Below are 55,633 nucleotides of genomic sequence, written 5' to 3' on the forward strand. Positions count from 1 at the left end.
TCGGCGAGCTGTCGACCGAGGAGGTGTTGGGCGGCGACACCGCCTCCCTCTCGGCCGCCGGCGAGGAGGCGCTCGACCGGCTCCGCGGGGACCCGCGGCTTCCGACGATGATGGACGCGGCCCGCGCGTTCGCCCGCGAGGCCGACCTCCTCGTCCCCGAGGTCGCCGAGGCGATCGCGGCCGTGGAGGAGTCGACCGCCGAGGCCGACGGCGATTCTGGCGGTGAATCCGGCGGCCACGGGGCCGCGATGGCGATGCTCGGTCGCACCGTCTTCGCGCTCGGCACCGGGCTCTCCGACGCCGGCTACGACCCGGAGCGCTGTCGGATCGACGCCGCTGGCGCGCGGCTCGTCGAGCGGTAACGCTCCGAACGCTCGGCGGGGACGAGAATCGGAGAGGCGGCGCGCGCACGCGAGGAAGAAAGAAATTGGGGGCACGGGAACCGGGAGGGCGGCGGGGTCCGCGGCGAGCCGCCGTCGGTCGGTGGTTAGAAGGGGCCCTTGCCGCCGCCCATCATGTCGCCGAGGCCGCCGCCCTCGCCGCCGCCCATCTTCTTCATCATCCGCTGCATGTCGCCCTCGCCCATACCCTGGAACTGGCTGATCGTCTGTTCCATCATGGAGTGTTGTTCGAGCAGCTGCTGAACCGTCTCCTTGTCAGTGCCGGAGCCGCGGGCGATCCGCTCCGTGCGCGACTGCCCGACGACGCGGGGGTTCTCCAGCTCCTCCTCGGTCATCGAGTCCATGATGCGCTCGAAGCGGCGCATCCGGTCTTGGGTCACGTCCATCGCGTCGTCCGGGAGCTGGTCCATCATCCCGCCGCCCATGCCGGGGATCATGTCCATCACCTGGTCGAGGGGCCCCATCCGGTTCATCGCGTCCATCTGCTTTTTCATGTCCTTCAGGGTGAACTCGCCCTGCAGCATATCCTCGGGGTCCCAATCTTCGTCCTCCTCTTGGGCCTCCTCCATGGCGCGCTCGACGCGCTCGGAGAGCTGCTTGAGGTCGCCCATCCCGAGCAGCCGGGAGATGAACCCGGAGGGCTCGAACCGTTCGATGTCCTGAACCGTCTCGCCGGTCCCGAGGAAGGCGATGGAGGAGTCGGTCTCGTTGACCGCCGTCAGCGCACCCCCACCCTTCGCGGTCCCGTCGAGCTTGGTGATCATCACGCCCTCGATGCCGATCGACTCCTCGAACTGGCGGGCCTGCTCTTTCGCTCCCTGCCCGATCGCGGCGTCGAGCACGAGGAGGGAGCGGTCGGGGTCGACCGCCTGCTCGATCTCCTCGATCTCCGCGATGAGGTCGTCTTCGAGCGCGTGGCGCCCGGCCGTGTCGACGATGTGCACGTCGGCGTCCGCGGTCTCTTCGAGCCCCGTCCGCGCGATCTCGACGGGGTCGTCGTTGTCGGGGTTGCCGTAGAAGTCGACCTCCGCGCGCTCGCACATCTGTTTGGCCTGATCGTACGCGCCCGGGCGGAAGGTGTCGGTCTGGATGACCGCGGGCCGGAGCCCCTTCTTCGAGAACCACCACGCCATCTTGGCCGCGGAGGTGGTCTTCCCGGACCCCTGCAGGCCGGCGAGCAGGATCGTCTGATTCTCGAGGGGGAGCTCAGTCGAGTCGCCGACCAGGTCGACCATCTCCTCGTAGACGATCTTGAGGACGTGGTCCTTCGCGGTCGTGCCGGCCGGCGGCTCCTCTTCGAGGGCGCGGGACTTGATCGAGTCCGACAGCTCCATCACGAGGGAGACGTCGACGTCGGCGGAGAGGAGCGAGCGCTGGATCTCTTTGACGATCTCCTCGACGTCGCTCTCGGAGAGTCGGGACTTCCCCTGGAGCTTGTCGAGGCTGCTCCGGAGGGACGTACCGAGGTCGTCGAGTACCATTTGCCGGAGATAGGCGGTCGACGCGGTAAAGCTTTGTTCGTCGGCGTCGGCGAGGCGTTCGGCGCGGGGCGCGTCGGCTGTCGGCCCGGTCGTATCCTCGTCTGGAGCCCGGTCGCTCCCGGAATCCGCGACCTACAGCGACACGTCCGTCTCGATGTCCTCGGTCGCCTCTTCGAGCCCGTCCTCGCGGGCGGTCTCGGCGTGCGACCCCTCGATGTCGGCGTCGGTGAGGAGGTCGCGGAACTCGTCGCGGAACCGGTCGTTCGCGCGGGTGGAGGTCAGGTCCACGCGAGCGACGCGGGCGTACCCGGCGACGGCGTCGGGGTCGGCGTCGAGGGCCGCCGCGCACTCGGGGATGGAGCGGCCCTCCGCGGTCAGCTGTTTCAGGTCGTCGTACGCGAACGACGCGTCGTCGGTGTCGCGGTCGGCCTCGCGGACGAGGTGGAGGTCGAGCCGCGCGTCGCGGACGGCCTCGGGGTCGACGAGGGGGACGCCGTCCGAGCCACCCGCGCGCCCATCGTCGCCAGCGTCCGCCTCCCGCTCCTCGGCGAGCGCGGTCGCGATCGCCGCGTCGTCGTCCGCCTCGAAGCGCCCGCGGGCGATCCGGGCGTAGGTCGCGTCGTCGAGGTCGGTCGAGAAGTCGTACCGCTCGCGCATGGCGGCGACGAGTTCGCGGACCCGCTCGTCGACCGCCGCCTCGTCGCGGTCGGTGAGCGTTCCGCGCGACTCCGCCTGCTGCTCGGTGACCGTCTCTGACCCGGTGGTCTCGACGAAGATATCGCGGAGCTCGGAGGTCTTCTCGTCCATGGGCGGTGGGTTACGCGCCGCCGATAAATAAGCCTCGCGTCCGGTCGTGAGAGGCTCCGGCGGCCTCGCGTCCGCTTTCGGAGTCTCCGGGAGCGTCACGCGGGGCGTGTCGGACGCCTGCCGCCGTCGTCAACCAGTATCTTCAAGTTGGTTTACGAGGGTGTCGAGGGTATGGCAACCAGCACGGAGTCCGTGGATCTCGTCGGCGACGAAGCGGCGACGAACCTCGCCCGCGCGGCGCTGTTCGCCGCGCTCGTCGGCGCGTTCGCGTACGTGACATTCCCGAACCCCGTCTCGCCCGTCTCGGTGACGCTCCAAGTGCTCGGCGTGTTCCTCGCCGGGATCTACCTCGGCCCCGTGTGGGGGGGCGCGTCGCTCGTCCTCTACCTCGCGGCCGGCGCGGTCGGCGCCCCGGTGTTCGAGGGGGGCTCCGCCGGCGCGGGCGCCCTCGTCGGGCAGTCGGCGGGGTACCTCTGGTCGTACCCGCTCGCTGCCGCCGCGGTCGGCGCGGCCGTCCACCGCGGCGCGACGCTCCGCGACCTCGACGCCGTCGGGCTCCCGACGCTCGTGGGCGCGATGGCCCTCGGCACCGCCGTCATCTACGCGCTCGGCGTCGCCTGGCTCGCGTTCGCGCTCTCGCTCGGCCCCGTCGAGGCGGTCACCGTCGGGGCGGTCGCGTTCCTGCCCGCGGAGGCGCTGAAGGTCGCCGCCGCGGTCGGCATCGTGCGCTCCGAGGCGGTCGCGGCCGCGTGAGCGAGCCCGCCGCGGGCGTCGGGGTGATCGCGTGATCGACGTCGACGGCGTCACGTGTCGGTTCGGCGGCGGCGTCGTCGCGGTCGACGACGTGCACCTCTCGGTCCCCGACGGCGAGTTCCTGATCGTCGCCGGCGCGAACGGCTCCGGGAAGACGACGCTCGTCCGGACGTTCAACGGGCTCGTCGACCCCGACGCCGGGTCGGTCGCGGTGAACGGGACTCCCGTCAGCGACGACCTCGTCGCCGCGCGCTCGGCGGTCGGGATGGTGTTCCAGGACCCGCGCGACCAGCTGGTGGCGGCGACCGTCGGCGCGGACGTGGCGTTCGGCCCGGAGAATCTCGGCTGTGACCACGACGAGATCGACCGGCGGGTCGCCGACGCCCTCGCGGCGGTGAACATGGACGGCCGCGAGGACGACCGGATCGCGAGCCTCTCCGGGGGCGAGCGCGAGCGCGTCGCCATCGCGGGCGCGCTCGCGATGGACCCCGATCACCTCGTCTTGGACGAGCCGTTCACCGGGTTGGACGAGCCGGCCCGACGGTCGGTGGTCGAGCGCCTGCGCGAACTCGGCGCGGCCGGAACGAGCGTGATCGTCGTCACGCACGACCTCCGCGACGTGCTGGGGCTCGCGGACCGGGTCGTGGGCCTGTCGGGGGGGCGGATCGCCGTCGACGCCGCGCCGCGAGAGGCGACCGCGAGCCTGCCGGGGCTGGACGTTCGGGTGCCGGCGGGGTTCGGCGATCGGCCCGGAGACGCCGCCGTCAACGACGCCGCCGACCCGCCCGCGAACGACGCCGCCGACACCGTCGACCAGTGACCCTCTCCTACGTCCCGGGTGACTCGCTCGCTCACCGGCTCGATCCCCGGTCGAAGCTCCTCGTCCAAGCCGGATTCGCGGCGGTCGCGTACGCGTACACGACGCCGCGGGGGCTCGGCGCGCTCACCCTCCTCGCGGTCGCCTGCCTCTCCCTCGCGGGGGGCGGGCCGCGCGACCTGTGGAGCTACCGAGCCGCGTTCCCGGTGCTCCTCGTCGCCCCCCTGGTCGCCGGCGCGACGCTCGGGGCGCCGTGGTTCCGGGTCGAGCGCGCCGCGACCACGGGGCTCGCGAGCTACCGCGTCCTGCTGATCCTCGTCGTCGCCGCCGGATACGTCAGGTCGACGCCGGTCCGAGAGTCGCGGGCGGCGATCCAGCGCCTGATCCCCGGCAAACCCGGACAGTTCCTCGGGGTCGGCGTCGCGCTCGTGTTCCGGTTCCTCCCGCTGTTGAAGCGGGACCTGCTGACGGCGCGTGAGGCGGTCCGGGCGCGCGGCGGCGGGGCCCTCCCGGTCCGTGAGCGCGTGCGGCTCGTCGCCGTCGCGGGGATCAACCGGGCGTTCGGACGGGCGGACCGGCTGGGGACCGCGCTGAACGCCCGGTGTTTCGCGTGGAACCCGACGCTCCCGCGGCTCTCGCTCGGCCCCGCGGACTACCCGGCGCTCGCGGTCGGCGGCGGGTTGGCGGCGGCCGCCGCGGCGACCGTGGTGTAGGCGTCGGTACGGCGGTCGTGGTGTCGGAGTTCGGCGATCGCCGTGGCGCCTTCCCGGGAACGCCGGGCGACGCATCCGGCGTTGTGGCAAGTTTTAACCCCGCCGTATCCGCGTGATCGATCATGACTCCGTTGCAGGCGGCCACCCGGGAGACGTTCTGGACGATCGGCCCGATCGGGAAGGTCGCGTTCTACTGGCTCGCTGTGGTCGCGATTCTCGTGTTCCTGTACGGGGTGTACGCCCGATTCGCGGCGTACACCCGCGGGAGCGAGGACCCGCGGGACCGGCTGTCGAATCTCCCCGCCCGGACCGTCGCGGCGACGAAGACCGTCCTCTCGAACGAGAATCAGTTCGACGGGGACCTGTACACCGGCGTGATGCACACGTTCGTGCTGTGGGGCTTTCTCACCCTGCTGGTCGCGACGACCATCCTCGGGTTCGACATCGACGTCTACCGACCGCTCGCGGGCGAGTCGTTCTGGGTGGGCGACTTCTATCTGGCCTATCAGTTCACCGTCGACGCGTTCGGGCTGCTGTTCGTCGTCGGCGTCGGTATGGCGATGTATCGCCGGTACCGGAACCGGGAGGGGCGCCTCTGGGGGAAACACACCTCGCTCGAGGACGACGCGTTCGTCTGGGCGCTCTTCGCGCTCGGCGTCGGCGGCTTCGTCGTGCAGGCGCTCGGCATCGTCGGCCAGCCGGCGCGAGCCGACGAGACGGTGAGCTTCGTCGGGATGGCGATGGCCGCCGGGTTCCGGTGGGTCGGGCTGACGCCCGCCGGCGCCGAAGCGATCTACGGCGTCGTCTGGTGGAGCCACTCGCTGCTGGCGTTCGCCTTCATCGCGTGGATCCCGTACGCGAAGCCGTTCCACATGATCTCCTCGTTCGCGAACGTCGTCGCCCGCGACGAGAAGGCCGGCGCGCGGCTCCCGAACGTCCCCGCCGACCTCGATCACACCAACGCGGAGTCGATCGAGGACTTCACCTGGAAGGAGCTCATGGACGGCGACGCCTGTACGAAGTGCGGGCGGTGTTCGTCCGCCTGCCCCGCCGAGACCGTCGGGCGAAACCTCGACCCGCGAGACGTGATCCTCGATCTAAAGGCGTACCGCGAGTCCGTGAGCGACGACCCGGTGGCCGGGAATCGCGACGCGATGGCGACCGACGGCGGCGTGGCCGGCGCCGCCCCCGTCAACGACGGCGGCACCGTCCCGATCGTCGCCGACGAGGGCGGCGTGATCGCCAGCGAGTCGATGGAGTCCTGTATGTCCTGTATGGCCTGCATGGAGGCCTGTCCCGTCGACATCGAACACCTCACCTCGTTCACGAAGCTGAACCGCCAACTCGTCGACGAGGGGGCGGTCGACTCGAACCTCCAGGACGTGTTCCAAGACGTGATGCAGAAGGGGAACACCTTCGGCGAGTCGCAGTCGGCCCGCGGCGACTGGGCCGACGGCCTGGACGATGTCGAGGTCCCGGACGCCCGCGAGGAGGAGGTGGAGTTCCTCTGGTACGTCGGCGACTACCCGAGCTTCGACGACCGCAACAAATCGGTCGCCCGCGCGCTCGCTCGCCTGTTCGACGAGGCGGACGTGTCGTTCGGCATCCTCTTCGACGACGAGAAGACGGACGGCAACGACATCCGCCGGATCGGCGAGGAGTTCCTCTACCTCGAGCTCGCCGGGCACCACGTCGAGACGTTCGCCGACTGCGATTTCGACAAGATCGTCTGTACCGACCCGCACTCGTACAACACCATCAAAAACGAGTACCCCGAGGTCGACTTCGCGGAGTTCGCGGACGACCCGATGATGCCGTTCGACCGCGAGGAGCCGTGGAACGCGGAGGGAGCGATCGACGTGTTCCACTGGACGCAGGTGGTGGAAGAGCTCGTGGCCGACGGGCGGCTGAACCTCACGGGCGACGAGCTCGACTACACCGTCACCTACCACGACCCCTGTCACCTCGGGCGGTACAACGACGAGTACGAGGCGCCCCGAGAGCTAATCTCGGCGACCGGCGCCGACCTCCACGAGATGCCGCGCTCGCGGGACGACTCGTTCTGCTGTGGCGGCGGCGGCGGCGGGCTCTGGACCGAACACGAGGAGGCGGTCAAGCCGAGCGAGGAGCGCCTCCGAGAAGCGCTCGAGGACACCGACGCGGGCGACGCGGTGGAGAAGTTCGTCGTCGCCTGCCCGATGTGCACGACGATGTTCGAGGACGGGCGGAAGACGGGGAACTTCGAGGATGACGTGGAGATCGTCGACGTCGCGGAGCTCCTGATCGAGGCGGTGGAAGCGGAATCGTAATCGCGCCGCGGTGCGCGTCTCGGGAGGCGACGCCGATCCGTCTATATAGAGTATATAGTGCCGGGGAGCGATACTGCGTGGGATGTACTCCTAATAGCATACTACTTAACTGGAACTCGTCCACAGTGGGATAATGACGTCAAGCCACGACGCGGATAGCAAGGGGATCACGCGGCGGCAGTCGCTCGCGACGCTCGCCGGTGCGGGGACGCTGGCGGTCGCGGGCTGTACGCAGAGCACGGAAGACGGCGGCGACGGATCCGACGGCGGGTCCGACGCCCTCTCCGGATCGATCAACATCGCGGGATCGAGCACCGTGTTCCCGCTGATGAGCGCGATCGCGGAGGACTTCGCCGCGGAGCACGACCAGGTGTCGGTCGACATCAGCTCGACCGGCTCGGGCGGCGGGTTCTCCAACTACTTCTGCGTCGGGGACACCGACTTCAACAACGCGAGCCGGGAGATCCAGCCGGCGGAGGAGGAGCTGTGCGCGGAGAACGACGTCGAGTACGTCGAGCTCGTCGCGGCGACGGACGCGCTCACGGTCGTCGTCAACCCCGAGGCCGACTGGATCGACCACCTCACCGTCGAGGAGCTCGCCCAGATCTGGGAGTCAGACCCGGTCCAGACGTGGGACGAGGTCCGCGACGAGTTCCCGAACGAGGAGATCGAGCGGTTCGGCGCCGCAGACACCTCGGGGACGTACGACTACTTCATCGAGAGCGTTCTGGAGGAGCGCGGTCACACCAGCGACTACCAGGCGACCGAACAGGACAACTCGATCGCGCAAGGCGTCACGGGCAGCGAGTACGCGATCGGCTACTTCGGTTTCGCCTACTACTTCCAGAACCCCGACCAGCTCAAGGCGCTCGGGATCGACGACGGCAACGGGCCGGTCGAGCCGAGCCTCGAGACGGCGTCCAGCGGCGAGTACACCCCGCTCTCCCGTCCGCTGTTCACCTACCCCTCGATCGAGTCGCTCGGCAACGACCACGTCGCCGAGTTCGCGCGCTACTTCGTCACCCAGACGACGAACGAGGACCTCATCGCCGGCGACGTGGGGTACGTGCCCGCGACCGAGGAGACCCAAGAAGAGCAGATGGAGACCCTCGAAGACGCCATCGAGCAGGCGCAGGAGTAGGTCGTGATGAACCGGTGTATTGATTTACGACAGCGTTCGATACCCGACCGGTTGTGACAGATAGTACCGAGAGCCCCGATCTCCAGCGGCGGAGCGGGCTCAGACGACTGAAAGAGGGAACCTACGGCGGGCTCTTCGCCGCGTGCGCGGCGGTCACCCTGCTCACGACAGTGGCCATCTTCGTGACGCTGCTGTCGGATGCGGTGGTGTTCTTCCAAGAGATACCGATCGCCCAGTTCCTGACCGGCACCAACTGGAGCCCGAATCCGGCCGGCGGCGGGCAGGCGTTCGGCATCATCCCCCTGCTGATCGGGACGCTCGTCGTGACGGTCACGGCGGCGTTCATCGCGCTCCCCGTGGGGACGCTGACGGCGATCTACCTCAGCGAGTACGCGACGCCGAACGCGCGGTCGATACTGAAGCCGCTCTTGGAGATCCTCGCCGGCATCCCGACGGTCGTGTACGGGTACTTCGCGCTGGTGTACGTCACGCCGGCGCTGAAGGCGACGCTGTTCCCGGAGATGAGCACGTTCAACGCGCTCTCGGCGTCGATCATGGTCGGCATCATGACGATCCCGATGGTGTCGTCCATCTCCGAGGACGCGATGAGCGCGGTCCCCGACGACCTGCGCCAGGCCGGCTACGGGCTCGGCGCGACGAAGTTCGAGGTGTCGACCGGGATCGTGGTCCCGGCCTCCATCTCGGGGATCGCTTCCTCGTACATCCTCGCGGTGTCCCGCGCGATCGGCGAGACGATGATCGTCGTCGTCGCGATGGGCGCGCAGGCGCGGATGCCCGCGGTTCGGGAAGCCGCCTTCGGAATCCCGATCGTCAACCCCGCGGACGTCCTCTTGGAGTCCGGGATGACGATCACCGTCGCGATGGTGCAGATCGCCGGCGGCGACCTCACGGGCGGGTCGATCCCGTACGACTCGATGTTCGCGCTCGGACTCACGCTGTTCGTGGTGACTCTCGTTATGAACGTGATCAGTGATATCATCGCACAGCGGTACCGGGAGGAGTACTGATGGCGACGGACAACACGAACGCGGGCGGGTTCGGTGAGGTGAGCCGGGTCCGCGGGATCGCCTTCGAGTACCTCTCGCTCGGTGCGAGCGTGATCGGGCTCGTCGCCCTCGGCGTGCTCCTCGTGTACGTCACGATCGACGCCTTCGACCTAGCGAACGCCAGCCCGGAGTGGCTGTTGACGTACTTCCTCACCCTCGTCGTTCCGTTCCTCGCTTTCTGTCTGTACAGCGCGAGCGACCCGGAAGTGACTCGACGGGCCCTCGGCGCGCTCGGCGGCGGCCTCGTCGCCGTCGCGGCGCTGTTCACCGCGATCGAGACGTTCGTCGCGCCGATCCCGAGACTCAGCTGGCAGCTCGCGTACCTCTTCGTCGTCGCGATGCCGGTCACCGCGTACCTCACGTACATCGGGAGCCGCGGCCGGGCCGGGGGCGTCGGCTTCGGACTGGTGGGCCGACTCGTCGGGGGAGCCGCCATCGGCCTCGCCGTCGGAACGCTGTTCTTGGTGTTCGACTCGTTGGTGTGGTTCCTCGCGTACACGCTGGGCGTCGTTCCGGCCGCGGCGCTGTACGCGTATGGCCGCCGGCGCTCGGTCAACCGGGCGATGACCGCGGCGGTCCCCGTCGGCCTCGTCGGCCTCGTCGCCGCGGTGTTCCTCCGAGGCGTCATTGTCACGTATCCGTCGGACCTCATCATCTACGTCTGGACGCTCGCGATCCCGGTCGCGATCGCCGGCGGACTGGTCGTCGCGGATCGAGGGAGCCGCCTCGCCGGAGCCGCGACCGGCGGCGTGCCGCTCGCGGTCGCGGTCGCCGGCGGGTTCCTCGCCGGCGGCTTCGGCGTTCCCGGTCCGACGGCGCTGATCGTCTTTGTGACGGTCGGCGTGCCGACGGCGGTTTACCTGCACCGAGTGATCGACGAGGGCGACGGACTGGTCGGCTTAGCGCTGCCGGTCCTCCTCGTCGGGGGTGCGCTCGTCGGCGCGCTCGTCGTCGAGGCGTGGGGCGTTCCGGCGCCCGACCCGTGGCTCGACGCGTCGTTCGTGACGGAGGCGCCGTCGCGGACCGCCGAGGATGCCGGGCTGTACCCGGCGATCGTCGGATCGGTGATCATCATCGCGCTCGTCGCGGTGCTGTCGTTCGTGCTCGGCGTGGGCACCTCGGTCTTCCTCGAGGAGTACACGCCCGAGAGCGGGATCCTCGGCTCGCTGACGCGGCTGATCCAGGTGAACATCGCGAACCTCGCCGCCATCCCGTCGGTCGTGTACGGCCTGCTCGGGTTGGGGCTGTTCGCGAACCTGCTCGGCTTCGGGTTGGGGACCGCGGTGACGGCCTCGCTGACGCTGTCGCTGCTCATCCTTCCGATCACGATCATCTCCGCGCAGGAGGCGATCCGATCGGTCCCGGACGACCTGCGCCGAGGGTCGGACGCGATGGGCGCGACCCGGTGGCAGACGACGAAGAACGTCGTCCTCCCGGAGGCGTTCCCCGGCATCCTGACCGGGACGATCCTCGCGCTCGGGCGGGCGATCGGCGAGACCGCGCCGCTCATCATGATCGGCGCGGCGACGACCGTGTTCAGCGCGCCGGCGAGCCTCTTCAGCCGGTTCAGCGCGATGCCGATGCAGATCTACGCGTGGGCGAACTTCCCGCAGGCGGAGTTCCGATACGGCGTCGTCGCGGCCGGCGTGATCACCCTGTTGATCATCCTCATCGGCATGAACGGGACAGCGATACTACTGCGGAACCGCGCGGAGCGGGGGAGCTAACATGAGTAACACCGAAACCGATACGGAAGCGAACGACTCGCTCATCACGACGGACGTAGAGACCGGATCGAACGAACGGAGCATGACGACGGACGCGACCGCCGTCGCCGCGCGCGACCTGAACGTCTTCTACGGCGACGAGCAGGCGATCGACGGCGTGTCGATGGAGATCCCCGAAAACCGGGTGACCGCGCTGATCGGTCCCTCCGGGTGCGGGAAGTCGACGTTCCTCCGGTGTGTCAACCGGATGAACGACATGATCGAGGTGTGTCGCGTCGAGGGCGACGTGGAGTTCGGCGGGAAGAACGTGTACGACTCCGACGTGGACCCGGTGGCGCTGCGCCGGAAGATCGGGATGGTGTTCCAGAAGCCGAACCCGTTCCCGAAGTCGATACGCGACAACGTCGCCTACGGCCTGAAGATCCAGGGGTACGACGGCGACGTGGACGAACGCGTCGAGGAGTCGCTGAAGGGGGCCGCGCTCTGGGACGAGGTGAAAGACCAGCTCGGCTCCTCGGGGCTCGAACTCTCCGGCGGCCAGCAACAGCGGCTCTGTATCGCCCGCGCCATCGCGCCCGACCCGGAGGTCATCCTGATGGACGAGCCGACCTCCGCGCTCGACCCCGTGGCGGCCTCGAAGATCGAGGACCTCATCGACGACCTCGCCGAGGAGTACACGGTGATCATCGTCACGCACAACATGCAGCAGGCCGCCCGCATCTCCGACCGGACCGCGGTGTTCCTCACCGGCGGCCGGCTCGTCGAGTACGACGACACGACGAAGATCTTCGAGGACCCGGAAGAGCAGCGCGTCGAGGACTACATCACGGGGAAGTTCGGGTAGCACGTCGCGCCGCGGCGCCCTCCTCGATGCGACACGGCCCCGGTCGTCGGCCGAACCTCGGCGGTCCGGCCGGGCGCCGGGACGGGCGGGAGGCTACGCGTCGCTGACGCTGATGAGGCGATTGAGGTGTGAGTCGATGTGGTCGTTGTCGTACTCCCAGTCCTTGGACGGGCCGGGGCCGCCGCCGGCCGGGTTGAACGCGCGGCTGACACCACGCAGTCGGATCCGATAGACGCCCTGTTGGTAGGTAGCTGGCAGCTTGAACACGAGCGTCTGTTTGTGACTGCGATTGCTGGTCGACTGGTGCCAGTACGAGTAGCTGTTCGACGAGCCGCCGGAAGACGGCTTGATCAGCGTCGGATTCCGGCCGCAGCCGTGCGCCGAGGCCCGAACGCTGCGGAAGTGTTCGCCCCACGCTCTGAACGTCACGCGGATGCCGATGTCCTCGCCGGGCGGACGCTCGATCCGCGGGCACGACTCGGTGATGTCGTTCCACCCCTCCGGCGGTTCCGACCTCGACTCCGGCCACGGGGCCCAGTCGAGGCGGCTGATGTCGAGATTCGGGGCGCGGTTGTCGACCGTGATCGACGACGCGGCTGCGCTCGTCGACAGCGGATCCATGTTCGAGTCAGCGAGCTGGAGCCGCACGTCGTAGGTGCCGTTCCGGTAGCCACGGGTGTTCCAGTTCAACACCCAGAACGGGAACAACAGCGGGTTGTCGTTGAGCGTCTCGTCGTAGTAGGCCTCCAGATACGGGATGTCGAGGATCGGGTACCAGCCGTCGGTCCCGGTCGGCTGCACGTGAACCGGGTCCCGACCGATCGCGGGCACGTGCCACTCGTGGCCGGTGAACGGGCGCTCGGCGCCCCCGTCGTAGGAGTAGAGCACCCGGTAGTAGGACGCCTCTTCGAAGCGGTGGCAGCCGTGTAGCTGGAGCGTTCCCGCGAACGGGGCGGTGCCGTCGGGGCGACTGGCCGACGGTCCCGTCGGTTTCGGGCGGTTGATCCGTCGCGCGTAGCCGGAGCTGTCGTCGTAGAGCGAGCTGTCGGTCGACAGCAGACCGATGGACTCGATCGACGGCGTCTCGCACTCGACGTTCTCGGGCGTCAACCCGTCGCAGGTCGGGATCGAGTTCGCGTCGTCGTCGGCGACGAGTTCGACGTTCACCGAGCCGCCCTCGTCCCACCGGACGTCGAAGAACCCCTCCGAGTAGATCGGCTCTTGGGTCCCGTCCCCGTCGACGTCCTGCGTGACGCGGAAGGTGATGTCGGGCACGTCGACGAAGGTCCGCCACTCGGACACGAACACGTCCCGACAGCGGAGGAACGGGCCGACGATCCGGTCGGGGTCTATCGCCGCGATGACCTCCGGATCGACCGGGACCTCGTCACCGAGTAGTTCGAGCCGTTCCTCGGGGTCAGGGCGCAGGAACCCCTCCGGCAGCGGCGGCTCGGGTGGTTCGGGGAACGCCGGTCGGTCGAGAAGCGCTGCCGTCCCGGGCTCGAAGTCGCCGAAGCCACCGCGTTCGAAGCTGGCGCCGAGCCGCGACACGACGTCCTCGCCGACGAGGTCGGCGGTGCGCTCGAACGTCCCCGGATCGAACAGCCGCTCGGGCCGAGGGTCAGGGCGGGGCTGGGGGCGGGGAGACGGTCGGGGTTGCGGCTCCGGGGGGATCACCGGCTCCGGGAACAGCTCCGGTCGTTCCAACACGTCCCGGAGGCGCGGTTTGACGATTTCGGGGAGACAGACGCGTTCGCGGCGGAAGCTACGAACGCGATCGATGTCCCAGATCGGGACGTGGACGCGGAACTTGCCGCACTCGTTCGTCGTCGTCGTCGCGATCGTCTCCCGCGTGCAGTCGAACGGGAAGAACCACCCGTACCCGAGACCCTCCGGGAAGTGAGAGAGAAACGAGCAGTCGGTGTCCTCGATGTGCACGGTCGCGTTCGGGACGGGATGGTAGTCGTCGGTTTCCGGATCGTGGGTGACGACGCGCCCGCTGACCTGCCGGTAGCCCAGCAGGTCGGGGTCGATCGCGAACTCCAACTGGTCGCGAACGTCGGGCGCCGTCGAGCCCTCCAGGTCCAGCGGCACGTCGTCGGCCAGCGATCGAATGTGGGTCAGCTGCCGCTCGGTCACTTGCCAGTCGTCCGGTGTGACGGCGTTGGGCTGTTTCACCGCGACGCGGTCGTCGCCCGGACTGACCGTCGCTTTGATGTCGCGAGCGAGGATGTCGTCGAACATCTCGACGTCCCGGAGGTCCTCCTCCGTGGCTGCCTCCAGGTCGTCGAGCGTCTCGTAGCCAGCAACGCGGAGCGCCTTCGCTCGCTTGGGGCCGATTCCAGGGATCGTCTCTAGTTCGGGGGGATCGTTTGTAGACATTGCTGGCACCATTGGTCCTGTATCTAACAGGACAGTTTAACACATAAGTTAATGATATATATTTTTAACCCAAAATAGTACTTACAACATACAGCGCGTTCGAAATTGAACGCCTCCGAGGACGTCTGCATCGGCGGCGGGGTCGTCTGCGGCGTCGGCAGAGTCGTCTGCGGCGTCGGCAGAGTCGTCTGCGGCGTCGGCGGGCGTGCGGATCGGTGCCACCGATCGACGCGGTGAACGCGTCGGTCCCGGGAGGGCGCTGGTCGCTCGCGCTCTCCTCCCCGCATCGGACCATCCTGAACGTCCGTTAGAATCAAACGGTCACGCGACGGAGAGTCAGGTATGAGTGCCGAACAGGAGACGCGAGCCGTCCGCTGTCTGGTCGCGAAAGTCGGGCTCGACGGCCACGACCGGGGAGCACACGTGATCGCGCGGGCGTTCCGGGACGCCGGGTTCGAAGTGGTCTACTCCGGGCTCCACCGCGCGCCGGAGGAGATCGTGCAGGCGGCGGTCCAGGAGGACGTGGACGTGCTGGGCATCTCGATCCTCTCGGGGGCGCACAACACGCTCGTCCCGAAGGTGATCGAGGGCCTGAAAGAGTACGACGCGTTCGAGGACACCCTGGTCCTCGTCGGCGGGATCATCCCCGACGACGACGAGGCGGACCTCAAGGAGCTCGGCGTCGCCGAGGTGTTCGGCCCCGGCACGCCGATGGAGGAGACGATCGAGTTCATCCGGAACAACCTCCCGGAGCGAGCGTAGATGGGCGGGACGGACGCGACCGCGCTCAGCGACGGCGACGCCGAGCTCGTCGAGGAGCTGCTCGCCGGGAGCCACCGGGCGCTCGCACGCGTCATCACCCGTATCGAGAACCGCGCGGGCGGCTACCGCGGGATCGTCGCCGCGCTCCACGAGCACACCGGCGGCGCGGACGTGATCGGGATCACCGGGGCGCCCGGCGCCGGGAAGTCGACGCTCGTCGACAAGCTCGCGGCCGCCTATCGCGACCGGGGCGACACCGTCGGCGTCGTCGCCGTCGACCCCTCCTCGCCGTACACCGGCGGCGCGGTGCTCGGCGACCGGATCCGGATGGCCTCGAACGTCGGGGATATGGACGTGTTCTTCCGGTCGATGAGCGCGCGCGGCCAGCTCGGCGGCCTGTCGATGGCGACCGCGGACGCCGTGAAAGCGCTCGACGCCTTCGGGAAGGACGTGGTCATCATCGAGACGGTCGGCGCCGGACAGAACGAGGTCGACGTGGTCCGCACTGCCGACACCGTCGCGGTGCTGGTCCAGCCCGGCTCCGGGGACGACGTGCAGACCCTGAAGGCCGGCATCCTGGAGATCGGCGACGTGTTCGTCGTCAACAAGGCGGACATGGACGGCGCGGAGCGCACCCTCGCCGAGCTAGAGGAGATGGTCCACCGGCGGGAGGGCCCGACGAAGGGGCTCGACGGGGGCCACCACGGGTTCGAGGTGCCGGACCACCCGGACGACGGGGACGCCGCCGACGAGGACGACGAGCCCGCGTGGACCCCCGAAGTGCGTCAGACCGTCGCGAACACCGGCGAGGGAGTGACGGAGCTGATCGAGACGTTCGACGCCCACGCGACCCACCTCCGCGAGTCGGGCGCGATCGAGTCGACGGAGCGCCGGCGCTACGCCGAGGAGATCCGCACGCTGGTCCGCTCGGACGTGGGCGCGCTCGCGACCGCCGAGATCGAGCGCCGGGGCGGGATCGACGAACTCGCCGACTCGGTGCGGCGGCGGGAGACGGACCCGTACAGCCTCGCCGCGGAGATCGTGGAGCCGATCGCGGACTGCGTCGAGGCCGCCCCGGAGGGAGTCGGCAGCGCGGCGGGGAACGAGGGCGCAGATCCCGTCGACGACGAGACGTGACCGCGGGCGCGGAGCAGCCGACCGCGGCGCGGCGTGAGCGCGGGTCCGCACAACGGGTCCACGAGCTATAAGTCGCCAGCGGACCAACAGGTTTCCATGAAGCTCAGGAACCTCGCCGGGACCGCCCTCCTCGGCGTCGGCGCGATCGCCGCCCTCAACACCGGCCTCCGGTACGAAGGAGAGTTGGAGTCGCCCCTCGACGGCGACGACGGCACGTTCCGCTGGCGCGGGATGGACGTGGCGTACACCGAGGCGGGCGACCCCGACGACCCCGACCTCGTCCTCCTCCACGGCGCCAACGCCGCCGGCTCCTCGGGCGAGTGGCGCGAGGTGTTCGACGGCCTGGCCGCGGAGCACCACGTCGTCGCTCCCGATCTGCCGGGGTTCGGGCGGTCGGACCGCCCGCCGCTGCGCTACTCCGCGGCGCTGTACGAGGACTTCGTCCGCGACTTCCTCGCCGACTTCGATCGGCCCGCCGTCGTCGCCTCGTCGCTGTCGGCGGCGTACGCGGCCGCGGCGGCCGACAGCGGCGGATCGTCGGCCGACGGCGTCGAGATCCGGGGGTTCGTCGGCGTCTGTCCGACGACCGTCGCCGGGCCGAGCCCGCCCAAGTCGTGGCTTCGGGAGCTGATCCGGGCGCCGCTCGTCGGCGACGCGCTGTTCAACGGTCTCGCCTCGAAGCCGTCGATCCGGTACTTCAACGCCGACCACGGCTACGACGATCCGACGAATCCGAGCGACGACTGGACCGACTACGAGTGGCGGACGAGCCACGTCGAGAACGCGCGGTTCGCGCCCGCGTCGTTCGTCTCGGGGTACCTCAACAGCGATCTCGATCTGGCGGAGGCGTTCGCCGAGCTGGAGGCGGCGCCGACGATCATCTGGGGCCGCGAGGCCGAGGTGAGCCCCCTCTCAGACGGGCGCGACCTCGCCGACGCGTCCGGGGCCCGCCTCGTCGTCTTCGACCGCGCCAAGCTGTTGCCGCACGTCGAACACCCGGACCGGTTCGTCGAGACCGTCGAGGAGACCCTCGTCTCTGGCGCGACGGCGTGAGTTTTCGGTATCAGTTCTGAGCATCGGGAGGGAAACGGTTTAGCCGGATAGCGCTGAGAACGGGTATGACTGACGCACCGCTGCGAGTGCTCTGCGTCGACGACGAGCCCGCCCTCGCCGAGCTCGTCGCGGCGTACCTCGAACGCGACGACGCGATCGACTGCGAAACGGCGGTCGAGACGGACCCGGCCGACGCGCTCGACCGGATCGAGCGCGAGTCGTTCGACTGCGTGGTCAGCGACTACGACATGCCCGGACGGACCGGCGTCGAACTGCTCTCCGAGGCGAGGGAGAGCGATCCGGACCTCCCGTTTCTCCTCTTTTCCGCGACGGAGCCCGACGCGATCGCGGCCGAGATGGTCCGCGCGGGCGTCAGCGACTACGTCACGAAGCGGGGCGGCGCCGACGGCTACACCGCGCTGTTGCGCCGGGTCGAGCACGCGGTCGAGGGCGACGCCGGGCGCTTCGGCTCGGACCCGAAGCCGGAGTCGGACGGCGACCTGCCCACCGCCGTCGCGCTCGACGGGGTCTGTACCGTGGCGCCCGACGGCACGTTCGAGTTCGTCGGCGAGGAGTACGGCGAGCTGTACGGGTACGACCCGGAGGAGCTCGTCGGGGAGCGCTGGCAGCGGCTCCACCCGACCGAGGAGGTCGAGCACATCCGCACGCACATCATCCCGGCGGTGACGGACGGCGAGCGGTGGACGGGGACGAGCACCGGGCTCCGCGCGGACGGGTCCACGTTCGCGGAGTCGAAGATGGTGACGACGACGAGCGACGACCGGCTCGTCATCTCCGTCTCGGAGTTCGACGAGGTCGCGTCCGGTGCGCGGGCGGACGACTGAGCCGGTGGTCGCGGTCGCCCGCCTCACCGATCGCCTTCCTGATCGCCTCACCGATCCCGACGGACGTACAGCGTCTTCTCGCAGACCGCGTGAACCGTCCCGGCCTCGTCGACCAGCGAGACGATGTACTGCCGATCGGTCGACTCGCCGGGCGCGAGCGCCTCGCGGAGCGTCTCCGTCTCCCCGTCCGTGAACTCGAACTCCGCGTACAGCGTGTCGCGGCCGGGTTCGAGGAACTCGATCGCGGCCGACTTATCCCAGACGGTGAAGCCGTCGCCGAGCGTCCGGCGGAGCATCGTCATGTAGACCGGGTCGATCGCGCCGTAGAGGCTGCCGCCGAAGATCGTGCCGACCGCGTTGCGCGTCCGCCAGTTGAACGGGACCCGGATCCGGACGTACTGCCAGTCCGCGCCGATGTGGTCGACCCGGGCGCCGGTGCCGCGGTAGGCGGGCAGGAGGTTGAATCCGTGGCGCCACAGTCGGGTGCGACGGCTCTCCGCCGGCGGGTCCTCGCGGAGGGGACGCGGATCGGGGTCGCGGTCGACGCCGGTCGGAGAGTCAGTCACGGTAACAGGAGACCGCGCCCCGGTCAAACCCGTGTCGGAACCGGCGACAACGCGCGGGCGGTTGTCGACCACGCATGCTTGTTTATAAACAAACGATGCGGTGGCGCGTGCCTGCGAGGCCGCCCCGCGGCCGAGCAGCGCGCGCGAGGTCGCCGGCGCTACGCGGAGGACGACCGACGAGGCTGGGGAGGCGTGAGGCTGCGGTGCGGCTGCGGGTGGGTGGACTCAAAGGGGCAGTCGCGAGGCGGGCGCAGGTGACGCAAGCACCGCAGCGAGCGGTAGCGAGCGAGGAGCGCAGCGAACGTGCGCCCGCCTCGCGATCGGGGCTTTGGAGATGTTCGCCGTCGATCCAGCATCAGTCATTTATAAGCGAGCGACCGGGTTTTCGGAAGCGCTTCCGTCGGTCTTACTTCGGTCCGATCTCGCTCCCGCTCTCGCGTAGGCGGCCCGAAACGGGTATCCCCGCGCGACCGCAACCCGACACCGATGGAGTGTGACAGGTGCGGCGACGACGCGATCCACCACGCCGCCTACTCCGGGGCGCACCTCTGCGGCGAGCATCTTCGCCGGTCGGTCGAGAAGCGCGTGAAACGTCGGGTCCGCGAGGACACCCTCCTCGATCCGGACGCGACGCCGGACGACCCCGACCGCTGGGTGATCGGCCTCTCGGGCGGGAAGGACAGCGTCGCGCTGACGCAGATCCTCGACGACGTGTTCGGCAACGACCCGCGCGTCGAGATGCTCGCGTTGACGATCCACGAGGGAATCGAGGGGTACCGCGACGAGAGCCTCGACGCCTGCGTGGAGCTCGCCGAGGACCTCTCGATCCGTCACGAGGTCGTCTCCTACGAGGAGGAGTTCGACGTGCGGATGGACGACGTGGTCGAGAGCGACCCGGAGAACATGGCCGCCTGCGCGTACTGCGGCGTGTTCCGACGCGACCTCTTAGAGGAGTACGCCGCCGAGTTCGGCGCCGACAAGCTGCTCACCGGCCACAACCTCGACGACGAGGCCCAGACGGCGATGATGAACTTCCTCGAGGGCGACGTGCGCCAGGTGGCGAAACACTTCGACGCCTCGCTCGGCCCCTTCGACGAGCGCGAGGGGACCGACGCCTTCGTGCCGCGCGCCAAACCCCTGCGGGACGTGCCCGAAAAGGAGATCGCCCTGTACTGCCACGTCCGCGACCTCCCGACCCACATGGCCGAGTGTCCGCACTCGTCGGAGGCGTACCGGGGAGAGATCCAGTCGACGATCCACGAGCTGGAGGAGAACCATCCGGGCGCCCGCCACTCGATCATGGCCGGCTACGAGGAGCTGTCCGCGCTCGCCGCCGAGACGTACCGCGAGGGCGGCGACGCCGCCGCCGATTCGCCCGACCTCGGGGAGTGCGAGCGCTGCGGCTCGAAGACGAGCCGCGACGTCTGTCGGAAGTGCCGGCTGCTCGACTCGATCGAAGCGGCCTGACCCGAACGACCGGGGTCACTCCGCCGGATCGATCCGCCCGAGCAGGTCGAGCTGGTGCGTGAGGTAGACGAGCTCGCCGCCGTCGACCTCCTGCCGGCGGCAGGCGACCCACTCGGCGAGTGCGGCGGCCGGATCCCCGGTGTCCGTCGAGGGGCCCCCCACCGACGGCCCTCCCGCGGTTCCGTCGATCACCTCGCCGACCGCCCCCTCCACGGTGTCGAGGATGTGCCGGAGGAAGTACGCCTCGTCGCCAGGGTACGCCTCGTCGCTTGGGAGTCCCGCATCGTCGAGAGCCGCCTCGCCGGCAGGGGTAGGAGCCTCGGGACCGGGGAGCCGACCCGACCCCACGGTCGGTCGGACCACCCAGTCCGAGCCGGCGACGCCGACGAGCGAGGCGCCCTCGATGTCGCGGAGCCGCGAGAGGGCGTCGCCGCCGGCGCGGCTGCTCCCGCCGGGCTTGGCGTCCATGTGCGCGTGGTAGCGACGCTCGACCATCCGATCGGCCGGATGTGACGGGCGGAAGCGGGTCCCGCCGTCGAACGTGATCGGGAAGTAGTACGTCCCGCCCGGAGCGAGCGCGCCGAGCAGGGTCTCGAGCCCCTCGAGATCGAGGACATCCAGCAGCGCCATGCCGATCATGGCGTCCCACTCGCCCGCGTTCGCCTCGGCGTAGGCGATAGCGTCCGCGGCGACCGGCTCGACCGTGACCGCGTGCGCGTCGGTCTCGACGGTGACCGTACTCGTCTCTCCTTCAGTGGCGGCGTCCGCGACGGAGACCGAGGCCTCCCGATCCGCCGCCCACGCCCGGAGGAACGGACCGAGGCCGGCGAGCGTTCCCGCGTCGCGGTCGACGGCGACGTACCGGATCTCGCCCGGCGGGAGCACCTCCCAGTCGATCAGGCGGGCGATCATCGTTCCGATTCCGGCCCCGACCTCCAGCACGCGAAGCGGTCCATCGGTCGCCGCGGCGCGGTCGGCGAGCCGCTCTCCGAGAATCCCGACGAGCCGCCGGTCGAGCGCCCGGTCGTCGACGGTGCGCTTCGCCCGGAGGTAGCGCCGGAAGGCGGCGGGATCGTCCTCGCGACGCCCTGTCGGTTCCTCTCCCGTCACGACACCACCTCGGGGTCGACGGCGTGGGGCGCGTCTGCGACTTCGGCGAGGAGTCGGCGGACGCGGGCCGTCGACGCCGCCCAGCTCGGGTGGGCCTCGTACCGGCGTCTGGCCGCGCGCCCCATCGCCGCGAGACGGTCGGGATCGGCCGCGAACTCGTCGAGCGCCCGGGCGACGGCGACCGAGTCCTCCGGATCGACGAGAACGCCCGTCTCGCCGTCCGCGATCGTCTCGCCCGCGCCGCCCGCCCGCGCGGCGATCGCCGGGAGGCCGAAGCTCATCCCCTCCAGATAGACGATCCCGAACCCCTCGTACCGAGAGGGGACCGCGAGGACGTGGCTCGCCCGGAGCGCGTCGGCCAGCTCGTCGTCCGACAGTCGACCGGAAAAGCGCACCCGGTCGCCGAGCCCGCGCTCCCGGACCAGCCGCCGGACGTCAGCGACGTGGCTCTCGTCGACCGTTCGCCCGACGACGGTGAGGTCGACGGCGGCGTCGGCCCCGGCCACCCCCTCGACGAGCGTGTCCAACCCCTTCCGGGGCGCGAGGTTCCCGACGAACGCGACCCGGAGGGGCACGGGATCGGCGTCACCCTCAGATCCGTCGTCGGCCCGAAGCGACGCGGCCCGCGCCTCGATATCGGCGTCGTCGATGGCGGGGTCGAACCGGTCGCCAGCGGGCGGGGCGACCACGGTCGCGTCGCGGTCGACGCCGAGGGCAGCGACGGTGTCGCGGGTCGCCGCGCTGTTACAGACCGCGCCGTCGACGGTCGCGAGGTACCGGCGCTCGACGGCGCGGTACAGCGGCGCGAGGCTGCGGGGCTCGCTCGCGCGCAGGTGGTGGACGAGGCTGACGATCGGGTACGGGAGGTCGCGGTTGGCGCGGAGCAGCGAGGGGTGTGCGAGCTCGTCTTGCAGCATCACGTCGACGTCGACGCGGAGGCGGTCGCCGAGGGCCGTGGTGACGTTGTCGAGCAGTCCGCGGGGGTACGCCCGCCACGGGAGTTCGACGACCTCCACGGTGTCGCCGGCCCGACGGAGCCCCTCGACGAGTTTCCGGTCGTAGCGGAAGCCCCCCGACTGCTCGTCGAGGCTCCCGTACAGGGTGAGACCGACCCTCATACCGGCCTCCCGAACCGCGTGCGTCTGCCCCTCATACCGGCGCGTCGTACGTCGCGGCGGCCGCGTCGTCCTCCCAGACCGTCACGGCCAACTCGGCCACGGTCTCGTCGGTCACCGCGTCGGTCACGCGCTCGAAGACGACGCGCGCGAACCGCTCGACGCTGGGGTTGTCGCCCTCGAACTCGGGGAGGTCGTTGAGCAGCTCGTCGCGGTAGCGGTCGGCGAGGTCGGCGAGCGCCGCCTCGGCGTCGTCGATGTCGACGAGGTAGTCGTGGGCGTTCAGCTCGGGGCCCCGGAAGGTCACCTCGATCTCGAAGTGGTGGGAGTGCGGCACGCCTTCGGGCCCGGGATCGGGGACCGTGAGGTAGTGCTGGGCCACCAAGTCGGTGACGACCGTCGTCGCGTACATGCACCGATACAGGGACGCGACGCACCTAAATCCGGAGGGCGGCGGGACACCTATACGTCTCGCCGCCTCGGTACGACCGTGAACTGTCTGTTCGTCGGGGGCGGGTCGATCGCGCCGGAGTACGCCGCCGGCCTGCCGGGGAGTTCGCTGTCGCTCGCCGGCGTCGTGGACCTCGACGGAGACCGCGCCGCCGCCCTCGCCGCAGACCACGGCTGCCCGTCGTTCACCGACTTGGAGACGGCGCTCGCGACCGTCGACGCGCCGCTGGTGGTGAACCTGACGAGCCACGCCGCCCACGCGCCGGCGACGCGGACAGCGCTGGAGGCCGACTGCCACGTCTACTCGCAGAAGCCGCTCGCGCTCGACGCCGACGAGGCGAAGGCGCTGGTGGCGCTCGCACGCGACCGCGGGCTCGGGCTCGGCTGCGCGCCCGGCACGCCGCTGGGGCCCTCGCAGCGCCGCGCTGGCCGCCTCCTCGCCGACGGGCGACTGGGTCCGGTGGGGCTGGGGTACGCCCACGCCCACGTCGGTCGCGTGACCGACTGGCACGACCGCCCCGACTCCTTCCTCGAGATCGGGCCCCTGTACGACGGGGCGGTGTACCCGCTCGCGCTCCTGGTGTCGTGGTTCGGTCCGGTCGAGCGCGTCCGCGTCGCCGACGCGCTCGACGTCTGGCCCGAGCGGGAGGCCCGGCGACCGTCGACCCCGAGCCACGTCGAGGCGACGCTGGCGTTCGCGGCGGGGCCGACCGTCAGGCTGACCGCGAGCTTCTACGCGCCACACAGGAGCCGCGAGTTCTACGGGCTGGAGCTCCACGGCGACGACGGCTCGCTGTACCTGAAGGGGACGGGGGCGATGGACGACGACCGCGACGGCGTCAGGTTCGGGCGCGTCGGGCGGGAGTACGTGAGCGCGCCGCCGGACGCGCCAACGGAGCCGTACGAGTACGTCGACGCCGTCGAGCGCCTCGCTGCGACGGTCGAGACGGGCTCACCGTCCCGAGCCGGAGGGCGGCGGGGGGCCCACGTGGTCGCCGTCTGTAACGCGATCGAGGCGGCGGCCGAAGGCGAGGGGGCGGTCGCCGTCGACGACTGCGGGGCGACCGCCGACCCGCCGCCGGCCCCGGTCGTCAGGCCGGAACCTCTTTTCGACGGCTCGGGCGCCGCCGGGATCCGCCTCCCCGCGGTCGGCTTCGGCTGCTCGCGCTACCGCGACGGGGCGTACGTCGAGCGCGCCGACTCGATCGCGACCGCGCTCGACGCGGGCTACCGCCTCCTCGACACCGCCGAGCTGTACGGCAACGAACACCGCATCGGCGACCTGCTCGCCGCGCCGGGCGCGCCGGACCGCGATCGGGTGTTCCTCCTCGGAAAGGCGTGGCGCACCAACCACCGCCGCGAGCACCTGCTCGCCGCCTGCGCCGGCAGCCGCGAGGAGCTCGGGATCGACGCGTTCGACTGCTACGCGCTCCACTGGCCCGGCGCGCTCGAACACCGCGGCGAGCTGCGTCGGCTCGCCGAGAAACCGGTCGAGCGACAGGAGGCGCTCGCCTTCCCCGAAGACGAGGACGGCGGGCCCGCGACCGCCGACGTGTCGCTCGCGACGGCGTGGCGAAACCTCGAGATCGTCCACGAGCGGGGGTGGGCGCGGACGCTCGGGATCTGTAACGTCTCGCGGACACAGCTGGAGACGGTACTGGAGGCGGGCGCGGTCGACCCGGCGATCGTGCAGGTGGAGCGACACCCCTACCGGCCGCGGCGCGGGCTCGTCGAGCGCTGTCACGAGCGCGGGATACGGGTCGTCGCGCACTCGCCGCTGTCGGCGCCCGGCCTCCTCGACGAGCCCGTCTTGGAGGCGATCGGTGCGGAGCGAGGCCTCTCGCCCGCCGAGGTCGTCGTCGCCTGGAACGTCGCCCGAGGGGTCGTCCCGATTCCGTCCAGCACCACCGAGTCGCACGTCGTCTCGAACCTAGCCGCCGGAAGCGAGCGGCTGACCGCGGAAGAAGTCGCGCGCGTCGACGCCCTCAGGGATCCGGATTTCGAGCGATAGGAAGGCGGAACCGATCGGATGCAGCAGATGCGGGCGGTATTTCTATGTGAGAGAAGCACATGTATGTAACATGGCACAAACGGGAACGCGGCAGCCCACGGTCGACGTCGGCTCGTTGAACGGGCTCCACTGGGTAGGCATCGTCGCGACCCTGGTCTCCGCCGTCGTCCACCTCCTCCTCGGCGTCAGGATGATTCCGTCTCCGATGGGGATCAGTTTCATCCTCGCGGGGCTCGGCTTCGTCGGCGGGGTCGGGCTGCTCCTGGTCGACTATCGACGGCGAGCGGTGTACGCGGTCGGGATCCCCTTCACCCTCGCCCAGATCGTCCTGTGGTACGTCGTCAACTTCGCGGGGGGGACGAAGTCGTTCCCGGCCGAGGTCGGGGCGCTCGGCGCCGCGGACAAGCTCGCCCAGGTGGTGTTGATCGCCGTGCTGGTCGCCCTCCTGCGCCGGTAACCGTGCCGACGCGGAACCGCCGACCCCGACGCGAACGCGTCGCCGCGATCGCCGGGGCGAGGGGTGACGGGTAGATGGCCGAGGCGCGCCCGCGGTGGTCCGTTCGCGTCGGGGTCGGCGTCGGACTGCCGCTCGTCGCCGCGCTCGCGCTCGCGGTGCTCCTGTCGCGGTTGTTGCCGGCGACCGCGGCGGGCCGATGGGGGCTCTCTCCCCCCGTCGTCGCCGGGGTCTGCTGGGCCGGACAGCTCTGGTACGTCGGCTACGGGATCGATCCGGGGAGGGCGACCGGAGCGGTCTGGCGGCGACTGTTCGGGCTGGCGAACGCGGTCACGCTCGTGCGGGGGGCGCTGTACGCCGTCGTCGCCGGGTTCGTCGTCGTGCCGACGGCGACGGCGCTCGCGTGGGTGCCGGCGCTGTGTTACGGGGGCGGCGTTGCCCTCGACGGCCTCGACGGGACCGTCGCTCGGACGGTCGGGCGGGAGACCGAAATCGGTCGCCGGCTCGACATGGCGTTCGACACCTTCGGATTCGTCGTCGCGCCGCTGGTGGCGGTGCTGTGGGGGTTGTTACCGGTGTGGTACCTCTCCATCTCCGCCGCGCGGTACGTCTTCCGCGGCGCCGTGTGGGCGCGGCGCGTCCGCGGCCTGCCCGTCGGCGACCTCTCCGACGGCGACCTCAGTAGATACCTCGCGGGCGTCCAGATGCTGTTCGTCACGATCGCGCTCGTCCCGCCGGTACCGACGGAGTTCGTGTGGGCCCTCGCGCCCGTCGTCCTCGCCCCGTCGCTGGCGGTGTTCGCGCGGGACTACCTCGCCGTCAGCGGCCGGCTCCCCGGCCGCCGGTGAGGTCCCGGAGGGTCACTCGTACTCGAAGATCACCTGCACCGCCGCGTCGGGCGCCGAGTCGAGCAGCTCGTACGCTTCAGCCGCGCGCTCGAAGGGGATCCGGTGGGTGATCAGCTCGTCGGCGGGGATCCAGTCGAGCCGGTCGAGCGCCGCGTCCATGCGCCGGTCGCGGTCCCAGCGGCCGCGCAGCTCCGGGCTGATCGTGGACACCTGACTGGAGACGATGTCGATGCGGTCCCGGTGGAACCGCCCGCCCAGATCGATCGGCTCGCGCTTGGTCCCGTACCACGAGCCGACGACGACCCGCGCGTCGTAGCCGACCGCCCCGATTGCCTCGTCGAGCGCACTCGGCTGCCCGGACAGCTCGATCGCGATGTCGGCGTCGTCGACGCCGGGGGGCGCGTCGGCGGACGCGGTCGCGGCGAGTTCGTCCGGCGTCGCCGTTCGGTCGGCGCCGAGCGTCGCGGCGAGCGCCCGGCGGCGCTCGAGCGGGTCGACCACGACGAGCGATTCCAGCGGAAACGCCGCCAACAGGCGAGTGACACAGAGCCCGATCACCCCGGCGCCGAACACCACGACCCGTTCCCCGATCCGCGGGGCGGCGTCGAGGACGATGTTCGTCGCCGTCTCGACCGACGGGAGCAGCGACCCCGCCGCCGGCGTCGTTCCCGGCGGCAGCGCGACGACCGAGTCGGGAGTCGCGCGGAAGCGCGTCTGGTGCGGGACGAACGAGAACACCGACCGGCCGACCCAGCTCGGGTCGACGTCGCCGCCGACCTCGCGGACGACGCCGCTCGCGGCGTAGCCGTACCGGAGCGGGTACGACAGGTCCCCGTCGAGCGCGTCGAGCGTCTCGTCAGCCGGGAGCTCGGTCGGGACCTGGTCGCGGTAGACGAGCAGCTCCGTCCCGGCGCTTATCGCCGATGCGCGGGTGTCGACGAGCAGTTCGTCGGCGGCCGGCGAGCCGACCGTCGCCTCCCGCACCTCGACGGTCTCCGGGCCCGTGAAGTAGAGCGCGGCGTCCGTCATCGGGTCGCGAATCCGGTCCGGTCGCGGGCGGCGCCCGAGCGACGCCGCGGGCTTCGGGTCGGCTGGTGGTGTGACACGGTGCGTTCCACGGACCGTGCGATGTTAAGTCCTCGCGCCGCCCGACGGGCGAGCCGAACGCGGCGAGTGGACGGACGTGAGAAACGATCCGAAGGATCGAAAGCGGAAGCGAAGGTGGAAGCGGAAACAGAGCCGAAAACGGAGCCAAAAACGAAAGCCGCGTCGATGGACGGATACCGCGGGATGCCTAGCGGATGACGTCGAGTCCGTTGTTCTTCTCGGTCGGCTCGCTGCCGCCGTCGGACTCCCACGCGCCCTGCTCGGTGCCGCCCGAGGCCGCGGCGGTACCGGCAGTGCCGTTCGCCTCGGCCGCCCGCGAACGCGAGTCGCCGAGGTCGTCGCTGTTCACCGCGGCGCGGGACTTGTCCGCCTGCTTCTGGGTCGACGGACCGAGCACCTGTGCGCTCTGGACGCCCGTCATAATCGCCATGACGCGGACCTTCCCCTTGTACTCGTCCTGGATGCGGGCGCCCCAGATCACGTTGGCGCTCGCCTCCAGCCGCTCGGTGATGTTGTTCGCGATGCCCTCGGCCTCTTTGAGCGTGAGGTCCGGACCGCCCGTGATGTGGACGAGCCCGCCGCTCGCACCGCGGTAGTCGACGTCCAAGAGGGGATGGTTCATCGCGTCGTTGACCACCTCTTGGGTCTTGTTCTTGTCCTGGGTCTCGCCGACCAACATCACGGCCACGCCGCCCTGGTTCATGATGGTCGACATGTCGGCGTAGTCCAGGTTGATGAGGCTCGGCTGGGTGATCGTTTCGGAGATCCCCTTGACCGTCTCCGCGATGATCTGGTCCATCACGGAGAACGCCTTCCCGATCGGCAGGTTCGGCACGTAGTCGAGCAGCCGGTTGTTGTCGAGGACGATGATCGAGTCGGCCTCGTTGCGGAGGTCCTCTAACCCCTCTTCCGCCTTCACCGTGCGGGCGCGCTCGACGTTGAACGGCGTCGAGACCATCCCGACGACGATTGCGCCCTGCTCTTTCGCGATCTTCGAGACGACCGGCGCCGCGCCGGTCCCGGTGCCGCCGCCCATCCCGGCAGTGACGAAGACGAGGTCGGCGTCGCCGAGCACCTCTTTGATCGTTCCCTGGGCCATCTCGGTGGCGCGCTCGCCCATCTTGGGGTCGCCGCCGGCGCCGAGCCCCTGCGTGAGCGACTTGCCCACGAGGATCTTGGTGTCGGCCTCGATCATCTTGAGGTGCTGTTTGTCCGTGTTGATGGCGACGGTGTCGGCGCCGTCGACGCCGATGTTGTACAGTCGGTTGACCGTGTTGTTGCCGGCGCCGCCGGCACCGACGATGACGATTCGGGGGTCCCCGAACTCGTCGTCGTCCATGTCGACGTCCATGTCGCGCTTCTCCGCTTCCGCGTTGTCAAGGGCGTCCTGAACGAGATCTTGCATCAGTTTACACCTTCGCCCAGTTGCGGTTGCGGCCGCGCTCCTCACGCTCGCCGTCCTGTTCGTTCAACATGTCGCGGACGGCCGACCGGATCGCCTCGCTCCGGTTCGGGAACTCGCCCGTCTCGACCATCTGTTCGACCTCGTCGATCTGCTGTTTCGGGATTCGTAGTGTCACACGCTCCATTGGTATTCCCCCGGTAAGACGGCGACCACGCGACGCGTGTGTCTTACAGCGACGAATCGCCCGACGACAGGGGGTCACCCCGTCCCGGACGGCCACTGTAAGACGACCGTCTTACGCAGTTGTAGTCACCGAGTCTACTATTATAAAACTACCGGTGGTTGTAAGACAAAAAGTAAAAACGGCCGATATCTGGCGTATACATGCGTATAGGCGGGAGTTAGCGATCTTTCAACACGTCGGCAGCGGGGGTTCGGCGTCCGCACCCGGGACAGAAGGCCCAGTCGGTCCGCAGCTCGTCACCGCACTCGCAGAACGCCCTGTGGGACTGCTTCTCGCCACAGTTCGGGCAGTAAACGTGGTCAGACGGGACGTTTTCGCCACATCCGCCGCAGACATTTTCGCGTGTTTGCACGTCCGAATCGGCCGGCGTCTTACGCGTTTGCTCGTCGGCGTCTGCGGTCGCCTCACGTGTCACACTCGCGTCGTCCCCGTCGGCACCCGGAGCGTCGAGAGTGACGTTTACGTTGATGTCGCCGGCGTTTCCGGGCGTATACGCAGAGTGAGGCGCCGTCGAAGTCGCCGGCCGGTCGCCGAGCCGCTCGTCCAACGCGGCGTCGAGCCGATCGGCGATGAGGTCGTCGATCCGATCCGCCAGCGCGTCGTCGACCGTCGCGTCCGACGCGGTCACGTCGCCGGCCTCGTCCCCGTCGATCGCCCCGTCGAGGTGGGTCCGGAGGGCCTCCCGCATCACCTCGCTTTTGGAGGCGTCACACGCTTCCAGCCGCTCGACGAGGTCGTCGTCGGCACGGAAGGTGATCTTGCTCATACCGAATCGGTATCAACCCTCGCTACAAGTATCTTCTCCCCGTGTCTGACGGTCGACAGACACGTTTCACACTGCTGAAACGGATCCCCCGTCAGCGGTCGAGATCATGCGACACGAACACACATGTCTGACGCAGATTTATACGGCCCGCGTGGGCATACGTGTGTATAATGAGTAACCGCGTGGAGGACCTCGAGCGGCAGGTTGCGGAGCTACAGGCGGCGGTCAACGGGCTCACCGAGGAGCTCGTCGAGATGAAAGAGCGTGTCCGACAGGTGGAAGACGCTCAGGAGGTGTCCGTTGCTGCCGACGCCGCCGAGTCGGCGGAGCCGGCGCGCGACGAGCCGACGGACGCGGACGACTCGGCGTCCGAGGCGACCGGCGGCGAGCGCCAGACCCACTCCGACGACCACGTCGAGGTCGTCGAACGGACCGACGACGGGTCCGGAGAGACCGAGGCCGCCGACGGCGAGGAGAGCGCCTCCGGCGACGACGTGATCGTCCCCGATCAGGAGGCGGCGACGCCCGACGCCGAGGCCGCCGAGGAGTCGGGCGCGGACGGAGAGGGCGACGAGGAGTCCGACAGCGACATCATCGTCGCGTAACCTGCGCTCACCCTCCCGCGACACATGCACATCACAGAAGTGGTTTTAGACGGGTTCAAGAGCTTCGGACGAACGACGAGGATCCCCTTTTACGACGACTTCACGGTCGTCACTGGGCCGAACGGCTCCGGAAAGTCGAACATCATCGACGGGGTGCTCTTCGCACTCGGGCTGGCTCGCACCAGAGGGATCCGTGCGAAGAAGCTCACGGACCTGATCTACAACCCCGGTCACGACGGCGGCGAGGGCGCGGACGGCCCGAACGAGGCGTCGGTGACGGTGGTGCTGTCCAACGAGGACGGGACCCTCGACCGCTCGCAGGTGGTCTCCGCGGCCGGGACGGAGAACGTCGGAGACGTCTCCGAGATCACGATCAAGCGACGCGTCAAAGAGACCGAGGACAACTACTACTCGTACTACTACCTCAACGGGCGGTCGGTGAACCTCTCCGACGTGCAGGACCTGCTCGCGGCCGCCGGGGTCACGCCCGAGGGGTACAACGTCGTGATGCAGGGCGACGTGACCGAGATCATCAACATGACCCCCTACCAGCGACGGGGGATCATCGACGAGATCGCGGGGGTCGCCGAGTTCGACGCGAAGAAGGAGGCCGCCTACGAGGAGCTGGAGACCGTCGAAGACCGGATCGGGGAGGCGGACCTCCGGATCGGAGAGAAGCAGGACCGGCTCGATCAGCTGGCCGACGAGCGCGAGACGGCCCTCCAGTATCAGGAGTACCGCGACGAGCTCGACGAGTACCGCGGCTTCCTCAAGGCCTCCGAGCTGGAGGAGAAGCGCGAGACGCTCGCGGGCGTCGAAGCGGACATCGACGACGCCGAGGCGGACCTCGAAGAACTCCGCGTCGAGCTCGACGCCAGACAGGGGAAGCTCACGCGGCTGGAAGAGGACTTAGCCGATCTCAACCACGAGATCGAGACCAAAGGCGAGGACGAACAGATCGAGATCCGCTCGGAGATCGAGGAGGTGAAAGGCGAGATCTCGCGGTTGGAAGACCGGATCGAGACCGCCGAGGAGCGCGCCGCGGAGGCGGAGACCGAGCGCCGGGACGCCTTCGTCCAGATCGACCGCAAGGAGGAGACGATCGAGGAGCTCGACGACGAGATCCGCGAGGTGAAAGTCGAGAAGGCGTCGGTGAAATCCGAGATCGCCACGAAGCGGTCCGAGCTCGCGGACGTGGAGGCGGAGATCGAGGGCGCCGACACCGAGTTCGACGAGCTGAAGGCGGAGCTCGCGGAGAAAAAGGGGTCGGTCGAGTCGCTGCGCGAGGAGAAAAACGAGCTGCAACGCGAGAAGGACCGCCTGCTCGACGAGGCGCGCCGGCGCTCGAACGCGGTGAGCGAGGCGCGGACGGAGCTCGAGGAGGCCCGCGAGTCGCTCCCCGAACACAAAGCGCGGATCTCCGAGCTGCACAGCGAACTCGACAAGGCCCGGAAGAACGAGGAGACGATCGAGGACGCGGTCGCCGACCTGTTCGCCGACAAGGCGGAGCGGAGCGAGCGGCTGGAGGCGATCGAGGCGGACCTCCGCGAGAAGCAGAACGAGTACGCGAAGCTGGAGGCGGCCGCCGACCAGCGCGGCGACGCCTCGTGGCCGCGTGCGGTGACGGAGGTGAAGAACGGCGGGATCGACGGGGTCCACGGCGCGGTCGGCGAGCTCGGCTCGGTCGAGGCCGAGTACGCCGAGGCGTGCGAGACGGCCGCTGGCGGCCGGCTCGCGAACGTCGTCGTCGACGACGACGGAGTGGGGTCGACGTGTATCGACTACCTCAAGCGGCGCAACGCGGGTCGGGCGACGTTCCTCCCCATCACGGAGATGGACGACCGAAGCCTCCCGCGCAAACCCTCGGTGCCGGGCGTCGTCGACTTCGCGCGTAACCTCGTGGAGTACGACAGCGAGTACGAGTCGATCTTCTCGTACGTGCTCGGCTCGACGCTGGTCGTCGAGGATATGGCGACCGCCCGCGACCTGATGGGCGACTACCGGATGGTGACGCTCGACGGGGACCTCGTCGAGAAGTCCGGAGCGATGACCGGCGGGTCGGGCGGCGGCTCCCGGTACGCGTTCACGAAGTCCGGCGGCGGGAAGCTCGAACGGCTCGCGAGCGAGATCTCGGAGCTGGAAGACGAGCGACAGGCGCTCCAGGCCGAGATCGACGAGCTCGAAGACGACATCGACGACGCCCGCGACCGGAAGGCCGACGCCGCGGAGCGCGTCCGGTCGTTGGAGGCCGACGTCGAGCGCGCCGAGGACGAGTTGGCCGACGCCGAGGACCGCATCGACGAGCTCGAGGCGGAGCTGGAGGAGCTCGAGGCGGAACGCGAGTCGGTCGACGCGGAGATGAGCGAGCTCGACGCCGACATCGACGAGCTGAACGCCGACATCGACGAGCTGAACGCCGACATCGACGACATCGAAACGGAGCTGGCGGACTCGAAGATCCCGGAGCTCTCGGAGCGCGCCGACGAGATCCGCGGCGAGATCGCGGACCTGGAAGACCGGATGGGCTCGCTCGAGGGGCGGCGCAACGAGCTCGAACTCGAGAGGGGGTACGCCGAGGACGCGGTCGACGACCTCCACGACACCGTCGAGACGGCGCAGAACCGGAAGGCCGAGGCCGAGGAGGCGATCGACGAGTACGAGGCCGAGATCGCGGAGCGAGAGGAGACGCTGGAGGCGAAACGCGAGGCGATCGCGGAGCTCGAAGAGGAGCTCACGGAGCTGAAGGCCGACCGCGACGACCTCCGCGACGAGATCACCGAGGCGACCCGCGAGCGCGACGAGCAGCGGTCGCTCGTCTCGGAGGCGGAGTCGGACTTGGAGGACCTGACCGATCGCCGCGACCGGCTGGAGTGGGAGATCGACGAGCTGGAGTCGCAGGTCGGCGACTACGACGCCGACGAGATCCCGGACCTCGACGAGGTGGAGGCGCGGATCGAGGAGCTGGAGGCGGAGATGGACGCGCTCGAGCCCGTCAACATGCTCGCGATCGACGAGTACGACGAGGTCCAGGAGGCGCTCGACACGCTGCAGGAGCGCCGGGACGTGCTCGTCGAGGAGCGCGACGCCATCGAGGAGCGCATCGAGGGGTACGAGGCCGAGAAGAAGCGGACGTTCATGGAGACGTTCGAGTCGATCAACGACCACTTCGAGGAGATCTTCGCGCGCCTCTCGGCCGGCAGCGGCGAGCTCCTCTTGGAGAACCCCGAAGACCCGTTCGAGGAGGGGCTGACGATGAAGGCCCAGCCCGCCGACAAGCCGGTCCAGCGGCTCGACGCGATGAGCGGCGGCGAGAAGTCGCTGACCGCGCTGTCGTTCATCTTCGCGATCCAGCGGCACAACCCCGCGCCGTTCTACGCGCTCGACGAGATCGACGCGTTCCTCGACGCGGTCAACGCCGAGCGCGTCGGCGAGATGATCGAGGAGCTGGCCGATGACGCCCAGTTCGTCGTCGTCGGGCACCGGTCGGCGCTGCTGGAGCGCTCCGACCGCGCCATCGGCGTCACGATGCAGGGCGACAACCTCTCGGCGGTGACGGGGATGCAGTTCGGCGACGACGGCGAGGAGGAGGTGACCGCGGATGACTGAGGAGTCGGCGGGCGGCGTTCCGGACCTCGACCTGACGAGCGATCGGGACGGCGGACCGCGGGACGGAGCGGCGTTCAGCGAGGTCGTCGAGGAGACCGACGAGCGGACGAGCACGGGCGACGGAGACGCCGGAGACGGAGACGAAGAGACGGTGGAGCCCGTCGAGCTCCTCGTCCAACTCGCCGAGGAGGGCGAGATCGAGCCGTGGGACATCGACATCGTCCAGGTGACCGACGCGTTCCTGGAGCGGCTCGACGAGACGGACCTCCGGACGACCGGACGGGCGCTCTTCTACGCCAGCGTCCTGCTCCGGATGAAAAGCGACGGGATGCTGGCCGACGACGACGGGGACGACGAGGAGCCCGAGCCGGAGCCGTGGGAGGTCGCGATGGAGGGCGGCGCGGCGGACCCCGCCGACGGCGACATCGATCCGATCGACAAGCTCGAGGCGGAGATGGACCGCCGGCTCGAACGGAAGAACACCCGCGGCTCTCCCGAGACGCTCGACGAGCTGGTCCGGGAGCTCCGCGAGGCCGAGCGCGGCTCGTGGTGGAAGGACTCCCGCGAGTACGACACCTCGGAGTCGCCGCACGGCCACGCCCGCGGCACCCAGACGCTCGATTACCACGCCGGCGACGAGTTCCGGCAGGACGGGGAGCCGACCGCCGGCGAGGCGACCGACCGCACCCACGACGAGGACATCGAGGAGGTGATCGTGGAGATCGACAACGCCCTCCGGACCCACTTCGACCACGGGCGCACGGAGGTGTTGTTCGCCGAGATCGAGACCGCCGGCGGCCGCCCCTTCATGACGTACCTCGCGCTGCTGTTCATGGCCCATCGCGGCTCCGTGCGACTCCAGCAGGACGACCTGTTCGGCGACCTCTGGGTGAAAGACCCGGCAGCGATGACCGGGGAGTCAGAAGCGATCGCGGACTGATAGCTCGGTCGAGTCGAGGTCAGTCCTCGGCGTCCGGCGCGGCGGTTTCGGTCTCGGTCTCGGTGCTGGCGTCCTTGTCTTCCTCCTCGGAGCGCGCCGCGACGAGTGCGCCGCTTGCGACGCTGTACATCGGCTCGTCCGGCGAGCGGACGCCGCTGATCGAGAACGGCATGTTCGCGTCCTTGAGGTGGTCGGCGAACAGATCCTCGAATCCGCTGGGGCTGGAGGTGCCGCCGGTGACGACGACCGGCACGTCGAGTCCCTCTTCGACGTCTTCCTCGTCGACCTCTCTGCTGATGTTTTCGATGACGTAGTCGAGCAGGTTCTCGTAGTAGATGGCGAGCGCGCCCTCGACGCCGCCGACGTCGGTCCGGAAGTCCAGCTCGAAGTCGTCCTCTTTGATGCTCGTCACCTTGTCGACCGGCGTCCCGGTCGCCTGGGCGGTCTGTTCGTCAACCCAATCGCCCCCGCGGGCGATGGAGAACTTCATCACCGGCACCGCGTAGTAGGCCAGACAGACGTTCGTCATCCCGGCGCCGAAGCTGATACCGAGGCCGGTGAAGTTCTCGTCGGCGAGCTCGGAGTAGATGACGGCCATGCCCTCGTTGATCGGCTCGGGGTCGTATCCCATCTCACCGAGCATCGACTCGAGGGTCTTCTCGTGGTACAGCGTCGACAGATCCGAGTCGATCGGGTCGGCGGGACTCGAGTAGTACAGCCGTTCGTCCGGCCGCGATGGCTCTCCGACGACCTGCTCTGTGATGAGCTTGATCATCGGGATCGCCGACGACTCGTTGCTGGAGAGGATGCCGTGCTGCATCGGCCGGCGTGTTTCCTCGTTGAATATGTTCGCAAAGTTAAGCGCATCGTCGCCGACGACGTACACCTCGTCGTCCTTTCGAATGTGAAGGACGTTGCTCCGTGAGAGCATCTGCTCGGCCATATCACTATACTCGATCTCGACGAATGAGTTGCGCTGTTGGACGAAAACGGTTTCGGCACCCTCCTGCCGCGCGGAGAGGATGTTCATCGTTCCGACGTCAAGCCCCTTGGCCATACTCGACGTTCATAACCAATCCACATAAGCTTTCGTAGCAGCCGCATCGGTGGGGCGTTTTCACCGCTACAGCGGGGAGCTCTCTACGCCCGGACGGGAGAAGTCCGCCGCTCCGGCGGGCGCTCTGTACCGCCCCGGTCGACGGTCTCAGGGTCCTCCGCGGATCCGGTCGACGAGACCGCGGATCCGGTCGGTGAGTCCGTCGGTCTCGTCGTTCTGTTCCGCGTCACGCTGTTGCTCGCGCAGTTCACGGAGCGCGGCGGCCTGATCGTCGGTACTGCCGCCGCTCGCGGTCTCGACCTCGCCGCCCTGTAACCCTCTGAGCTGCGCGACCGCGGCGTCGACGCTGCCGTCGCCGGTTCGGGTCTCGGTGCTTGAATCCGGCAGCGAATCGCGGTTGATCTCGTCTATCTCGCTCGTGTTGAGGCTCAGCCGCCGGGTCTCAGTGCGCTCCACGCCGCCCCACGAGAGCTCGGCGTCGCCGAGCTCGCGGTCGATGTCCGCGCGCACCTGCTCGTCGCTGACGGTCTCGTCGCTCTCGTCGGCGCCGTCGTTCTCCTCGGCCGCCGTCGCGCCGTCCGTGACGCGTTCGACACGGTGGGCGACAAGCGCGACGCCCGTCGCCGCCACGACGAGCGCGATGCCGACGCTGTAGAGCGCGATCACCCGCGCGCTGTAGTCCGGGGGGACAGCAACGTTCCAGTCGTGCGGGTACGCCCACACGAATACGCCGACCGCGGCGACGGTCACGGCCGAGCCGGCGGCCGCGACGTACAGCATCCGCTTGTCGACCGGCAGTAGGACGACGATCCCGAGCAACAGGGCCGGCAGCCCGACGGCCGCAGCGACGCCGGCAACCTCTCTGACGGCGTAGGTCGACAGCTCGGTCGGCGGCAGCGTAGCGCTGTAGAGGAACACGGCGACACCGACCGCGCCCAGTCCCAGCCCGACAAAGAACAGTCCGAATCCGGCGTAGACGTCGACCGTGCGGTCGGGGTCGCCGACGTATCGCCGGTAGTAGCGGAGGAGTCGGTTCGCGTCGGTCGGCTCGCTCATGCGTGGGCGTATCGGGCCGAGTGTAATGACTGTTCCCCTGACCCCAGTGCTTTACCACCCCGACGACGAAATGCGAGTGATCAGCAGTGGAACCGGACTGTCCGCGGTGCGGGAGAGAGCTGACGGCGTTCGCGCTGTCTGGCATCGAGGCGTTCACTTGCGAGGCCTGCGGCTACGTCGGCGTCGAGGCCGACCACTCCGGCGAGCCGCGCTCCGCAGAGAGCTGGGAAGACGCGCTCCGCCGGTTCCATCGCGATGACGACAGATGACTATGCACACGATCGAAATAACCGAAGACCAGTACGACCGCATCAGGGCACTGCGCGAGGAGCTCGCTGACCACCACGCCGACCGCTACACGTCCGTCACGCTCCCCGACGGCGTCGCCTACCTGTTGGACCTAGCTGAGGCCGTCGACGATCCGGACCGCACCGCCGAAGTCGGGACGGGCGACGACGCGGGTGCCGTCGGCGCGGGCAGCACGGACGGGACCGACTCCACCGACGGGCCCCGACCGTTCCCGCGCGAGGCGCTCGAAGCCGAACTCACCGAGCGGAACCGTCGTCACACGGACCCGGAGGCCGCATCGCGAATGGACCTCTACGAGATCGCCGCCGAGTACGACGTCTCAGGTCGCAGCAGCATGACGAAAGGGGAGCTCGTCACGGCGATCACCGAGGCGGTCGAGCGGCGGTACACCGATCCGCTCGCGCCCGTCGACGTGGACGTATCCGGGCTGTCGCCCGAAGACAAGGGAAGCGACGACAGCGAAGAGGAGATCGACGACGGCGGCGAAACCGTCGACGAGCCCGGCGAGCGCGATGAGGCCGGCGACGGATCGACCGACGACGGCGGGCAGCTCAACGCGATGTTGAGCCTGCTCGAGACCCACGAGGACAAGTGGCGGTCCGCCGACGGCGACGCCCGATACGAGGTCGATCTCCCGGACGGAAGCGTCGAAGCGGCTAGAACGAAAGACGATGTTCGCGCGGTGCTCTTCAGACACTACTGACCATGGGAGTGATCGAGACGCTCAGGTCGTGGCTCGGACTCGGAGACGACGCCGGCCGGGGAGAAGCCGAGACCACGGACGGTGATACTGCGACGGCCGACCCGCCCGCTGAGGACGCCGCGGACGCGGACGGAGAGCCGAGACTGGACCCGGAGGGCGCGACAGAGACCCGAGTCGAGACGACGGAGACCGCGGTCGACGCGCTCAGGGAAGCCCGCAACGCGGACGACGCGGACTCTTCGGGCGACACCGTCGACGCGGACGACCGGGGTAGCGGGTGAGTTACTTATAAGTAGTCGCCCAGCAGCGGCTCGACGCGCTCCTGGGTCTCCTCGGGGATCGCCTCCGTGGGCGTGTTGACGGTGCCGTCGAGGGAGGCGTGCGCCTCGCACTCCAACTCGTCCGGGAGCGTCCGCACGGCCTCCTCGACGGCGGCCTTGATCGCCTTCTGGTTCTGCTCGGCGTTTTCGAGCACCTCGGCCAGCGTCACCTCGCTGTCCGCCTTCCACACGTCGTAGTCGGTGACGCCGGCGATCGTCGCGTAGGCGATCTCGGCCTCCCGGGCGAGCTTCGCCTCCGGGATCGCGGTCATGCCGACCAGATCCCACCCCTGCGACTTGTAGAACTCCGACTCCGCGCGCGTCGAGTACTGCGGCCCCTCGATGCAGACGTAGGTGCCGCCCTTCACGACCGTCGTGCCGTCGCCCTCGCCCGCACCGCCGACGGCCGACTCCGCGGCCTCCGTGAGGTGGTCGACCAGTTCGGGGCTGTACGGGTCCGCGAACGGCTGGTGGACGACGACGCCGTCGCCGTAGAAGGAGAGGTCGCGGTGTTTGGTCCGGTCGTAGATCTGGTCGGGGACGACGAGGGTGCCGGGCTCCAGCTCCTCCTTCAGACTCCCGACCGCGTTCGACGCGAAGATGTGGGTGACGCCCGCTCGCTTCAGCGCGTACATGTTCGCGCGGTACGGGAGGTCGGTGGGCGAGACGCCGTGGTTCGAGCCGTGTCGGGGGAGGAAGGCGACCTCCTTCCCGGTGTCCGCGAACTCGCCGATCGTGATCGCGTCGCTGGGCTCGCCGTAGGGCGTGTCGTACTCGACCTCGCGCACGTCGTTCAGGGGGAGCGCCTCGTAGATACCGCTGCCGCCGATGAAGCCGATGGTGCTCATACGCGGAGTGCGTCCGCGCGCTACTTATACGGAGTGAAGCGGGATCACAGCAGCCACCGCACCGCCGCCAGCGCGAGCGCGCTCACGGCGAGCAGGTGGACGAGGACGGCGCCGACGGCGCCCCCGCCGACCTCGCGCATCTCTCGGAGCCGGATCGAGAGGCCGAGGCCGACGAACGCCAGCGTGAAGAGGGCGTCCGAGACGCGCCCGATCGACGCCAGCGCCGCCGGCGAGAGGAACCCGCTGTTCGCGATCGCGGCGACCGCGAGAAACCCGAGCAGGAACTTCGGGAACTCCGCCCACAGTCGGCGAACGCCGGGGTCCGTCGCCGAGCGCGCGGTGTACGCCAGCGAGTAGGCGACCGCGACCCCTCCCAAGAGGGAGTTGCGCGCGAGCTTCGTCACGGTCGCCCACTGCCCCGCTTCGGGCGAGTGCGCGAATCCCGCGGCCGCGACGGGACCGGTCGAGAACATGCTCACGCCGGCCCAGACGCCGAACTGCCGTCCGGTAAGCCCGAGCCACTCGCCCGCGATCGGGAACGCGACGAGCGTGACGGCGTCGAAGAGCAGGACGGTCGCCGCCGCGAACGTGATCGCCGACCCGCGCGCGTCGAGCACGCGGCCGATCGCGACGACCGCGGAGACGCCGCAGATGCTCGCGCCGGCGGCCAGCAGCGATGGCGTCGTCCCGTCGAGGCGGAACAGCCCTCGGGCGATCAGCTCCGCGAGGAGGAGCCCGCCGCCGACGGCGGCGACGACCAGTCCGAGCACGGTCGGCCCCGCGGCGAGGAACTCCTCGACGACCACCGCGGCGCCCAGCAGGACGATGCCGGTCTCCAAGAACAGCTTGTCGACGCCGACGCCCGGCTGGGCCGCCTCGGGCGTACCGACGGTGTTGCCGACGAGCGCGCCGACGCCGACGGCGACGACGAGCGGCTGCAGCCCGTCGACCGCGCCGGCGACGACCTGCGAGAGGAGCGCGCCGCCGGCCAGCAGTGCGAGGCCGGGAACGTACGAGCGAGCCGCGGCAGCGACGCCCATCAGAAGACGCCCGCGACCTGTCCCGCGGCGTGGACGGCGACGACTCCCAGCCCGAGCGCGAGCGCCTGCCAGCCGCGATCGAGCGCAGTCCACCGGTCGACGAGCGGAGAGTCGGGCTGACCAGCGGTGTCCGATACCATGCGCGGAGAACGTCGGGCTCGCTACTTATAAGAACGGAATCGGAGCGTTTCGGGAGCGGAGCGTCGGAGGGGACCGAAAAATGCACGTCGCGGGACGGTGTCGTGTCCACAATCGATGCCCACCACCCAGATCAAAGACCCCGTCCACGGCTACGTCGAGCTGCCGGACGCGCTCGTCGAGGGCGTCGTCGACACGCGGCCGTTCCAGCGGCTGCGGTACGTTCGGCAGCTCTCGGCGACGCACCTCGTGTATCCGGGGGCGAACCACACCCGGTTCGAGCACTCGATCGGGGTGTATCACCTCGGGCGGACCGTCTTCGAGAACCTCCGCCGGCAGTCGTACTTCGCGCGGGGCGCGACGACCGACGAACTGGAGGAGATCCAGCGCACGCTGGAGTGCGCCTGCCTGCTCCACGACGTTGGCCACCCGCCCTTCTCGCATCTCTCCGAGGGGTTCCTCGACGAGGGGGTCCTCCGGAAGCGCGTCGCGGAGACCGGGCTGGTCGACGCCTTCGACGACGCCGGCGTGGGGGGCGCCCCGCTCCGGTCGGCGAACCCCCACGAGCTGCTCGGCTGCGTGATCATCGTCGAGGAGTACGGCGACGACCTCCGCGCGTTCGACGTTGACCCCTTCGAGGTGTGCGCGTACGTGCTCGGCTACAGCCTCGCGTACGAGCGCGGCGAGCCGTGGCAGTACGGGGTCGGCGCCCAACTCCTCCACTCGCCCATCGACGTGGACCGCCTCGACTACATCACCCGGGACAACGACATGACCGGGGCGGGCGTGTTGAGCTTCGACGTCGAGCGCATGGTCGACGCCTACACCGCCCACCCCGAGGAGGGGTTGGCGCTCTCGGAGAAGGCGCTGTCGACCATCGGCAACTACCTCGAGGGGCGGATCGCGCTGTACATGTGGGTCACCCAGCACCACAAGTCGGTGTACGCCAACCGGCTCCTACAGGCGATGCTCGGCGAGTACGCGGCCGAGACCGGCGAGAGCCCGGTCACCGTCGACGGCATCTTAGACCGCGAACTCGACGACAACGCGGTGCTCGAACGCCTCCGGATCGCCGCCCGCGAGCACCCCGAGTCGACGCTGGCGTCGATGTACGACCGCTTCCGCGGGCGGCGTTTCCCGGCCACCTGCTGGAAACACCGGATCGCGCTGGCGGACCGGGTGGGCGGCACCCTCGACGGCAGCCGCAGCGAGGAGGGCGAGGAAGGCGGCCCCGACATCGACGCGTTCACCGCGTGGCTCACCGAGGGCGACGACCGGCTGGAGCGGCTCCTCGCCGACGCCCTCGACGTGCCGGTCCACGAGGTGTGGATCGACCGGTCGTACGTCCCCGCCTACGACCCCGACGAGCTGGAGGACATCCCCATCGCGTACGGCGGGACGACGCGGTCCGTCGGCGACTGGGGGTTGTACGGCGACCGCGCGTTCGACGTGCCGATCCCCTTCGTGTTCGTCCCGGACGGGACGAAGCGGCGGGCGATCCGCGTGCTCAGAGAGGCGTTCGATCGAGAGGTCGGCGAAGAAACGCGAGCGTGAAACCGAGTCAGCGAGCGGTGTCGGCTAGGTGGTGAGCGGGACCGGCCGTGAGACGCGTGTTATCGGCCGGGGGCATTCCCCGTGGCGTCGCCTGCGGCGTCGTTCGCAGCACCGTTCGCGGCGTCGCTTGCGGCACCGTTCGCGGCGTCGCTCGCGGTTTCGGCCGCGTCGCTCCCTCCGGGCGTGATCTCGGAGATCGTCTCGCCAAGCCCGCCCGCGGCGTCGCCGGCCGAGGACCCGACCTCGGCGAGGATGTCCTGGACGAACGCGGGGGCCTGCGCGGCGGCGTCGGCCGGCGGACCGACCTGCAGGGCCGCCCGAGCCGCGTCGGTTGTGAGCGTTGCCATCGTGAGCGGATCTGCTTCGAACATCGCGACTCGGCGTAGCGGGTGATTAGACAAAAGAGAGGATGGCCCTGCAGCCGGTTTGGACCGATTTGAGCCGAGTTAATTCGGTTGCAGTCGACTCAACACGGATAGCGACACCATCTCGCGGCCGCGACCGGTATCGACCGAACAGCCGGGCGATTTCGCGCGGCGCGCGGCGGGACGCGGATTCGCGAGTCGGTAGTCCGGGAACGAGGAGAGGGAACCCGAGAAGACCGAACCTCAGTGACGGGGTCGGCGCGCCCGGCTCAGTCGTCGGCTTCGGCGGGGACGCGGCTGTCGCCTTCGCCGGCCTCGGCGTCGGCGCCCTCGTCGTCGGCCCGCGGGAAGTTCTCGATCGTCGCCTCGCGGAAGGCGTCCTCGTCGAAGGCGTAGTCCTCCTCGAAGAAGTCGAGGACCGTCTGCACGTCGGTCATCGCGTTCTTCAGCGCGGTCGAGGCGCCCGGCGAGGGCGTGATGTTGAACAGGATCCCGTCGCCGGTGATCTTCGCTTCGCCCATGTCGAGCTCCTTGTTCTTCGTGTCGACGATCTGCGGGCGCACGCCGCCGTACCCCTTCGCGCGCTCGATGTCGTCGACGTCGACCGTCGGGACCACCTTCTGGACGTTCGGGAGGAACGCCCGCTTGCCGACCTCGGGGAGGTCGTACACGAGGTTCCGGACGACGTAGGGGAACAGGATGCGGTCCGAGAGGATGTTGACGTAGCTCAGGACCGACGCGGGAGAGAAGCCGAACACGTCGGCGAAGTCGCTCACGGTGGAGAGGCGACCGCGTTCGAGCGCGGGGACGAGCTTCGCCGTGGGACCGAACCGGGTGACGCCGTCGTCGTGGACGTCGGCGTCGCCGTGGACCGCCGCGAACGGGAGCTTCTTCATCTGGAGCGTGTACACCTTCCCGTTCAGCAGGTCGTCCGCGAGGAAGAAGCTCCCCGCGACCGGCAGCAGCGACATATGCTCGCCGTACCCCATCTCCTTGGCGAACTGGAGGCTGTGGGAGCCGGCGGCGACGACGACCGCGTCGGCCGCGAAGTCGCCGTCGTCGGTCTCGACGGTGAACCCGTCGCGCCCCTCGTCGACGTTCTCGACCGCGGTGCCGAGGTGGACGCCGATGCCCTCCTCCTCGCGGGCGGCGTCGACGAACGACTTCGCGACCGCGCCGTAGTCGACGACGTAGCCGTCGGGCGTCTGGAGCGCCTTGAGCTCCGTCCCCGGGTCGCGTCCCTCGACGACCTTCGGCTCCAGCTCCGCGATCTCGTCGCGACCGATCTCGCGCAGCTTCGGGAAGAGGTCGCCGAACCCGTTCTCGTGGTAGCGCTCCGCCAGCTTGTCGGTCTCCTCGTCGCCGACGCCGAGCACCATCTTGCTGCGCTTGCTGTGCATCTCCCGGTCCGGGTCGGTTCCCTCGAGGTAGCCCGCGAGCAGCTCGGCGCCCTCCTTCACTTCCTCGGCCTTCTCGAGGGTGTAGTTCGTCTCGATGTCGCCGAAGTGCAGCGTCTGGGAGTTATTCGTCCGGTGAGAGTTGATCGCCGCGATCTCCCGCTCCTTTTCGATCAGCGTCACGTCGTCGATGTCGGTGAACTTCGCGACCGTGTACAGAAGCGACGCCCCGCTAATTCCCCCGCCGACAATGATCAGATCAGTGTTCTCGGACATGCGTGGTGAAAGCTCTCACTCTCCGAGACGAACTGATCCGTTAACGTTCTTACTATCTGCCGCCGCTGATCGACCGTGAGAGGGCCTACAGTCGTCGTTTTCGGGGTTCGACGAACGTCGAATGGCGGCGTTCGGGCGGGGGCGCTGGAGGCTACGGGTCGGTGCGGGCCGCGCGGTACCGAGCGCGGAGGCGATCGAACAGCGCTCGGCCGGCGTCGGTCCGGATCCGGGGCTCGGTCGTCGCAAAGAACTCGTCGAGGTCGTCGTACTCGCGGAACGCGTCCGGGTCGCCGTCGGCGGGGTCGTACCGGTCTGCGCGCTCGTAGCACACCGCCTGTAGACAGACGTCGAGGAGGTCACACTCCTTGACCAACACCGCCTCGGGCGACTCGCGGGCCTCGTACGCCTCCCACGCGTCGCGGACCCGATCGGGGAGCGGGCCGGCGAGGTCCGCCATCGCCTCGCGCTCGGCGGCCTCCTTCGCGGCCGGATCCACCGAGTCAGCGGTCGAATCGGCACGCGTCGCCACGTCGCCGGTCTCGGCCTCCGCGACGTCGTGGACCACGGCGAGCCGGAGCGCGCGGTCGAGGTCGAGGTCGGGCAGGTCCTCGCGGAACCGGTCGCCGAGCGCGAGGACGAGGTACGCGACGCCCCACGTGTGGGCGGCGACCGACTCGGGAGCGTCGACGCCGCGGAGCTGCCAGCCCGTGCGCCGCTCGTCTTTCAGCGCGTAGGCGTCGAGGAGGGCGTCGATGGCGTCGTCCGGGGTCGAGTCGTCTAGGGCCGGGTCGTCCGAGACCATCGTCGTGCGCTACTCGGCGAGCGTCCAGGCGCCCTCGCCGGCGAGGTCGGCCACGTCGCGGCGGACCATCTCGTCGAGCACCTCGTCGAGGCGACCGGCTTGGGCGACCTCCATCTCGATGCGACCGATGCCGTGGTACTCGTCGAGGTAGTGCCGAACGTCCTCTCGGTCGAAGACGGTCTGGTCGGCGCGCTCCATCGCGCCCTCGGTGAGGTCGATCATGTCTTCGAGGAAGTTCCACGGGTAGACGACCCACGTCCACTGCTCCAGCCGCTCGCCGACGAAGTCGGGCTGGAACTCCGAGGTGCCGAGCAGCTGGAGGGTGGCGGTCCGGACCGCGCCCGCGTTCCGGTCGTCGACGTACTCCTCCGCCCGGCTGATCGAGCCGCCGGTGTCCGCGATGTCGTCGATGATCAGGACGTCTTTCCCCTCGACGCTCCCCTCGGGCATCGGGTAGCGGATCTGCGGCTCGTCGCTTTTCTCCGCGGCGCCGACGTAATGCTCCATCTTCAGGCTCGTGAGGTCGTTGAGCCCGAGGAAGTCGCAGATGCACCGCCCCGCGAACCAGCCGCCCCGGGCCAGCGCGACGACCACGTCCGGCTCGAAGTCGGCGCGCTTCACCGCGTTCGAGACGTTGCGGCAGAGCCCGTAGATGTACTCCCAGTTGGTCAGGGTGCAGTCGAAGTCGTCCGGGAGATCGCTCATACGACCGCTTCTCCCACCCGCGCGCTGATAAGGGTTTAGCAACGGTCCCAGCTGGGACGCGACCGCGTCGACGCGACGGAGGCCCGCCGCGTATCGGTCCCGACACGATTTAGGTGACCGGCTCACAACGGGTCGGTAATGAGCACTCAGGCCGCGACGGAGGAGCGGACGGTCGTGATCGGGCTGGAGGTCCACGTCCAGCTCGAGACCGACACGAAGATCTTCTGCGGCTGCTCGACGGAGCCCGAAGACGACGAGGAGCCGAACACGCGCACGTGCCCGACCTGCCTCGGCCTGCCGGGCGCGCTGCCGGTCCTCAACGAGGCCGCCGTCGAGGCCGCCGTGAAGGTGGGGAAGGCGATCGACGCCGACATCCCCGAGACGACCACGTTCCACCGGAAGAACTACTACTACCCCGACCTGCCGAAGAACTTCCAGCTCACCCAGTACGACGCCCCGATCTGCCAGTCCGGGGAGCTGGAGGTCCGCGTCGACGACGAGGCGAGAGCCATCGGGATCACCCGCGCGCATCTCGAGGAGGACCCCGGGAGCCTCCAGCACGCCGGCGGCTCCATCGAGTCGGCGACCCACACGCTGGTGAACTACAACCGCGCCGGGACGCCCCTGATGGAGATCGTCACCGAGCCGGACTTCCGGTCGCCGGCGGAGACGCGGGCGTTCCTCGCGAAGCTCGAAGAAGTCCTCGAGTACCTCGGCGTCTTCGATCCGACCCGCGACGGGAGCCTGCGCGTCGACGCCAACGTCTCGCTAGTCCCCGAAAGCGAGATCGACGGCGACGGGGAGATCACCGACGAGGCCCTCGAGGCCGTGAACCGCGCCGAGGTGAAGAACATCTCCAGTCACAAGGGCGCCGAGCAGGCGCTCGCGTACGAGGTCACCAGACAGGAGAACGTGCTCCGGCGCGGTCGCGAGATCGAACAGGAGACCCGCCACTGGGACGAGGCGCGCGGCGTCACCGTCTCGATGCGCTCGAAGGAGGCCGAGAAGGACTACCGCTACTTCCGGGAGGCGGACCTGCCGGCGCTGGAGGTGTCGGACTGGAAAGCGCAGATCCCGATCCCGGAGCTGCCGGACGCCCGCCGCGAGCGCTTCCGCGAGGAGTACGGGCTCGACCGCGAGTCCGCCTCGAAGCTCACCTCCACGAAGGAGGTCGCCGACTTCTTCGAGGACGTCGCCGAGGAGTTCGACCCCGACCTCGCCGCGACGTGGGTCGCCGACAACCTGCTCGGCGAGCTCAACTACCGCGAGATGCAGATCACGGACGTAGAGGGCCGCCTCGACGAGTTCAAGCGCCTGATCGAGCTCGTGGCAGACGAGGAGCTCACCGTGAAGAACGCCGAGGAGGTCGTCCTCCGAGAGATGCTCGACGCCGGGGAAGACCCCGAGACCGTCATCGATCGGGAGGGGCTCGGCGTCGCCGACTCCGGCGAGGTCGAGGCCGCCGTCGAGGCCGCCATCGACGACAACCCCGACGCGGTCGCCGACTACCACGACGGCGACGAGGGCGCGATCAACTTCCTCGTGGGACAGGTGATGCAGGCGACGGGCGGGAGCGCCGACCCGGGCGAGGTGAACGGGCTGCTCCGCGAGGAGCTGGACGGGTAGCGACCGATGCGCGTCACCGTCGCCGAGGGGCGCCCGTGAACGTCACCGTCGAGGTCGTCGGCGAGGGGGCCGCGGAGTACGACCTCCCCGAGGACGCGACCTACGCCGACCTGATCCGCGAGGCGGGGTACCACCCGCAGGAGGCGTCGGCGCTTGTCGACGGCTCGCCCGTCCCCGGCGACCGCGTCGTCGACGCCGAGTCGGTCCGACTGCTCCGGCTCATAAAGGGTGGGTCGACGGACGGCGGACAGACGGACGACAGCGCGTGAGCGCGGAGCGCGACACGCCCGACGCCGTCGGGATCGAGACGGCCACGCCGGACGACAGACTGGACGTGCTCCGGGTGCTCGACGCCGCCATGCTGGAGACGGACTCCGAGACCGTCGACGCCGCGATCGACGCGGGCGACGCGCTCGTCGCCCGGTTTAGCCGGACCGGCGCGGTCGTCGGCGCGCTGGTCGCGACGCGTCCCGACCCGGGCCGTATCCACGTCGACGCCGTGGCCGTCCGGCGGGCGCGCCGCGGGCGGGGGATCGGCTCCGCGCTCGTCGCCGCGGTGGTGCGGCGCGCCGAGCGCGACGCCGCGGTCGAAACCGTCACCGCGGCGTTCGACGCGGATTTGCGGGCGTTCTACGCAGACCTCGGCTTCGCGATCCGGTCGGCTGAAGACGCAGACGAGAGCCGACCCGCAGACGCGGTCGGCAACTCCGGAGCGGATCGCGCCGCGGGACGGAGCTCGGAGCGTCTGTGGGGACGGGTGACGGTGGCCGAACAGACGCCGCCGTGAACCGGGCGCAAGCGGTGCGTCCGACTCGCGGCTGACTGAGTTTTTTCTATGTGGTATGTGTACACATATCTCCCGCAAACGATGTCCGCTACATCCGGCACCCACGAGGATCCCGACGGTATCGAGGTGAAGGCGGTGGACTCCATCGACGGCCCGTGGTTTCGATCGACCGCATCTGCGCGCGCGCGGTCGGAGCGCGAGCAGCCGCCCGACTACCACCGACGCGTCCGCGCCGCCGCGCTCGCGGCCGAGGTAGAGGCGCTCGAAGCGGAAGTAGAGGCGCTCGAGCGGGCCGTCGAGTCGAAGGAGCGACAGCGACAGCAGGTGATCGACACCTACGAGACGATCGTCGAGGAGCGGTCGGAAGCCGAGCACGCGTCCGAATCCGACGCGTCCAACGAGAGCAAGGGGTGGCGGCCGCTGGGCGCCGTCGCGTCGTGGGTCGAACGAGCAGCCGCGCGGCTGCGCCGCCCGAACGAGTGATCGGAGCCGTCGCCGGTCCGGGCCTCCACCAAACCGGACCCCCCATCCAGCCCGGACCTCCACTGAGTCGATCCGCGATCCCCGAGAACTGCCCACCGATGTCCATTTCCGGGTCGGTCCCGTCGTTCCGGGTATGAACGCCGATTCGCCCGCGGTTTCGACAGACATTCGGCCCCGACCCGTGGTGAGAGACGTATGAGTGGAAAAGACGAGTACTACAACAAGTCGAAACAGCAGGGGTACCGCGCCCGGTCGGCCTACAAGCTGAAACAGATCGACGAGGAGTCGGACCTGTTCGATCGCGGCGACACGGTCGTCGACCTCGGCGCCGCGCCCGGCGGCTGGCTTCAGGTCGCCGCCGAGGAGGTCGGGGAGTCGGGGACGGTCGTCGGCGTCGACCTCCAGCGCATCGACGACCTGGAGGAGCACGACGTTGAGACGATCCGCGGCGACATGACCGAGGAGCGCACCCGGCACTACCTGCGAGAGGCGGTCGGCGAGCGCGGCGCGGACGCGGTGCTCTCGGACATGGCGCCGAACATGACCGGCGAGTACGCCCTCGATCACGCCCGGTCGGTCCACCTCGCGCGGCAGGCGTTCGACGTGGCCGAGGAGCTGCTCGCGCCCGGCGGCGACTTCGTCGTGAAGGTGTTCCAGGGCGAGGATCTGGACGCGTTCCGCGAGGACGTCCGGAAGGAGTTCCAATACCTCCGGACCGTCTCGCCGCCCGCGTCTCGCGACTCCTCATCGGAGGTGTACCTCGTCGCCAGAGGGCTGAACACGGCCCCCGTCACGGCGGGCGACCGGATCGAGGTGACGGTCGAGGAGCGCGGCGACGAGGGCGACGGGATCGCGTACGTCGAGGGGTACTCGCTCTTCGTCGCCGGCGCGGACGTGGGCGAGACCGTGACCGTCGAGGTCGACGACGCGAAGCCGCGGTTCGGGTTCGCGACGCCGGTCCATCCCGACGAAGACGGCCACGACGAGAACGCTCGCGACGAGTAGACAGCGCGGGGCGGCGCGGACACGGCGTAGACAGCGCGGGGCGGCCACGGCGACGACGGGATCGACGCGGCGACGAACCGGCGAGCGAGGAGTTCTGTCCCGAACGCCGGGATTGTTATTAACCGAGATAATTCGCGTCGAGCGGTTATATACTCTCACGCGAAACGAACGGCAAATGGATCGCAACGGCACCCGGAACCGATCGGACGAGTCGGAGATGGACCGAGAGATCGGGTCGGAGTCGAACGGCCGCGACCCCACTGAAGCGGCGGCACAGACGACGGGCGGGGAGAGGACACAGACCGCGAACGGAGAGACGACCCAGGCCGCAGGTGGCGACGTGCCGATCGACGCGTTCCGCGAGGTCGCGGCGCAGCTCGCAGGGGGCGACCTCGGGGCGCGGTTCCCGGAGGCGGCGGCGAGCGGTGAGGCCGCCGCGCTCGCGGGGGATCTCAACGCGTTCGTCGAGGGGGTCGCCGAAACCCTGTCCGCGGCGGAGGGGTTCGGGGACGAGGTCTCGGGGGCCTCCGAACACGTGCGGTCGAACGTCGCCCGAGCGAAGGGGCAGAGCGGCGACGTGTACGAGGCGGTCGACGGGATCGAGGCGGCGGCGACCCGCCAGCGAGACGACATCGCGGAGGCGACCCGAGAGCTGCAGAGCGTCTCGGCGGCGACGGAAGAGGTCGCGGCGTCGGCGGAGGAGGTGGCGACCACGGCGGGGAACGTCGCCGAGCGCGCCGACGAGGGGAACGACGCCGCGGCCGCGGCGATCGAGGAGCTCCAAGTGGTCGACGAGCGGACCGAGACGGCGCTCGACCGCGTCGAGGAGCTGGAGGCGGAGGTCGCGGCGATCGAAGACGTCACCGACCTCATCCGGGACATCGCCGACGAGACGAACATCCTCGCGCTGAACGCCTCCATCGAGGCCGCCAGAGCGGGCGAGGCCGGTGCCGGGTTCGAGGTCGTCGCCGAGGAGGTCAAGAGCCTCGCCGAGGAGTCCCGCGACGCCACGAGCGAGATCGAGTCGTCGATCGGCTCGGTGCGCGACGAGACCGACGCCACCGTCGCGGAGATCACGGACATGCGCGAGCGGGTCGGCGAGGGAATCGACACCGCCGAGAGCGCCCTCGAGGCGTTCACCGACTTGGCCGACGACATCGAGGAGACCACGAGCGGCGTCGAAGAGATCAGCGACGCGACCGACGACCAAGCGGCGGCGATCGAGGAGGCGGTCGACATGGTCGAAACGGTCGGGGAGCTCGCGGCCGACACCGCCGAGGACGCTGCCGAGGTGACGACGATCGCCCACACGCAAAAGACGTCGCTGACCGAGGTGGCGGCCGGCGCGTCGACGCTGAGTGACCGGACCGGAGCCCTCGACGACCGGCTCGACGCCTACGACCTCGCCGGGAGCGCGGCGGGCGACGACGACACGGTCGTCGAGTTCTGGCACGCGCTCGGGGGACGGAAAGCGCGGCTGCTCGACGAGTTCGTCGACGAGTTCGAGGCGGCGACCGAGGACGTCTCGGTCCGCCCCTCCTCGAAGGGGAGCTACCGGGGCGTGTTCGACGCCACCCTCGCCGCGGCCGACCGGGGCGACCCTCCGGCGATCGCGCACCTCTACGAGATCGGGACCAAGCGCGCGCTCGACAGCGGGGCGTTCGCCCCGGTCGAGGACCTCCTCGCCGACGTGTCCCGAGGGAGGGGCGGCGTGGCCGACGAGATCGCCGCGGAAGCGAGCCTCGACCCCGACGACCTCCTCGACCCCGTCGCGAACTACTACCGGACCGACGGTCGGCTCCACTCGCTCCCGTTCAACGCCTCGACGCCCGTGCTCTACTACGACCGCGATGCCTTCGAGCGCGCCGGGTTGAATCCGGACGACCCGCCGTCGACGTTCGCCGAGGTGCGCCACTGCGCCGAGCGACTGGTCGACCGCGGCGGCGCCGAGGCCGGGATCACGTTCGCGAACTACTCGTGGTTCGTCGAACAGTGGTTCGCCGAGGCGGGGCAACCGCTCGTCGACGCCGAGAACGGCCGCGCCGGAACGCCGACCGAGGCGTACTTCGACGCCGAGGCGGGCGAACGCGTGTACGAGTGGATCGCCGACATGGCCGCCGACGGCCTCTACCTCGACCCCGGGATCGAGGCCCGAGGACGGGCACGAGAGGCGTTCCACGAGGGACGCGCCGGGATGTTGATCGGGTCGACCTCGGCGATGGTGGGAGTGCGCGAGGGCGCGTCGTTCCCGGTCGGGACCGGGTACTTCCCGGTGGCCGACGAGCGTCACGGCGTCGTCGTCGGTGGCGGCTCGCTGTGGATTGCCGACCGGGCGTCGACCGAGCAGCAGCGGGCGGCTGCCGCGTTCCTCGGGTGGCTCGCCGCGCCGGAACAGCAGGCGCGGTGGCATCGGGAGACCGGGTACTTCCCGGTTCACGAGGGCGCCGTCGATCGACTCGCGCGAGACGGGTGGTTCGACGGGAACCCCGGGTACCGGACGGCGATGGATCAGCTGCTGGACGCCGAGGCGTCACCGGCCACGTCCGGTGCGCGAATGGGTCCGTTCGACACCGTCCGGACCCTGGTCGCCGAGGCCTCCGTCGAGGCCCGCGAGCACGGCGTCGGCGAGGCGCTCGACAGGCTCACAGAGAGCGCGGAGCTACAGCTCCGATCGTACGCGGAGCACGCCGAAACGAGAGTGGACACCCGGTAGGCAAATCAGGCGGAACGGTCGCGCCGGACCCACTCCCGAAGCGTAAACCGGTCGAACGCGGTCTCGGCGGCGACGGCCCACTCGTCGCCGTCCCACGCCGGGTAGAACGTGTCACCCTCGTAGCTCCCCGCGATGTGACTGAGAAACATCCGGTCGAGGTGGGGTTGGAACAGCTCGTAGATGGCTCCGCCGCCGAGGACGTAGACGAACTCATCACCCCCGATCCCGTCGTCGCCCGCGACCTCCGCCGCGCGTTCGATTGCCGAATCGATGCCGTCGGCCACGATCGCGGTCGGGACATCGACGGCCTCGACGCTCCGACTCACGACGATCTGCCGGGAGCCGGGGAGGTCGGCGCGCATCGAGTCGAAGGTGCGGCGTCCCAAGATCACCGGCGACCCCGCGACGCGTTCGCGGTACTGCCGAACGTCGGCCTCGATGTGAGGCCACGGAACCTCGCCGTCCCTGCCGATCGCTCGGTTCTCCGCGAGCGCCGCGACGCTGACGAGTTGCACGGCCGACCTACGAGCGCGGACGACAAAAGCGGTCGGGGGAGGGGTGCGTGAGAGCGGTCCGACGGGACAGAGAGGGTGCCGCCGCGCTACTCCGCGAGCCCGAGGAGGTCGAAGGGGTAGCCGTTGTCGTTGGCGTTGGCCTGCTCGTAGACGACGCGGGCGGCCGCCACGTCCTGAATCGCGAGCCCGGTGGAGTCGAAGACGGTGACGCCGTCGACGGCGGCGTCGGGTCCGTCGCTGTCGCTGCCGAACCCGGCGCCGGTGCGTCCCGGACGGTTGCCGACGACGATCTCGCCGATCTCGCCGTAGATGTCGTCGTCCGTCAGCGCTCCCGCGGCGTAGGGGACGTTGATCTCGCCGGAGTGGGTGCACTGCTCGTGGTCGTCGATGACGACCGTCGCGTCCAACAGGAGATCGTCGGCGAGCTCGTGTTTGCCCGCCGCGTCGGCGCCCATCGCGTTGATGTGGGTGTGTCCGCCCACGTCGTCGAGACCGACGATCGGGTCCTCGACGGGCGTCACCGTCGAGAGCACGTCACAGTGGCCGGCCTCCGTGACCGAGCCTGCGCGCACGTCGAACCGGTCCCCGAAGGCGTTGATGAAGTCGGCGACGCGCTCCTCGTCGAGGTCGCTCACGACGACCTCCTCGATGTCGCGGACCGCCGAAATCGCCTCCAGTTGGGTGTACGACTGGACGCCGGCGCCGACGATCCCCAGCGAGGTCGCGTCCGGGACCGCCAGCTCGTCGGTGGCGACCGCGGCCGCCGCACCCGTGCGCTTCATCGTGAGCGTCGTGCCGTCGAGGATCGCCAGCGGGAACGCCGTCTCGGGGTCGGAGTAGATCATCGTCCCCATCACGGTCGGGAGGTCGTGGTCGGCGGGGTTGTCGGTGTGGACGTTCACCCACTTGATCCCGGCGGCGTCCCACCCGTCGTCCTCGGCGGTGTCCTCGGTCCGGACGTCGAGGTAGGCGGGCATCGAGCGGAAGTCGCCGTTGTACTCCGGCAGGTCGATGTACGATTTCGCCGGCATCTTGGCGTTGCCGCGCTCGTAGGCCGTGAACGCGCCCCGGACCCCGTCGATGACGCGGTCCATCCGAGCGTTCTCGTCGACGTCGTCGGCGTTGAGAAGCAGCGTCTGCATATCGCAAGCTTTGCCGGAGGGATACTTGAACCCTGTTGAATCGACGACGGGGCGGGGGCGACGGTGAGACGGGGATCGGAAACGCCGGCGACACGGCTTATAAATGCGCGAGACGGATGCGACGACCGGTTATCGATCGAGTACGGTGCGGCAGCGCGCCCCGGTGAGCGGCCCGAAGGGCCGCGAACCGACGGTGCGAGGGAGTCGGTGGTCCGGAGCAAAGCGGAGGACCACCGACGAGGTTGGGGAGGTGTGAGGCGCGATGCTGTGGGGGCGGGGTTGTGGGTGGAGGGGTGCTGTGGGGGGCGGGGCTTTGGAGGCGTTCGGCGCTAGATCGGGGCCAGGGGCCAGCTATGTAGAACCGATCGACACAGTCGTCGAACCCCCTGACCCTGGAACGCCGTGCCGTCGGGAACACGGTTATACCGACTCACGCCGCACGTCCACCCATGAGTCTCTCGCTCGACGCCGACCAGCTCGACCGGTACTCCAGACACGTGATCATGGACGAGGTCGGCCCGGAGGGCCAAAAGCGGCTCCTCGAGGCGAACGCGCTCGTGGTCGGGGCGGGTGGGCTCGGCGCGCCGGTCATCCAGTACCTCGCCGCCGCCGGCGTCGGCACGCTCGGGGTCGTCGACGACGACGTGGTCGAGCGCTCGAACCTCCAGCGGCAGGTGATCCACGGCGACGCCGACGTGGGCGAGCCGAAGGTCGAGTCGGCGGCCCGGTACGTCGACCGGCTCAACCCCGACATCGACGTGACGACCCACGAGACGCGGCTCGACGAGGAGAACGCCCGCGACCTGCTCGCGGAGTACGACCTCGTCGTCGACTGCGCCGACAACTTCCGGACCCGATACGTCGTCAACGACGCGGCCCGGATCGAGGGGCTCCCCGTCGTCCACGGCGCCATCTACAAGTTCGAGGGGCAGGCGACGACGCTCGTTCCCGGGGGACCCTGTTACCGGTGCCTGTTCCCGGAGGCCCCCGAGCCCGGGACGGTGCCCGACTGCGCGGCGACGGGCGTGCTCGGCGTGCTCCCCGGAACGGTCGGCTGCATTCAGGCGACCGAGGCGATCAAGCTCCTGATCGACGCGGGCGAGCCGCTCGAGGGGCGCGTGCTCTTCTACGACGCGATGGACATGACCTTCGAGTCCGTTCCGTATCGGCGCAACCCCGACTGTCCGGTGTGTGGCGAGGACGGCATCGAGACGATCGAGGGGATCGACTACTCGGGCGGCTGCCGCGTCGACGCGGACTGACCGCGCCGCGAGCGGCTCACAGCGATCGGTTCGGCACCGCCGCCCCCGCGGCCCCACCGGTCCCGTCGTCGACGAAGCCGGAACGAACGCACCAGCGACAGAACTGGTAGCCGGTCCGGTTTTTCGCGCCGCAGTGGCGGCAGACGACCGTCTCTCCGTCCGCGTCGAGCGGCGGCGGATCGCCGGTCGGTGTCGAATCTTCCGGGGGCGTCTCAAAGCCCGCGGCCCCGTCGCCGGACGGCTCCGGATCGGCTTTCGCCTCCTCGGGGACCTCGCGCGCCGACCCGAGGAAGTCCGCCGGGTCGCGGTCCGTGCGCGTGAACAGCCACGCGAACGCGAGGTTGATCAGGGCCACCGCGCCAAGGATCGCGACGAGCGGGGCGATTTCTGCTACAGTCATATGATGTGTGTTAGCACGCAAAGAATATAGGGGCAACGGTGGTGAGCGGAGCGAGACGCGTTCCCCGGTCACTTTATGGACGCCCGTCGAAGGCGGAGGCGTATGAAGGAGACAGTCCACACCGACGCCGCCCCCGCGGCGGTCGGCGCGTACAGCCAGGCGACGACGAACGGTGACCTCGTGTTCACGGCCGGGCA

54 protein-coding genes and 1 pseudogene (2 of these 55 only partly in view) are annotated in these 55,633 nt (G+C 69.5%); 32 read left to right on the forward strand and 23 right to left on the reverse strand.

Annotated elements, in window-relative coordinates; all coding sequences use genetic code 11:
- Positions 1-362, forward strand: the 3' portion of a protein-coding gene (locus tag ACT4MF_RS06765) for a pantoate kinase (RefSeq protein WP_444682105.1). It extends 547 nt beyond the left edge of the window; 362 of the gene's 909 nt are visible here — the last part of the coding sequence; the start codon falls outside the window, past its left edge; the stop codon is at positions 360-362.
- Positions 363-487: 125 nt separating this feature from the next.
- On the opposite strand, the gene ACT4MF_RS06770 is transcribed toward ACT4MF_RS06765, so the two are convergent.
- Together ACT4MF_RS06770 and ACT4MF_RS06775 are read right to left on the reverse strand one after the other, a co-directional pair.
- The gene (locus tag ACT4MF_RS06770) at positions 488-1,882 is read right to left on the reverse strand and encodes a signal recognition particle protein Srp54 (protein WP_099255106.1); all 1,395 of its coding nucleotides are present in this window, start codon (positions 1,880-1,882) and stop codon (positions 488-490) included.
- 132 nt (positions 1,883-2,014) lie between these two features.
- Complete coding sequence (locus tag ACT4MF_RS06775; protein ID WP_099255105.1) at positions 2,015-2,689, reverse strand: hypothetical protein; 675 nt, start codon at positions 2,687-2,689, stop codon at positions 2,015-2,017.
- 171 nt (positions 2,690-2,860) lie between these two features.
- On the opposite strand from ACT4MF_RS06775, the gene ACT4MF_RS06780 reads away from it, so the two are divergent.
- The 8 genes from ACT4MF_RS06780 to pstB all read left to right on the forward strand — a co-directional run bounded on the left by ACT4MF_RS06780 (position 2,861) and on the right by pstB (position 12,060).
- A complete protein-coding gene (locus tag ACT4MF_RS06780; RefSeq protein WP_444682104.1) occupies positions 2,861-3,442 on the forward strand; it encodes a biotin transporter BioY in 582 nt (193 codons plus the stop codon).
- A 31-nt stretch (positions 3,443-3,473) separates the two neighbouring features.
- Positions 3,474-4,262, forward strand: a complete 789-nt coding sequence (locus ACT4MF_RS06785) for an energy-coupling factor ABC transporter ATP-binding protein (RefSeq protein ID WP_444682103.1) — start codon at positions 3,474-3,476, stop codon at positions 4,260-4,262.
- The gene (locus ACT4MF_RS06790) at positions 4,259-4,972 is read left to right on the forward strand and encodes an energy-coupling factor transporter transmembrane component T family protein (RefSeq protein ID WP_099255102.1); all 714 of its coding nucleotides are present in this window, start codon (positions 4,259-4,261) and stop codon (positions 4,970-4,972) included. The genes ACT4MF_RS06785 and ACT4MF_RS06790 overlap by 4 nt, the downstream gene beginning before the upstream one ends.
- A 122-nt stretch (positions 4,973-5,094) precedes the next feature.
- Entirely contained in the window at positions 5,095-7,281 is a 2,187-nt protein-coding gene (locus ACT4MF_RS06795) for a heterodisulfide reductase-related iron-sulfur binding cluster (RefSeq protein ID WP_444682102.1), read from the forward strand.
- Between the two features lie 133 nt (positions 7,282-7,414).
- Positions 7,415-8,422 (forward strand): PstS family phosphate ABC transporter substrate-binding protein, encoded by a 1,008-nt coding sequence (locus ACT4MF_RS06800; protein WP_444682101.1) that lies wholly within the window; start codon positions 7,415-7,417, stop codon positions 8,420-8,422.
- 53 nt (positions 8,423-8,475) lie between these two features.
- Positions 8,476-9,450 (forward strand): phosphate ABC transporter permease subunit PstC, encoded by a 975-nt coding sequence (gene pstC, locus ACT4MF_RS06805; RefSeq protein WP_099255323.1) that lies wholly within the window; start codon positions 8,476-8,478, stop codon positions 9,448-9,450.
- Positions 9,450-11,216 (forward strand): phosphate ABC transporter permease PstA, encoded by a 1,767-nt coding sequence (gene pstA / locus ACT4MF_RS06810; protein WP_444682100.1) that lies wholly within the window; start codon positions 9,450-9,452, stop codon positions 11,214-11,216. The genes pstC and pstA overlap by 1 nt, the downstream gene beginning before the upstream one ends.
- A gap of 1 nt (position 11,217) precedes the next feature.
- Entirely contained in the window at positions 11,218-12,060 is an 843-nt protein-coding gene (pstB, locus tag ACT4MF_RS06815) for a phosphate ABC transporter ATP-binding protein PstB (protein ID WP_099255325.1), read from the forward strand.
- 93 nt (positions 12,061-12,153) lie between these two features.
- On the opposite strand, the gene ACT4MF_RS06820 is transcribed toward pstB, so the two are convergent.
- Positions 12,154-14,442: a helix-hairpin-helix domain-containing protein gene (locus tag ACT4MF_RS06820; protein ID WP_444682099.1), complete on the reverse strand. Its 2,289-nt coding sequence runs from the start codon at positions 14,440-14,442 to the stop codon at positions 12,154-12,156.
- Positions 14,443-14,784: 342 nt separating this feature from the next.
- On the opposite strand from ACT4MF_RS06820, the gene ACT4MF_RS06825 reads away from it, so the two are divergent.
- From ACT4MF_RS06825 to ACT4MF_RS06840, 4 genes are all read left to right on the forward strand, one after another.
- Positions 14,785-15,204: a cobalamin B12-binding domain-containing protein gene (locus tag ACT4MF_RS06825; protein WP_099255901.1), complete on the forward strand. Its 420-nt coding sequence runs from the start codon at positions 14,785-14,787 to the stop codon at positions 15,202-15,204.
- Entirely contained in the window at positions 15,205-16,341 is a 1,137-nt protein-coding gene (gene meaB / locus ACT4MF_RS06830; RefSeq protein WP_444682098.1) for a methylmalonyl Co-A mutase-associated GTPase MeaB, read from the forward strand. It begins immediately after the preceding gene.
- A 96-nt stretch (positions 16,342-16,437) separates the two neighbouring features.
- The gene (locus ACT4MF_RS06835; RefSeq protein ID WP_444682097.1) at positions 16,438-17,394 is read left to right on the forward strand and encodes an alpha/beta fold hydrolase; all 957 of its coding nucleotides are present in this window, start codon (positions 16,438-16,440) and stop codon (positions 17,392-17,394) included.
- Positions 17,395-17,459: 65 nt separating this feature from the next.
- Positions 17,460-18,239, forward strand: coding sequence for a response regulator (locus tag ACT4MF_RS06840; protein WP_099255904.1), 780 nt, complete (start codon positions 17,460-17,462; stop codon positions 18,237-18,239).
- A gap of 47 nt (positions 18,240-18,286) precedes the next feature.
- Here ACT4MF_RS06840 and ACT4MF_RS06845 read toward each other — a convergent pair whose 3' ends face one another.
- Complete coding sequence (locus ACT4MF_RS06845; protein ID WP_099255905.1) at positions 18,287-18,805, reverse strand: DUF4442 domain-containing protein; 519 nt, start codon at positions 18,803-18,805, stop codon at positions 18,287-18,289.
- Positions 18,806-19,291: 486 nt separating this feature from the next.
- On the opposite strand from ACT4MF_RS06845, the gene ncsA reads away from it, so the two are divergent.
- Positions 19,292-20,272: a tRNA 2-thiolation protein NcsA gene (gene ncsA / locus ACT4MF_RS06850; RefSeq protein WP_099255906.1), complete on the forward strand. Its 981-nt coding sequence runs from the start codon at positions 19,292-19,294 to the stop codon at positions 20,270-20,272.
- Between the two features lie 15 nt (positions 20,273-20,287).
- On the opposite strand, the gene ACT4MF_RS06855 is transcribed toward ncsA, so the two are convergent.
- From ACT4MF_RS06855 to ACT4MF_RS06865, 3 genes and pseudogenes are all read right to left on the reverse strand, one after another.
- Positions 20,288-21,382, reverse strand: coding sequence for a hypothetical protein (locus tag ACT4MF_RS06855; protein ID WP_444682096.1), 1,095 nt, complete (start codon positions 21,380-21,382; stop codon positions 20,288-20,290).
- Positions 21,379-22,515: pseudogene (locus ACT4MF_RS06860) on the reverse strand (glycosyltransferase family 4 protein); the annotation flags it as partial. The gene ACT4MF_RS06855 and the pseudogene ACT4MF_RS06860, both read right to left, overlap by 4 nt.
- A 16-nt stretch (positions 22,516-22,531) precedes the next feature.
- Positions 22,532-22,909 (reverse strand): 6-pyruvoyl trahydropterin synthase family protein, encoded by a 378-nt coding sequence (locus ACT4MF_RS06865; RefSeq protein WP_444682095.1) that lies wholly within the window; start codon positions 22,907-22,909, stop codon positions 22,532-22,534.
- Positions 22,910-22,987: 78 nt separating this feature from the next.
- Here ACT4MF_RS06865 and ACT4MF_RS06870 point away from each other — a divergent pair, with 78 nt between their 5' ends.
- From ACT4MF_RS06870 to ACT4MF_RS06880, 3 genes are all read left to right on the forward strand, one after another.
- Positions 22,988-24,958, forward strand: a complete 1,971-nt coding sequence (locus ACT4MF_RS06870) for an aldo/keto reductase (protein ID WP_444682094.1) — start codon at positions 22,988-22,990, stop codon at positions 24,956-24,958.
- A gap of 70 nt (positions 24,959-25,028) precedes the next feature.
- Positions 25,029-25,415 carry a DUF7475 family protein gene (locus tag ACT4MF_RS06875; protein WP_444682093.1) on the forward strand — a complete coding sequence of 129 codons (387 nt, stop codon included), beginning with the start codon at positions 25,029-25,031 and terminating at the stop codon, positions 25,413-25,415.
- A 74-nt stretch (positions 25,416-25,489) separates the two neighbouring features.
- Entirely contained in the window at positions 25,490-26,260 is a 771-nt protein-coding gene (locus ACT4MF_RS06880) for a CDP-alcohol phosphatidyltransferase family protein (protein WP_444682092.1), read from the forward strand.
- Positions 26,261-26,272: 12 nt separating this feature from the next.
- On the opposite strand, the gene ACT4MF_RS06885 is transcribed toward ACT4MF_RS06880, so the two are convergent.
- The 4 genes from ACT4MF_RS06885 to ACT4MF_RS06900 all read right to left on the reverse strand — a co-directional run bounded on the left by ACT4MF_RS06885 (position 26,273) and on the right by ACT4MF_RS06900 (position 29,782).
- Complete coding sequence (locus ACT4MF_RS06885; protein ID WP_444682091.1) at positions 26,273-27,289, reverse strand: zinc-dependent alcohol dehydrogenase; 1,017 nt, start codon at positions 27,287-27,289, stop codon at positions 26,273-26,275.
- A gap of 265 nt (positions 27,290-27,554) precedes the next feature.
- A complete protein-coding gene (ftsZ, locus tag ACT4MF_RS06890; RefSeq protein WP_099255913.1) occupies positions 27,555-28,772 on the reverse strand; it encodes a cell division protein FtsZ in 1,218 nt (405 codons plus the stop codon).
- Positions 28,773-28,776: 4 nt separating this feature from the next.
- Positions 28,777-28,956, reverse strand: coding sequence for a transcriptional regulator CdrS (gene cdrS, locus ACT4MF_RS06895; RefSeq protein ID WP_099255914.1), 180 nt, complete (start codon positions 28,954-28,956; stop codon positions 28,777-28,779).
- Positions 28,957-29,173: 217 nt separating this feature from the next.
- The gene (locus ACT4MF_RS06900; protein WP_099255915.1) at positions 29,174-29,782 is read right to left on the reverse strand and encodes a double zinc ribbon domain-containing protein; all 609 of its coding nucleotides are present in this window, start codon (positions 29,780-29,782) and stop codon (positions 29,174-29,176) included.
- Positions 29,783-29,952: 170 nt separating this feature from the next.
- Here ACT4MF_RS06900 and ACT4MF_RS06905 point away from each other — a divergent pair, with 170 nt between their 5' ends.
- The 3 genes from ACT4MF_RS06905 to ACT4MF_RS06915 are packed head-to-tail and all read left to right on the forward strand — an operon-like array spanning position 29,953 to position 34,933.
- The gene (locus ACT4MF_RS06905; RefSeq protein ID WP_444682090.1) at positions 29,953-30,387 is read left to right on the forward strand and encodes a DUF7518 family protein; all 435 of its coding nucleotides are present in this window, start codon (positions 29,953-29,955) and stop codon (positions 30,385-30,387) included.
- 24 nt (positions 30,388-30,411) lie between these two features.
- On the forward strand, positions 30,412-33,993 hold the full coding sequence (smc, locus tag ACT4MF_RS06910) for a chromosome segregation protein SMC (protein ID WP_444682089.1): 3,582 nt from the start codon (positions 30,412-30,414) through the stop codon (positions 33,991-33,993).
- Positions 33,986-34,933 carry a segregation/condensation protein A gene (locus tag ACT4MF_RS06915; RefSeq protein ID WP_444682088.1) on the forward strand — a complete coding sequence of 316 codons (948 nt, stop codon included), beginning with the start codon at positions 33,986-33,988 and terminating at the stop codon, positions 34,931-34,933. Before smc ends, ACT4MF_RS06915 begins: the two co-directional genes overlap by 8 nt.
- Before the next feature lie 19 nt (positions 34,934-34,952).
- On the opposite strand, the gene ACT4MF_RS06920 is transcribed toward ACT4MF_RS06915, so the two are convergent.
- Both ACT4MF_RS06920 and ACT4MF_RS06925 read right to left on the reverse strand, forming a co-directional pair.
- Positions 34,953-35,990: a disk-shape morphogenesis protein volactin gene (locus ACT4MF_RS06920; protein WP_444682087.1), complete on the reverse strand. Its 1,038-nt coding sequence runs from the start codon at positions 35,988-35,990 to the stop codon at positions 34,953-34,955.
- A 147-nt stretch (positions 35,991-36,137) separates the two neighbouring features.
- Positions 36,138-37,046, reverse strand: a complete 909-nt coding sequence (locus tag ACT4MF_RS06925; RefSeq protein WP_444682086.1) for a cell division protein CdpA domain-containing protein — start codon at positions 37,044-37,046, stop codon at positions 36,138-36,140.
- An 86-nt stretch (positions 37,047-37,132) separates the two neighbouring features.
- Here ACT4MF_RS06925 and ACT4MF_RS06930 point away from each other — a divergent pair, with 86 nt between their 5' ends.
- The 3 genes from ACT4MF_RS06930 to ACT4MF_RS06940 are packed head-to-tail and all read left to right on the forward strand — an operon-like array spanning position 37,133 to position 38,339.
- Positions 37,133-37,315 carry a TFIIB-type zinc ribbon-containing protein gene (locus tag ACT4MF_RS06930; protein ID WP_099255921.1) on the forward strand — a complete coding sequence of 61 codons (183 nt, stop codon included), beginning with the start codon at positions 37,133-37,135 and terminating at the stop codon, positions 37,313-37,315.
- Positions 37,316-37,317: 2 nt separating this feature from the next.
- A complete protein-coding gene (locus ACT4MF_RS06935) occupies positions 37,318-38,058 on the forward strand; it encodes a Rho termination factor N-terminal domain-containing protein (protein WP_444682085.1) in 741 nt (246 codons plus the stop codon).
- Between the two features lie 2 nt (positions 38,059-38,060).
- Entirely contained in the window at positions 38,061-38,339 is a 279-nt protein-coding gene (locus tag ACT4MF_RS06940; protein ID WP_444682084.1) for a hypothetical protein, read from the forward strand.
- A 5-nt stretch (positions 38,340-38,344) separates the two neighbouring features.
- Here the strand turns inward: ACT4MF_RS06940 and mtnP are convergent, their stop codons facing one another.
- Genes mtnP through ACT4MF_RS06955 form a run of 3 tightly spaced genes read right to left on the reverse strand, consistent with a single transcriptional unit; the run spans position 38,345 to position 40,406 of the window.
- Positions 38,345-39,226: an S-methyl-5'-thioadenosine phosphorylase gene (gene mtnP, locus ACT4MF_RS06945; RefSeq protein ID WP_444682083.1), complete on the reverse strand. Its 882-nt coding sequence runs from the start codon at positions 39,224-39,226 to the stop codon at positions 38,345-38,347.
- A 44-nt stretch (positions 39,227-39,270) separates the two neighbouring features.
- Positions 39,271-40,266 (reverse strand): YeiH family protein, encoded by a 996-nt coding sequence (locus tag ACT4MF_RS06950; protein ID WP_444682082.1) that lies wholly within the window; start codon positions 40,264-40,266, stop codon positions 39,271-39,273.
- On the reverse strand, positions 40,266-40,406 hold the full coding sequence (locus ACT4MF_RS06955) for a hypothetical protein (protein ID WP_180271812.1): 141 nt from the start codon (positions 40,404-40,406) through the stop codon (positions 40,266-40,268). The genes ACT4MF_RS06950 and ACT4MF_RS06955 overlap by 1 nt, the downstream gene beginning before the upstream one ends.
- A gap of 115 nt (positions 40,407-40,521) precedes the next feature.
- On the opposite strand from ACT4MF_RS06955, the gene ACT4MF_RS06960 reads away from it, so the two are divergent.
- Complete coding sequence (locus tag ACT4MF_RS06960; RefSeq protein ID WP_444682081.1) at positions 40,522-41,958, forward strand: HD domain-containing protein; 1,437 nt, start codon at positions 40,522-40,524, stop codon at positions 41,956-41,958.
- A gap of 59 nt (positions 41,959-42,017) precedes the next feature.
- On the opposite strand, the gene ACT4MF_RS06965 is transcribed toward ACT4MF_RS06960, so the two are convergent.
- The 4 genes from ACT4MF_RS06965 to ACT4MF_RS06980 form a co-directional block, all read right to left on the reverse strand.
- The gene (locus ACT4MF_RS06965; RefSeq protein ID WP_444682080.1) at positions 42,018-42,305 is read right to left on the reverse strand and encodes a hypothetical protein; all 288 of its coding nucleotides are present in this window, start codon (positions 42,303-42,305) and stop codon (positions 42,018-42,020) included.
- A 287-nt stretch (positions 42,306-42,592) separates the two neighbouring features.
- Complete coding sequence (locus ACT4MF_RS06970; RefSeq protein ID WP_444682079.1) at positions 42,593-43,996, reverse strand: FAD-dependent oxidoreductase; 1,404 nt, start codon at positions 43,994-43,996, stop codon at positions 42,593-42,595.
- Positions 43,997-44,147: 151 nt separating this feature from the next.
- Entirely contained in the window at positions 44,148-44,798 is a 651-nt protein-coding gene (locus ACT4MF_RS06975; protein ID WP_444682078.1) for an HD domain-containing protein, read from the reverse strand.
- A gap of 9 nt (positions 44,799-44,807) precedes the next feature.
- Entirely contained in the window at positions 44,808-45,503 is a 696-nt protein-coding gene (locus tag ACT4MF_RS06980; protein ID WP_099255930.1) for a phosphoribosyltransferase, read from the reverse strand.
- Between the two features lie 138 nt (positions 45,504-45,641).
- On the opposite strand from ACT4MF_RS06980, the gene gatB reads away from it, so the two are divergent.
- The 6 genes from gatB to ACT4MF_RS07010 all read left to right on the forward strand — a co-directional run bounded on the left by gatB (position 45,642) and on the right by ACT4MF_RS07010 (position 52,117).
- The gene (gatB, locus tag ACT4MF_RS06985) at positions 45,642-47,129 is read left to right on the forward strand and encodes an Asp-tRNA(Asn)/Glu-tRNA(Gln) amidotransferase subunit GatB (protein ID WP_099255931.1); all 1,488 of its coding nucleotides are present in this window, start codon (positions 45,642-45,644) and stop codon (positions 47,127-47,129) included.
- 35 nt (positions 47,130-47,164) lie between these two features.
- A complete protein-coding gene (gene samp2, locus ACT4MF_RS06990; protein ID WP_099255932.1) occupies positions 47,165-47,398 on the forward strand; it encodes a ubiquitin-like small modifier protein SAMP2 in 234 nt (77 codons plus the stop codon).
- Positions 47,395-47,916: a GNAT family N-acetyltransferase gene (locus ACT4MF_RS06995; protein ID WP_099255933.1), complete on the forward strand. Its 522-nt coding sequence runs from the start codon at positions 47,395-47,397 to the stop codon at positions 47,914-47,916. The genes samp2 and ACT4MF_RS06995 overlap by 4 nt, the downstream gene beginning before the upstream one ends.
- A gap of 81 nt (positions 47,917-47,997) precedes the next feature.
- Positions 47,998-48,399 carry a hypothetical protein gene (locus ACT4MF_RS07000; protein ID WP_444682077.1) on the forward strand — a complete coding sequence of 134 codons (402 nt, stop codon included), beginning with the start codon at positions 47,998-48,000 and terminating at the stop codon, positions 48,397-48,399.
- Positions 48,400-48,594: 195 nt separating this feature from the next.
- Positions 48,595-49,404 (forward strand): SAM-dependent methyltransferase, encoded by an 810-nt coding sequence (locus ACT4MF_RS07005; protein WP_444682076.1) that lies wholly within the window; start codon positions 48,595-48,597, stop codon positions 49,402-49,404.
- Between the two features lie 175 nt (positions 49,405-49,579).
- Positions 49,580-52,117 carry a methyl-accepting chemotaxis protein gene (locus ACT4MF_RS07010; RefSeq protein WP_444682075.1) on the forward strand — a complete coding sequence of 846 codons (2,538 nt, stop codon included), beginning with the start codon at positions 49,580-49,582 and terminating at the stop codon, positions 52,115-52,117.
- A gap of 5 nt (positions 52,118-52,122) precedes the next feature.
- Here the strand turns inward: ACT4MF_RS07010 and ACT4MF_RS07015 are convergent, their stop codons facing one another.
- Together ACT4MF_RS07015 and ACT4MF_RS07020 are read right to left on the reverse strand one after the other, a co-directional pair.
- Positions 52,123-52,632 carry a dihydrofolate reductase gene (locus ACT4MF_RS07015; RefSeq protein WP_444682074.1) on the reverse strand — a complete coding sequence of 170 codons (510 nt, stop codon included), beginning with the start codon at positions 52,630-52,632 and terminating at the stop codon, positions 52,123-52,125.
- An 86-nt stretch (positions 52,633-52,718) separates the two neighbouring features.
- Positions 52,719-53,774, reverse strand: a complete 1,056-nt coding sequence (locus tag ACT4MF_RS07020; protein WP_099255937.1) for an ornithine cyclodeaminase family protein — start codon at positions 53,772-53,774, stop codon at positions 52,719-52,721.
- A 449-nt stretch (positions 53,775-54,223) separates the two neighbouring features.
- On the opposite strand from ACT4MF_RS07020, the gene ubaA reads away from it, so the two are divergent.
- Positions 54,224-55,036 carry an SAMP-activating enzyme E1 gene (gene ubaA / locus ACT4MF_RS07025; protein ID WP_444682073.1) on the forward strand — a complete coding sequence of 271 codons (813 nt, stop codon included), beginning with the start codon at positions 54,224-54,226 and terminating at the stop codon, positions 55,034-55,036.
- 16 nt (positions 55,037-55,052) lie between these two features.
- Here the strand turns inward: ubaA and ACT4MF_RS07030 are convergent, their stop codons facing one another.
- Positions 55,053-55,436, reverse strand: coding sequence for a DUF7577 domain-containing protein (locus ACT4MF_RS07030; RefSeq protein WP_444682072.1), 384 nt, complete (start codon positions 55,434-55,436; stop codon positions 55,053-55,055).
- A gap of 102 nt (positions 55,437-55,538) precedes the next feature.
- Between ACT4MF_RS07030 and ACT4MF_RS07035 the strand changes: the two genes are divergently transcribed.
- Positions 55,539-55,633, forward strand: the 5' end (the start) of a protein-coding gene (locus tag ACT4MF_RS07035) for a Rid family detoxifying hydrolase (protein ID WP_444682071.1). It continues 286 nt past the right edge of the window; 95 of the gene's 381 nt are visible here — the first part of the coding sequence; it begins with the start codon at positions 55,539-55,541; its stop codon lies off the right edge, out of view.

Source organism: Halorubrum sp. FL23 (genome assembly GCF_052439115.2).
Classification (GTDB): domain Archaea; phylum Halobacteriota; class Halobacteria; order Halobacteriales; family Haloferacaceae; genus Halorubrum; species Halorubrum persicum.

Bases quoted from the DNA above. Each gene is read 5' to 3' on its own strand.
- ACT4MF_RS06775 (WP_099255105.1), bottom strand. From the start codon at position 2,689: ATGGACGAGAAGACCTCCGAGCTCCGCGATATCTTCGTCGAGACCACC.
- meaB (WP_444682098.1), top strand. From the start codon at position 15,205: ATGGGCGGGACGGACGCGACCGCGCTCAGCGACGGCGACGCCGAGCTC.
- ACT4MF_RS06915 (WP_444682088.1), top strand. From the start codon at position 33,986: ATGACTGAGGAGTCGGCGGGCGGCGTTCCGGACCTCGACCTGACGAGC.
- ACT4MF_RS06800 (WP_444682101.1), top strand. From the start codon at position 7,415: ATGACGTCAAGCCACGACGCGGATAGCAAGGGGATCACGCGGCGGCAG.
- ACT4MF_RS06905 (WP_444682090.1), top strand. From the start codon at position 29,953: ATGAGTAACCGCGTGGAGGACCTCGAGCGGCAGGTTGCGGAGCTACAG.
- ACT4MF_RS06795 (WP_444682102.1), top strand. From the start codon at position 5,095: ATGACTCCGTTGCAGGCGGCCACCCGGGAGACGTTCTGGACGATCGGC.
- ACT4MF_RS06835 (WP_444682097.1), top strand. From the start codon at position 16,438: ATGAAGCTCAGGAACCTCGCCGGGACCGCCCTCCTCGGCGTCGGCGCG.
- ACT4MF_RS06925 (WP_444682086.1), bottom strand. From the start codon at position 37,046: ATGAGCGAGCCGACCGACGCGAACCGACTCCTCCGCTACTACCGGCGA.
- ACT4MF_RS06820 (WP_444682099.1), bottom strand. From the start codon at position 14,442: ATGTCTACAAACGATCCCCCCGAACTAGAGACGATCCCTGGAATCGGC.
- ACT4MF_RS06920 (WP_444682087.1), bottom strand. From the start codon at position 35,990: ATGGCCAAGGGGCTTGACGTCGGAACGATGAACATCCTCTCCGCGCGG.
- ACT4MF_RS06875 (WP_444682093.1), top strand. From the start codon at position 25,029: ATGGCACAAACGGGAACGCGGCAGCCCACGGTCGACGTCGGCTCGTTG.
- ACT4MF_RS06950 (WP_444682082.1), bottom strand. From the start codon at position 40,266: ATGGGCGTCGCTGCCGCGGCTCGCTCGTACGTTCCCGGCCTCGCACTG.
- ACT4MF_RS06970 (WP_444682079.1), bottom strand. From the start codon at position 43,996: ATGTCCGAGAACACTGATCTGATCATTGTCGGCGGGGGAATTAGCGGG.
- ACT4MF_RS06955 (WP_180271812.1), bottom strand. From the start codon at position 40,406: ATGGTATCGGACACCGCTGGTCAGCCCGACTCTCCGCTCGTCGACCGG.
- pstB (WP_099255325.1), top strand. From the start codon at position 11,218: ATGAGTAACACCGAAACCGATACGGAAGCGAACGACTCGCTCATCACG.
- ACT4MF_RS06965 (WP_444682080.1), bottom strand. From the start codon at position 42,305: ATGGCAACGCTCACAACCGACGCGGCTCGGGCGGCCCTGCAGGTCGGT.
- ACT4MF_RS06770 (WP_099255106.1), bottom strand. From the start codon at position 1,882: ATGGTACTCGACGACCTCGGTACGTCCCTCCGGAGCAGCCTCGACAAG.
- ACT4MF_RS06935 (WP_444682085.1), top strand. From the start codon at position 37,318: ATGCACACGATCGAAATAACCGAAGACCAGTACGACCGCATCAGGGCA.
- ACT4MF_RS06980 (WP_099255930.1), bottom strand. From the start codon at position 45,503: ATGAGCGATCTCCCGGACGACTTCGACTGCACCCTGACCAACTGGGAG.
- ACT4MF_RS06900 (WP_099255915.1), bottom strand. From the start codon at position 29,782: ATGAGCAAGATCACCTTCCGTGCCGACGACGACCTCGTCGAGCGGCTG.
- ACT4MF_RS06780 (WP_444682104.1), top strand. From the start codon at position 2,861: ATGGCAACCAGCACGGAGTCCGTGGATCTCGTCGGCGACGAAGCGGCG.
- ACT4MF_RS06885 (WP_444682091.1), bottom strand. From the start codon at position 27,289: ATGACGGACGCCGCGCTCTACTTCACGGGCCCGGAGACCGTCGAGGTG.
- cdrS (WP_099255914.1), bottom strand. From the start codon at position 28,956: ATGGAGCGTGTGACACTACGAATCCCGAAACAGCAGATCGACGAGGTC.
- ACT4MF_RS07020 (WP_099255937.1), bottom strand. From the start codon at position 53,774: ATGCAGACGCTGCTTCTCAACGCCGACGACGTCGACGAGAACGCTCGG.
- ACT4MF_RS06960 (WP_444682081.1), top strand. From the start codon at position 40,522: ATGCCCACCACCCAGATCAAAGACCCCGTCCACGGCTACGTCGAGCTG.
- ACT4MF_RS07000 (WP_444682077.1), top strand. From the start codon at position 47,998: ATGTCCGCTACATCCGGCACCCACGAGGATCCCGACGGTATCGAGGTG.
- smc (WP_444682089.1), top strand. From the start codon at position 30,412: ATGCACATCACAGAAGTGGTTTTAGACGGGTTCAAGAGCTTCGGACGA.
- mtnP (WP_444682083.1), bottom strand. From the start codon at position 39,226: ATGAGCACCATCGGCTTCATCGGCGGCAGCGGTATCTACGAGGCGCTC.
- ACT4MF_RS07030 (WP_444682072.1), bottom strand. From the start codon at position 55,436: ATGACTGTAGCAGAAATCGCCCCGCTCGTCGCGATCCTTGGCGCGGTG.
- gatB (WP_099255931.1), top strand. From the start codon at position 45,642: ATGAGCACTCAGGCCGCGACGGAGGAGCGGACGGTCGTGATCGGGCTG.
- ACT4MF_RS06975 (WP_444682078.1), bottom strand. From the start codon at position 44,798: ATGGTCTCGGACGACCCGGCCCTAGACGACTCGACCCCGGACGACGCC.
- ACT4MF_RS06865 (WP_444682095.1), bottom strand. From the start codon at position 22,909: ATGTACGCGACGACGGTCGTCACCGACTTGGTGGCCCAGCACTACCTC.
- ACT4MF_RS06940 (WP_444682084.1), top strand. From the start codon at position 38,061: ATGGGAGTGATCGAGACGCTCAGGTCGTGGCTCGGACTCGGAGACGAC.
- ACT4MF_RS07005 (WP_444682076.1), top strand. From the start codon at position 48,595: ATGAGTGGAAAAGACGAGTACTACAACAAGTCGAAACAGCAGGGGTAC.
- ACT4MF_RS06840 (WP_099255904.1), top strand. From the start codon at position 17,460: ATGACTGACGCACCGCTGCGAGTGCTCTGCGTCGACGACGAGCCCGCC.
- pstA (WP_444682100.1), top strand. From the start codon at position 9,450: ATGGCGACGGACAACACGAACGCGGGCGGGTTCGGTGAGGTGAGCCGG.
- ncsA (WP_099255906.1), top strand. From the start codon at position 19,292: ATGGAGTGTGACAGGTGCGGCGACGACGCGATCCACCACGCCGCCTAC.
- ACT4MF_RS06825 (WP_099255901.1), top strand. From the start codon at position 14,785: ATGAGTGCCGAACAGGAGACGCGAGCCGTCCGCTGTCTGGTCGCGAAA.
- ACT4MF_RS06880 (WP_444682092.1), top strand. From the start codon at position 25,490: ATGGCCGAGGCGCGCCCGCGGTGGTCCGTTCGCGTCGGGGTCGGCGTC.
- ubaA (WP_444682073.1), top strand. From the start codon at position 54,224: ATGAGTCTCTCGCTCGACGCCGACCAGCTCGACCGGTACTCCAGACAC.
- ACT4MF_RS07010 (WP_444682075.1), top strand. From the start codon at position 49,580: ATGGATCGCAACGGCACCCGGAACCGATCGGACGAGTCGGAGATGGAC.
- ftsZ (WP_099255913.1), bottom strand. From the start codon at position 28,772: ATGCAAGATCTCGTTCAGGACGCCCTTGACAACGCGGAAGCGGAGAAG.